This is a genomic window from Hyphomicrobium sp. LHD-15 (genome assembly GCF_031157355.1).
GTDB lineage: Bacteria > Pseudomonadota > Alphaproteobacteria > Rhizobiales > Hyphomicrobiaceae > Hyphomicrobium_C.
The window spans coordinates 1-56,519 of record NZ_JAVIFT010000007.1 but is presented as its reverse complement, the minus strand read 5'-3'; the positions used below and the strand labels follow the sequence as shown (position 1 = coordinate 56,519).

Annotated in this window: 53 protein-coding genes; 28 read left to right on the top strand and 25 right to left on the bottom strand. The window is 63.1% G+C overall.

Features of this window, described 5'->3' with window-relative positions; genetic code table 11:
• Positions 1-25: 25 nt before the first annotated feature.
• From RCO24_RS17505 to RCO24_RS17495, 3 genes are all read right to left on the bottom strand, one after another.
• On the bottom strand, positions 26-319 hold the full coding sequence (locus RCO24_RS17505) for a hypothetical protein (RefSeq protein WP_308963951.1): 294 nt from the start codon (positions 317-319) through the stop codon (positions 26-28).
• Positions 320-439: 120 nt separating this feature from the next.
• Positions 440-871, bottom strand: a complete 432-nt coding sequence (locus RCO24_RS17500) for a hypothetical protein (RefSeq protein WP_308963950.1) — start codon at positions 869-871, stop codon at positions 440-442.
• A 238-nt stretch (positions 872-1,109) separates the two neighbouring features.
• The gene (locus RCO24_RS17495; RefSeq protein WP_308963949.1) at positions 1,110-1,379 is read right to left on the bottom strand and encodes a hypothetical protein; all 270 of its coding nucleotides are present in this window, start codon (positions 1,377-1,379) and stop codon (positions 1,110-1,112) included.
• Between the two features lie 819 nt (positions 1,380-2,198).
• Here RCO24_RS17495 and RCO24_RS17490 point away from each other — a divergent pair.
• Both RCO24_RS17490 and RCO24_RS17485 read left to right on the top strand, forming a co-directional pair.
• Complete coding sequence (locus RCO24_RS17490) at positions 2,199-2,927, top strand: hypothetical protein (protein WP_308963948.1); 729 nt, start codon at positions 2,199-2,201, stop codon at positions 2,925-2,927.
• A 231-nt stretch (positions 2,928-3,158) separates the two neighbouring features.
• The gene (locus RCO24_RS17485; protein WP_308963947.1) at positions 3,159-3,719 is read left to right on the top strand and encodes a TIGR00645 family protein; all 561 of its coding nucleotides are present in this window, start codon (positions 3,159-3,161) and stop codon (positions 3,717-3,719) included.
• 218 nt (positions 3,720-3,937) lie between these two features.
• Here RCO24_RS17485 and RCO24_RS17480 read toward each other — a convergent pair whose 3' ends face one another.
• Positions 3,938-5,578 (bottom strand): Na+/H+ antiporter, encoded by a 1,641-nt coding sequence (locus RCO24_RS17480; RefSeq protein ID WP_308963946.1) that lies wholly within the window; start codon positions 5,576-5,578, stop codon positions 3,938-3,940.
• A gap of 254 nt (positions 5,579-5,832) precedes the next feature.
• On the opposite strand from RCO24_RS17480, the gene RCO24_RS17475 reads away from it, so the two are divergent.
• On the top strand, positions 5,833-6,252 hold the full coding sequence (locus RCO24_RS17475) for an FKBP-type peptidyl-prolyl cis-trans isomerase (RefSeq protein ID WP_308964077.1): 420 nt from the start codon (positions 5,833-5,835) through the stop codon (positions 6,250-6,252).
• Positions 6,253-6,316: 64 nt separating this feature from the next.
• Here the strand turns inward: RCO24_RS17475 and RCO24_RS17470 are convergent, their stop codons facing one another.
• On the bottom strand, positions 6,317-6,592 hold the full coding sequence (locus RCO24_RS17470) for a hypothetical protein (protein ID WP_308963945.1): 276 nt from the start codon (positions 6,590-6,592) through the stop codon (positions 6,317-6,319).
• Between the two features lie 208 nt (positions 6,593-6,800).
• Between RCO24_RS17470 and RCO24_RS17465 the strand changes: the two genes are divergently transcribed.
• The gene (locus tag RCO24_RS17465) at positions 6,801-7,607 is read left to right on the top strand and encodes a DUF2147 domain-containing protein (protein WP_308963944.1); all 807 of its coding nucleotides are present in this window, start codon (positions 6,801-6,803) and stop codon (positions 7,605-7,607) included.
• 75 nt (positions 7,608-7,682) lie between these two features.
• Here the strand turns inward: RCO24_RS17465 and RCO24_RS17460 are convergent, their stop codons facing one another.
• Positions 7,683-9,206, bottom strand: a complete 1,524-nt coding sequence (locus RCO24_RS17460; RefSeq protein ID WP_308963943.1) for an MFS transporter — start codon at positions 9,204-9,206, stop codon at positions 7,683-7,685.
• Between the two features lie 266 nt (positions 9,207-9,472).
• Between RCO24_RS17460 and RCO24_RS17455 the strand changes: the two genes are divergently transcribed.
• Together RCO24_RS17455 and RCO24_RS17450 are read left to right on the top strand one after the other, a co-directional pair.
• Positions 9,473-10,339 carry a MurR/RpiR family transcriptional regulator gene (locus RCO24_RS17455; protein ID WP_308963942.1) on the top strand — a complete coding sequence of 289 codons (867 nt, stop codon included), beginning with the start codon at positions 9,473-9,475 and terminating at the stop codon, positions 10,337-10,339.
• Between the two features lie 310 nt (positions 10,340-10,649).
• Positions 10,650-12,674 (top strand): TonB-dependent receptor domain-containing protein, encoded by a 2,025-nt coding sequence (locus RCO24_RS17450; protein ID WP_308963941.1) that lies wholly within the window; start codon positions 10,650-10,652, stop codon positions 12,672-12,674.
• A gap of 76 nt (positions 12,675-12,750) precedes the next feature.
• On the opposite strand, the gene RCO24_RS17445 is transcribed toward RCO24_RS17450, so the two are convergent.
• Positions 12,751-14,373: a diguanylate cyclase domain-containing protein gene (locus RCO24_RS17445; RefSeq protein ID WP_308963940.1), complete on the bottom strand. Its 1,623-nt coding sequence runs from the start codon at positions 14,371-14,373 to the stop codon at positions 12,751-12,753.
• A 232-nt stretch (positions 14,374-14,605) separates the two neighbouring features.
• Positions 14,606-15,586, bottom strand: a complete 981-nt coding sequence (locus RCO24_RS17440) for a TonB family protein (protein WP_308963939.1) — start codon at positions 15,584-15,586, stop codon at positions 14,606-14,608.
• A 174-nt stretch (positions 15,587-15,760) separates the two neighbouring features.
• Here RCO24_RS17440 and RCO24_RS17435 point away from each other — a divergent pair, with 174 nt between their 5' ends.
• Positions 15,761-16,657 carry a DUF72 domain-containing protein gene (locus tag RCO24_RS17435; protein ID WP_308963938.1) on the top strand — a complete coding sequence of 299 codons (897 nt, stop codon included), beginning with the start codon at positions 15,761-15,763 and terminating at the stop codon, positions 16,655-16,657.
• 13 nt (positions 16,658-16,670) lie between these two features.
• Here RCO24_RS17435 and RCO24_RS17430 read toward each other — a convergent pair whose 3' ends face one another.
• Positions 16,671-17,207, bottom strand: a complete 537-nt coding sequence (locus tag RCO24_RS17430) for an SRPBCC family protein (RefSeq protein ID WP_308963937.1) — start codon at positions 17,205-17,207, stop codon at positions 16,671-16,673.
• Positions 17,208-17,362: 155 nt separating this feature from the next.
• On the opposite strand from RCO24_RS17430, the gene RCO24_RS17425 reads away from it, so the two are divergent.
• The 3 genes from RCO24_RS17425 to RCO24_RS17415 all read left to right on the top strand — a co-directional run bounded on the left by RCO24_RS17425 (position 17,363) and on the right by RCO24_RS17415 (position 19,896).
• Positions 17,363-17,728 (top strand): hypothetical protein, encoded by a 366-nt coding sequence (locus RCO24_RS17425; protein WP_308963936.1) that lies wholly within the window; start codon positions 17,363-17,365, stop codon positions 17,726-17,728.
• Between the two features lie 279 nt (positions 17,729-18,007).
• Positions 18,008-18,613, top strand: coding sequence for a Spy/CpxP family protein refolding chaperone (locus tag RCO24_RS17420; RefSeq protein WP_308963935.1), 606 nt, complete (start codon positions 18,008-18,010; stop codon positions 18,611-18,613).
• Between the two features lie 140 nt (positions 18,614-18,753).
• On the top strand, positions 18,754-19,896 hold the full coding sequence (locus RCO24_RS17415; RefSeq protein WP_308963934.1) for an OmpA family protein: 1,143 nt from the start codon (positions 18,754-18,756) through the stop codon (positions 19,894-19,896).
• Positions 19,897-20,023: 127 nt separating this feature from the next.
• Here the strand turns inward: RCO24_RS17415 and RCO24_RS17410 are convergent, their stop codons facing one another.
• Entirely contained in the window at positions 20,024-20,275 is a 252-nt protein-coding gene (locus RCO24_RS17410) for a hypothetical protein (protein WP_308963933.1), read from the bottom strand.
• A 150-nt stretch (positions 20,276-20,425) separates the two neighbouring features.
• Between RCO24_RS17410 and RCO24_RS17405 the strand changes: the two genes are divergently transcribed.
• From RCO24_RS17405 to RCO24_RS17395, 3 genes are all read left to right on the top strand, one after another.
• Positions 20,426-20,842, top strand: coding sequence for a thioesterase family protein (locus tag RCO24_RS17405; protein ID WP_308963932.1), 417 nt, complete (start codon positions 20,426-20,428; stop codon positions 20,840-20,842).
• Positions 20,843-20,990: 148 nt separating this feature from the next.
• On the top strand, positions 20,991-21,920 hold the full coding sequence (locus tag RCO24_RS17400) for a polysaccharide deacetylase family protein (protein WP_308963931.1): 930 nt from the start codon (positions 20,991-20,993) through the stop codon (positions 21,918-21,920).
• A 136-nt stretch (positions 21,921-22,056) separates the two neighbouring features.
• A complete protein-coding gene (locus RCO24_RS17395; protein WP_308963930.1) occupies positions 22,057-23,457 on the top strand; it encodes a DUF1134 domain-containing protein in 1,401 nt (466 codons plus the stop codon).
• Between the two features lie 81 nt (positions 23,458-23,538).
• Here RCO24_RS17395 and RCO24_RS17390 read toward each other — a convergent pair whose 3' ends face one another.
• From RCO24_RS17390 to RCO24_RS17375, 4 genes are all read right to left on the bottom strand, one after another.
• Complete coding sequence (locus tag RCO24_RS17390; RefSeq protein WP_308963929.1) at positions 23,539-24,549, bottom strand: L,D-transpeptidase; 1,011 nt, start codon at positions 24,547-24,549, stop codon at positions 23,539-23,541.
• A 127-nt stretch (positions 24,550-24,676) separates the two neighbouring features.
• Positions 24,677-25,102 (bottom strand): L,D-transpeptidase, encoded by a 426-nt coding sequence (locus tag RCO24_RS17385; protein ID WP_308963928.1) that lies wholly within the window; start codon positions 25,100-25,102, stop codon positions 24,677-24,679.
• 166 nt (positions 25,103-25,268) lie between these two features.
• Positions 25,269-26,717 (bottom strand): deoxyribodipyrimidine photo-lyase, encoded by a 1,449-nt coding sequence (locus tag RCO24_RS17380; protein WP_308963927.1) that lies wholly within the window; start codon positions 26,715-26,717, stop codon positions 25,269-25,271.
• Between the two features lie 120 nt (positions 26,718-26,837).
• Positions 26,838-28,604 (bottom strand): tetratricopeptide repeat protein, encoded by a 1,767-nt coding sequence (locus tag RCO24_RS17375; protein WP_308963926.1) that lies wholly within the window; start codon positions 28,602-28,604, stop codon positions 26,838-26,840.
• Between the two features lie 118 nt (positions 28,605-28,722).
• On the opposite strand from RCO24_RS17375, the gene RCO24_RS17370 reads away from it, so the two are divergent.
• The gene (locus RCO24_RS17370; RefSeq protein ID WP_308963925.1) at positions 28,723-29,280 is read left to right on the top strand and encodes a thioesterase family protein; all 558 of its coding nucleotides are present in this window, start codon (positions 28,723-28,725) and stop codon (positions 29,278-29,280) included.
• Between the two features lie 40 nt (positions 29,281-29,320).
• Here RCO24_RS17370 and RCO24_RS17365 read toward each other — a convergent pair whose 3' ends face one another.
• On the bottom strand, positions 29,321-30,832 hold the full coding sequence (locus tag RCO24_RS17365; protein WP_308963924.1) for an NAD(P)H-hydrate dehydratase: 1,512 nt from the start codon (positions 30,830-30,832) through the stop codon (positions 29,321-29,323).
• Positions 30,833-31,141: 309 nt separating this feature from the next.
• Between RCO24_RS17365 and RCO24_RS17360 the strand changes: the two genes are divergently transcribed.
• Both RCO24_RS17360 and glnA read left to right on the top strand, forming a co-directional pair.
• A complete protein-coding gene (locus RCO24_RS17360) occupies positions 31,142-31,480 on the top strand; it encodes a P-II family nitrogen regulator (protein WP_308963922.1) in 339 nt (112 codons plus the stop codon).
• A gap of 59 nt (positions 31,481-31,539) precedes the next feature.
• Positions 31,540-32,946, top strand: a complete 1,407-nt coding sequence (gene glnA / locus RCO24_RS17355; RefSeq protein WP_308963921.1) for a type I glutamate--ammonia ligase — start codon at positions 31,540-31,542, stop codon at positions 32,944-32,946.
• Between the two features lie 118 nt (positions 32,947-33,064).
• Here the strand turns inward: glnA and RCO24_RS17350 are convergent, their stop codons facing one another.
• A complete protein-coding gene (locus RCO24_RS17350) occupies positions 33,065-33,376 on the bottom strand; it encodes a hypothetical protein (RefSeq protein WP_308963920.1) in 312 nt (103 codons plus the stop codon).
• Positions 33,377-34,437: 1,061 nt separating this feature from the next.
• Here RCO24_RS17350 and RCO24_RS17345 point away from each other — a divergent pair.
• Complete coding sequence (locus tag RCO24_RS17345) at positions 34,438-35,208, top strand: DUF4846 domain-containing protein (protein WP_308963918.1); 771 nt, start codon at positions 34,438-34,440, stop codon at positions 35,206-35,208.
• Between the two features lie 90 nt (positions 35,209-35,298).
• Here RCO24_RS17345 and RCO24_RS17340 read toward each other — a convergent pair whose 3' ends face one another.
• From RCO24_RS17340 to RCO24_RS17325, 4 genes are all read right to left on the bottom strand, one after another.
• Positions 35,299-35,700 carry a hypothetical protein gene (locus RCO24_RS17340; RefSeq protein ID WP_308963917.1) on the bottom strand — a complete coding sequence of 134 codons (402 nt, stop codon included), beginning with the start codon at positions 35,698-35,700 and terminating at the stop codon, positions 35,299-35,301.
• Positions 35,701-35,875: 175 nt separating this feature from the next.
• The gene (locus tag RCO24_RS17335; RefSeq protein WP_308963915.1) at positions 35,876-37,015 is read right to left on the bottom strand and encodes a pyridoxal phosphate-dependent aminotransferase; all 1,140 of its coding nucleotides are present in this window, start codon (positions 37,013-37,015) and stop codon (positions 35,876-35,878) included.
• Between the two features lie 10 nt (positions 37,016-37,025).
• A complete protein-coding gene (locus RCO24_RS17330; protein ID WP_308963913.1) occupies positions 37,026-37,463 on the bottom strand; it encodes a DUF1489 domain-containing protein in 438 nt (145 codons plus the stop codon).
• A gap of 46 nt (positions 37,464-37,509) precedes the next feature.
• Positions 37,510-37,971: a hypothetical protein gene (locus tag RCO24_RS17325; protein ID WP_308963912.1), complete on the bottom strand. Its 462-nt coding sequence runs from the start codon at positions 37,969-37,971 to the stop codon at positions 37,510-37,512.
• 177 nt (positions 37,972-38,148) lie between these two features.
• Between RCO24_RS17325 and RCO24_RS17320 the strand changes: the two genes are divergently transcribed.
• On the top strand, positions 38,149-38,676 hold the full coding sequence (locus RCO24_RS17320) for a hypothetical protein (protein ID WP_308963911.1): 528 nt from the start codon (positions 38,149-38,151) through the stop codon (positions 38,674-38,676).
• Here RCO24_RS17320 and RCO24_RS17315 read toward each other — a convergent pair whose 3' ends face one another.
• Positions 38,677-39,480, bottom strand: a complete 804-nt coding sequence (locus RCO24_RS17315) for a YdcF family protein (protein WP_308963910.1) — start codon at positions 39,478-39,480, stop codon at positions 38,677-38,679.
• A gap of 47 nt (positions 39,481-39,527) precedes the next feature.
• Positions 39,528-39,824 (bottom strand): SH3 domain-containing protein, encoded by a 297-nt coding sequence (locus tag RCO24_RS17310; RefSeq protein ID WP_308963908.1) that lies wholly within the window; start codon positions 39,822-39,824, stop codon positions 39,528-39,530.
• A gap of 374 nt (positions 39,825-40,198) precedes the next feature.
• Here RCO24_RS17310 and RCO24_RS17305 point away from each other — a divergent pair, with 374 nt between their 5' ends.
• The 5 genes from RCO24_RS17305 to RCO24_RS17285 all read left to right on the top strand — a co-directional run bounded on the left by RCO24_RS17305 (position 40,199) and on the right by RCO24_RS17285 (position 44,713).
• Positions 40,199-40,687: an isoprenylcysteine carboxylmethyltransferase family protein gene (locus RCO24_RS17305; RefSeq protein ID WP_308963907.1), complete on the top strand. Its 489-nt coding sequence runs from the start codon at positions 40,199-40,201 to the stop codon at positions 40,685-40,687.
• Positions 40,688-40,721: 34 nt separating this feature from the next.
• Positions 40,722-41,534, top strand: a complete 813-nt coding sequence (locus RCO24_RS17300) for a DUF5655 domain-containing protein (protein WP_308963905.1) — start codon at positions 40,722-40,724, stop codon at positions 41,532-41,534.
• 86 nt (positions 41,535-41,620) lie between these two features.
• Positions 41,621-42,955 (top strand): hypothetical protein, encoded by a 1,335-nt coding sequence (locus RCO24_RS17295; protein WP_308963904.1) that lies wholly within the window; start codon positions 41,621-41,623, stop codon positions 42,953-42,955.
• A gap of 208 nt (positions 42,956-43,163) precedes the next feature.
• Positions 43,164-43,994, top strand: a complete 831-nt coding sequence (locus RCO24_RS17290; protein WP_308963902.1) for an HAD-IIB family hydrolase — start codon at positions 43,164-43,166, stop codon at positions 43,992-43,994.
• Between the two features lie 23 nt (positions 43,995-44,017).
• Entirely contained in the window at positions 44,018-44,713 is a 696-nt protein-coding gene (locus RCO24_RS17285) for an MgtC/SapB family protein (protein ID WP_308963900.1), read from the top strand.
• Here the strand turns inward: RCO24_RS17285 and RCO24_RS17280 are convergent.
• Both RCO24_RS17280 and mgtE read right to left on the bottom strand, forming a co-directional pair.
• The gene (locus RCO24_RS17280; protein WP_308963899.1) at positions 44,710-46,362 is read right to left on the bottom strand and encodes a hypothetical protein; all 1,653 of its coding nucleotides are present in this window, start codon (positions 46,360-46,362) and stop codon (positions 44,710-44,712) included. The two genes, RCO24_RS17285 and RCO24_RS17280, sit on opposite strands and share 4 nt — an antisense overlap.
• 124 nt (positions 46,363-46,486) lie before the next feature.
• Positions 46,487-47,863: a magnesium transporter gene (gene mgtE, locus RCO24_RS17275; protein WP_308963897.1), complete on the bottom strand. Its 1,377-nt coding sequence runs from the start codon at positions 47,861-47,863 to the stop codon at positions 46,487-46,489.
• Between the two features lie 268 nt (positions 47,864-48,131).
• Here mgtE and RCO24_RS17270 point away from each other — a divergent pair, with 268 nt between their 5' ends.
• The 4 genes from RCO24_RS17270 to RCO24_RS17255 all read left to right on the top strand — a co-directional run bounded on the left by RCO24_RS17270 (position 48,132) and on the right by RCO24_RS17255 (position 55,025).
• The gene (locus tag RCO24_RS17270; protein ID WP_308963895.1) at positions 48,132-49,307 is read left to right on the top strand and encodes a polysaccharide deacetylase family protein; all 1,176 of its coding nucleotides are present in this window, start codon (positions 48,132-48,134) and stop codon (positions 49,305-49,307) included.
• Positions 49,308-49,468: 161 nt separating this feature from the next.
• Positions 49,469-50,518: a polysaccharide deacetylase family protein gene (locus tag RCO24_RS17265; protein ID WP_308963894.1), complete on the top strand. Its 1,050-nt coding sequence runs from the start codon at positions 49,469-49,471 to the stop codon at positions 50,516-50,518.
• A gap of 293 nt (positions 50,519-50,811) precedes the next feature.
• Positions 50,812-51,957, top strand: coding sequence for an efflux RND transporter periplasmic adaptor subunit (locus tag RCO24_RS17260; RefSeq protein ID WP_308963893.1), 1,146 nt, complete (start codon positions 50,812-50,814; stop codon positions 51,955-51,957).
• Positions 51,957-55,025, top strand: coding sequence for an efflux RND transporter permease subunit (locus RCO24_RS17255; RefSeq protein ID WP_308963892.1), 3,069 nt, complete (start codon positions 51,957-51,959; stop codon positions 55,023-55,025). The genes RCO24_RS17260 and RCO24_RS17255 overlap by 1 nt, the downstream gene beginning before the upstream one ends.
• Before the next feature lie 43 nt (positions 55,026-55,068).
• Here the strand turns inward: RCO24_RS17255 and RCO24_RS17250 are convergent, their stop codons facing one another.
• Entirely contained in the window at positions 55,069-55,818 is a 750-nt protein-coding gene (locus RCO24_RS17250; protein ID WP_308963891.1) for an SDR family oxidoreductase, read from the bottom strand.
• A 347-nt stretch (positions 55,819-56,165) separates the two neighbouring features.
• Here RCO24_RS17250 and RCO24_RS17245 point away from each other — a divergent pair.
• Positions 56,166-56,519: hypothetical protein (locus tag RCO24_RS17245; RefSeq protein WP_308963890.1), on the top strand; the 354-nt coding region annotated here is incomplete at its 3' end.

Sequence of the window (56,519 nt, the reverse complement as noted above, 5' to 3'; positions counted from 1 at the left end):
GCCCCATTGCCTGCTGCCCGCTGCTTTACGTCGGCAGCACGGATTTGATCTGTTCTTCATATTGCTTCAGCGCTTCGAGCGCGCGCGTCTTCATCGCCGGCTCGCGCTCGCCGGCCGTATCAGGCTTGAAGCCCTCGATTGCGCTTCGCGCCTCGTCCAGCATCTTGGTGGCGGACTTCCACGGATTCATCTCGCGCTTGAGGTCCGATTGCAGCAGCTGGGTAAGAATGACGCCGGTGGCGAGCGCGAGGCCGGAAAGCTCCGCAACCTCCTTCTTGAGCTGAGCAATGGTCTCGTTAGCGTCGTTCAAATCCGTCATGGTCGAAATCTCCGTTATCGCGTTCCTCGCCGCTAGCTAACCCCAGGTTGGCCGCCGCGCAAGCACAACGCCTCAAGATCTCTACATTCCGGTTGCCGACAACCGCATACCTGTTGCGACCTACTGGCAGGGAACCGTCAGCGTCTGGCCGATCGTTGGAAAGAACTTCTTGCAGCCGACGTCCTGCGCGACCTCCTGGGTCTCTTGCGCCGGCCTGTCGCCGTCCTCGAGCAGCGCGGCGGTCGAAATCGTCTTGCTCTCCGAAGGGATATCGGCCTTCGCGGTCTCGATGCTCTTGGGCTCGGCGGCTTTGGCGGTTTCGACCTTCTTGGCGGCCGGTGCGCTCTTGGCAATACGCTGCTTGGAAGGCGCCGCGCGCTGCGGCTGAGCAACTATGACGCGCTTTTTCTGGAAGCGCTTCGCGTCGTGCGGCGACGGCGTATTCACGACTTCCGGAACGTAGTTGCAGGAGATGCAGGCCTCGGCGGCGGAGGCGAAAAACGTAGTGGCGGAAATGAGAGCCAGGGCGCTGGCGAGAATGGTGCGGTTCATGCGTGCCTCCCGAAGATGAGCCGCTCGGCTCGATGTTTAACCCCGAGGCCGATCATGTGACGAAGGCAGCACGGCCGCTGTTCCGACAGGAACACACCCATTCAGCTAAGGTCGGAACGCAGAGAAAACCTTTCCTCACCAGCATCTTACATTCAATCTCGAGCAGAGCGGAAAGCAAACCCATACCTAGTTCCCCAGGCCCAGAACCTGCCGGTTGCCCGCCCCCCGTCACCCCTCTTTACGCCTCCGGTTCGGCTGCCTGCCCCTGCCCGGCCCGAAACGCGTTCAAATCCACCACGTTGCTCACTGGCCCGGTAACGTCCGAGAAATGCGTCACCTTGTTGCCGTCGCAGACATAGACCCACTTCCAATCGAACAGCTCGTCATCGCGCAGATAGCCGAGCACCGCGCCTTTTTTCGTGCGCCAGAAGAGGCTTGGCGGCAACGCCGTGCCGTCCTGCGCCCAATCGGGCTCGACGTACTCGGCAATCTCTTTCCAGTTGATCATGGCAATCCCCTGCGCGGCGCCACCCGAAATACCCGACGTCCGTGCGTCCGGCACTCTCGCATCTAGCTTCGGTTAACGGGCTCTTCGTTACTGTTCTGAGATCTCAGCGCATGGCCCTTATCCTACAGAGGTGATGAGGCACGCAAGAAGGCGGCAGCGCGAAGGCAGGCCCGCACGTTATGACTTCCAGAATACCGCCCTCGTAAACCGCAAACGGCGCACGTGTTCCACAATCGATGATACCCGGCGCGTCAGTCTGTTTCGGAAGGATCAGATGCGCGGGACTTTACCGATTTGTATCCGCCGCACCGCTGGCAGCAGGGCGGCAGCCTCCCCATCAGTGTAGAGGGGCGTGCAAGCAGCGCGCGCCAATTCTCGATAAACCACAACAAAGGTATAATCCCATGCGTGCTCTCAGATATCTGCCGGCCTTGACGGCATCCGCACTTCTCATTGCGAGCAGCGGCGCCATGGCGGCGAACTACGGCACCGCACCACAAACGGGCCCGCCAGCCGCCTCCAGCAAATCACCCTCCACGATGAAGACGACAAAGGTGAGAACGCCGGAGTCGATCCAATGCTCGCAGGAGGCGGATGCGAAAGGATTGCACGGAAAAGAACGCGCGAAATTCCGCTCGGCGTGCAAGACAGCGCTCAAAGCTCACAAGCCCATGCCGAGCGCCACCAAAAGCTGACACGAAGCTCGAGCATGAACAGTCGGCGGAGGCATGAGGCCGCTTATGCTCCGCCGTCGCCTGCCTGAGACTGCCGGCTTGAGACTGCGATTGCGTCGTGAAAGGATGGTAGCGGAAATAGAATTTGGAAACCGGGCCGGAAGAGCTGAAGGACATGAACCTACAAGATCCTTCAGCGCGCCGGGCAACCGTGTCCGTCCGCAAGCGCAGCACGATGATAAAGCCGCGCCCGTCTCACACGCAGCGGGCGCACCGGCCCAGCGCGCTCTTCACCTGGATCAAGCGTGAGAGCCTAGCCCTTCTGGCTCTCAGCGGCGCGGCACTTACAGTCCTCGCCGAACTGGGAAAGACAATTCCCCTCGCGCCGCAGATATCGGACCTGCTCACGAAGTGGCAGGACATGACACGTGCGATCTGGCGGCCGCCGCTCGAACTCGCCGGAGTGACGCTTCATCCCGACCTCGTCGCCGCACTCAACGTCGCGGCGTTCATGGCGCTGCTGGGAGCGGGCGCGCGTGTCTCTGCAAGCTTCTCCACCCCACCCTTGGCGCCGATCGCCTTTGACCGCTTTTTCGATGATCAGACATGGCCGAGCCTTTTGGTGTTTGCGGCCTTATGTATGACCTTCCTGATCGGCCACGGCGCCAACCCGGACAACGTCCTGACCATTTGGGGCAGCCCGGAGATCGGCAAATACGCGTTCGCGATCATCGTCACCGCGGGATACTTCGCCGGAGATTTCATCGGCCACCGAGCTTTTCATCTGCGTCTTTATCGCCTGGTCGCTCTGGTCGCGATCCTGGTTGGCGCGAACTTCGCGCTTATCTATGGGCCGGGCCTCATGAAAGCGTGAGTGCGTTCAGAACCGCCAAACCCCTCGGGAATTCACCCTCCGCACACGCGAGCTTCCATGTGCCGCATGCCGATTGCCGCATACCCCTTGCGAACGCATCCGGAATTTCAAAGTGATGTCGCGCCCGCATTGGATGCCGTCCGTTGATGGCAAGCCCGTGCAAGGGCTCATCTTGATTGCAAAGCCGTAAGGCTTCGTTCCACAGCAATTCACCCTCACAGGTCCCCACACATGCCCGGACATTTCGATCGTTCGCCCCTTCGCATACTCGCCTCCCTGATCTTCGGATCGCGCTGGCTGCAGGTGCCGTTGTATCTGGGTCTGATTGCCGCCCAGTGCGTCTACGTCTTCCTGTTCATGAAAGAGCTGGCCCACCTCATCTCCCACGCCAGCTCATTCGGCGAGCAGGAAATCATGCTGATCGTTCTCGGTCTGATCGACGTGGTGATGATTTCAAACCTGCTCGTCATGGTGATCGTCGGCGGCTACGAGACATTCGTTTCGCGCTTGAAGCTCGAAGGCCACCCCGACCAGCCGGAATGGCTCGATCACGTCAACGCCAGCGTGCTCAAGATCAAGCTCGCGATGGCCATCATCGGCATCTCGTCGATCCATCTCCTGAAGACGTTCATCGAAGCCGGAAACCTCGGCACCCAAGGCGCGAAGTTCACCGAAGCGGGCGTGATGTGGCAGACCATTATCCACATCGTGTTCATCCTGTCCGCCGTGGGCATCGCCTACGTTGACAAGCTCGGGCGCGACATCCCGTCGAAGGGCGCTGCGTCTCACTAAACCATGATCGCTTCAGGCCTTACCAGCCTGAAGCATGAATCATCGGTCTCACTAAAAACCACCATGATCGCTTCAGGCCCACGCGCTCCGATCGTCGCGTCCCCTATCGGACGCGGCGTGAATCGGCAGCGCAGAAAAAGTCTGAAGCGTGAATCATCGGTCTCATCAGCCTCTGATGCAGAGCAGTGAGGCCGCGCGATCATATGGATCGTGCGGTCTCAAACCACCAACAGTCGCGCTTCCGTCAAATCAACCTCGCGCACGAGCTTCCGCACCAGGTCGTCCGAAAGCCTGCGCGAACGCCCGAGGCGATAGATCTCGTCACGCTCGGCGCGCAATCCCGCGAGGCGCAGCTCGCGATCGATCCCTTCCAGCTTGCGAAGGCGCTGCGCTTCGTCACCCGTCTTCGAGCGCCCGTCGATACGATCGCGGTAAAGCTCCATGATGCGGGCTCCGACATCCGCATAAATATCGGCGTCGGGACGCCCGGCGCCGAGATCGTGTTGTAGCAGCTCGATGGCATGAATAGCCGCCTCCGACGCGGCGTTCCGCGCCTTGTCTTCCTCTTCCTGGTGCGAAGGCTCGGGCGGCAGCTCCAGCCCCCGGAGCAGCAAAGGCAAGCCCACGCTGGCCGCGATGAGCGAGAGGATGATGACGCCCGCCGCCAGGAAGATCGCAAGATCGCGCGCCGGGAACGGGCTGCCGTCGTTCATCACGAGCGGAAGCGTCAGGATGCCCGCCAGCGTGATCGCACCACGAACGCCCGCCAATGTCGTCGCGGCGATCAGGCGCCAGCCCGGCCTCTTGAACTCTTCTCCCTTGCGCGCCGCTCGGAACATTGTGAAACGCAGCGACACCCACACCCAAAGGAAGCGCAGGGCCGCGAGCGCGAAGTTTATGGCGACGACATAGAGCAATAGCCATGCGGGTTCGTGATGCCCGGTATCGCGGACCACTTGCGCGGCCCCGGCGATGATGTTCGGCAGCTGCTCCCCGAGCAGGACGAAGATGGTGCCGTTGGCCGCGAATTGCACGGTTTCCCAGACCGCGTTGCGCCGGACGCGCGTGATCGGCAGCGCCTGGCCGGATTGTTCCGCGTAGCTCATGCTGATCCCGGCCGCGACGGCCGCGAGGATGCCCGAGCAATGCAGATGCTCCGCGATCAGATACGCACCGAATGGAATGAGAAGGCTGATCAGGATTTGCGAGCCGGTTTCTTCCCCAAGCCGCCGCGACACCCAGTTCTTCGACCAGGTCACGCCCCATGTGACGGCGATACCGATCGCGATCCCGCCGATCGCGAGCCAGAGGAAACTCCCGAACGCCTCGACCAGCGAGAACGTGCCGGTCAGTGCCGCGACGACCGCGAAGCGCATGCAGACGAGGCCCGAGGCATCGTTGAGCAGCGATTCACCTTCCAGGATATGCATGAGGCGTTTCGGGATCGGCACGCGGGCCGCGATGGCCGACACCGCGATCGGATCGGTCGGCGAAACGATCGCAGCGAGCGCGAACGCCACGGCGAGCGGCATGGCCGGAATCAGCCAGTTGATGAAAAAGCCGACCCCGATAACGGTCAACAGCACCAGCCCGAACGCGAGTTCCAGGATCGTGCCCTTGTCCCGGAAAAGACCCTCTTTCGGAATACGCCATCCGTCCAGAAATAGAAGTGGCGGCAGAAACAACAGAAAGAAAATATCGGGCTTCAGCACGACGCCGAGATCGGCAACCGAAGCAATGACAGCTCCTAGCGCAATCTGCACCAGCGGCAACGGGATGGGCACCCGCGAAGCGCGCGAGAGCGAGCCGCTGACGACCACCGCCAGCAGCAGAAGCAGTGCCGTTGTGACCATTTCCATTCAGAAGTCTCGATTTCGCGTTGGCCCGGCTTTTTCGGAAGTCTCGCGCCGGACTTGCATGCGCTCGGCCGTTTGTCCATCCCAATGCCGAAATTTGCTGTCACGCGAGAGGCCGGCGACGCGGCATTCTGTTTCAGGTTATCTGCGTCTCCCCGTCGGGGGAACGTGATAGGGTCCCCGCCGCCATACACAGGGAGCAAGGCAAAAAAATGCGATCGACGAAACGCACCAACACCCTCAAGGCACTTACCCTCATGATCGCGCTCGCGGGCGCATACGCCGTCGGCGCACCCGCCATCGCAATAGCTCAGGAGACAGGAACAGAAGTGACAACTGCATCAGGATTGAAGATCACGGACACGCAGGTCGGCACCGGCGCGACGCCAAAGACCGGCCAGACCTGCGTTATGCACTACACCGGATGGCTGTACGTCGACGGCGCCAAGGGCCAGAAGTTCGACAGCTCAGTCGATCGCGGCGAACCCTTCGAGTTCCCGATCGGCACCGGCCGCGTGATCAAGGGATGGGACGAAGGCGTCGCCACCATGAAGGTCGGCGGCAAGCGCACACTGATCATTCCGGCCGAGCTTGGTTACGGCGCACGTGGTGCCGGCGGCGTGATCCCGCCCAACGCGACGCTGATCTTCGATGTGGAGTTGCTCGGCCTGAAGTGAGGCACGCACGAAGCTCAACCTTCCTCCCGGACGGCGCTCTGCGTCGCTCCGGGAGGTCTGGCGCTCAATCGTTGCGCCGCACCCGCCGCTCGGCCTTTTGCCGGGCTTTTTTATTTACGTATCGATTTTCGCCGCTGAGCTTTTTGCAGAATGCACTGTTGGTGCCGCTCAAGCAGCCGTAGCGCTCAAGAAGCTCCGCATCCTGCTCGCTGATCGGCCCACCCGCGCGGGCATTGGCACGGGCATGTTCGAGATCCCAATAGGATTGGGCGCTCGCGATCGTTGGGGCCACCGCCATCAGGGCGCCGAAGCCCGCTATTGCCAGTATCGAGCGCCGCATGTTGGCCTCATCCAGAACCAGGTTGCCTAGCCACGAGGTAATCATCAGGCGCGCAACGTCAAGCCCGGCATCCCGTCCTGCCCGCTGCCTCCTGCCTGTTGCCTCTTCTCTACCCTGTTCCCCACGGAATAGCACCCGGCCTCCTGGCCCGGCACAACTCCCCTCACAAGTTTGCCAGACGCAACTTTTGAACAGGGGATGCCCCGCCATGCTGCTCGACACGCGCACCTTAAAGATCGCTGCCGCGGCAAGCGCCGCTCTCTGGTCGGCCTCGGCCCACGCCGCTTCTGACCCCACAGGTCTCTGGTTCGATCACAACGGCCGCGGCGCGGTAGAAATCGCGCCCTGCGCCGGTGGCAAGGGCCTCTGCGGCTACGTCGTCCACATCAAGGACGAGAAGAACACAAAGCGCTGCGGCATGCAGATCCTGGGCAACGTCACACCGGGAGGAGGCGGGTGGATCTACAGCCCCGACCGCGGCAAGAAATACAGCGTCGAGCTGACGCGAACCGGCGACGACACTCTGCGCGTCGTCGGCAATGCCGGATCGTTCTTCAGCAAGACTTTCACCTGGAACCGCGCCCCGGACGACATCGCGCGCTGCGGAGAAACCACCGCCGCCGCACCCGCAAAAATCGTCGAGGCCAAGGCTGATGCGCCGATTGCGAAGACCGACGCGGCCCCGGCCAAACAGGCATCTCGCGAACCCGCCACGACGCGTTCGCTCGGCGGCGCCAACAGCGCATCCCTCGCCTTGATGGGCACACCTAAGACACCGAAGGCCGAAGTGGCCCCTGTCGCCGCAACGACCGAAACACCCTCTCCGGCGCCCGCACCCGCGGCCACCAAGGAAGCGGCTCCAGCTCCGGCACCGGCAGAGAAGCCGGCATCGAAAACCACGCCGGAACCCATTGCCGCAACCGAGGAGGAAAGCTTCGACTCCGCGCCGAAGCGCGACTGCAAGTTCACGATCCCTTACGTCGGCCGTGTCATTTCGGTGCCTTGCCGAGACTGATCCGACGAGCGTGCTCTGAACACACGCTTGAGCCGACGCGACGCGGTGACGATGCGGGAGGTCCCCCTCGCATTGTCACCGCGCAATTTTGCGCAACAGCACCGCTGCTACGAGAGCCGCCGAGATCGCCCCAAGGGCCGATAGGCCGGCGGTGACCTCGAACGCATGAACGAAGGCCGCGCGCGCCGTTGCAAGCAACGCATCGCCATCCGCGCCGCCTAGCTCCCGGGCCATGGCGACGGCACCGCCAAGCGTATCCTTCGCCGCATCGGCCGACTCTGCCGGCAGCCCCGCCAGCACCTCGCCGGCCATCACGTCCCGGTAAATCGCGGTGAGAATGCTCCCGAGCACGGCCATGCCGAGCGCTCCGCCGAATTCGAAGCTCGTCTCGGAAATGCCGGACGCCGCACCCGCCCGCTCCGGCGGCGCCTCCGTCATCACGACGTCGGTCGTGATCGCCCCAATCGGCGCGAGGCCAAGGCAAAACACCATCATCCCGGTGAACAGCAACCACGGCGTCTCGGTAGAACCGAGCTGGGTCAGCATCGCGAAGCCGACCGCCGAGATTAAAAAACCGCACGTAATGACGATTCGCGGATGGAAATGGCGCACCAGGAACGGCGCCGCCATTGATCCGAGCGCGAACGCCACTCCGGACGGCGAGGTCCAGATCCCGGCCTCGAGCGGTCCCATCCCGAGCACGAGCTGCAGATACTGGGCGATGAACAGGAACATGCCGAAAACGACGAAGATTGCGACCACGTTGATTGACAACGCCGCCGTGAACCCAGGCATCCGGAACAGCCGCACGTCGATCAACGGATCGGCCAGCACAGCTTGCCGCCGGAAGAACAGCACGCCGACGAGCAGACCCATCCCGATCGCGACCGCAGGCAGAAGCCCCCAGCCGTGCTCTGCGATGCGCTTGATGCCGAAAATGATCGCCAGCACCGCGACCAGCGATTGCGCCGCGCTCAGGATATCGAGCCGCCCGGCGTTCTCGTCTTTGAACTCGGGAAGCAACGCGGGCCCCAGCGCCAGCAGAAGCAGCATGATCGGAACGTTGATGAGGAACACCGCACCCCACCAGTAGTGGTTGAGAATGACGCCGCCGACCAGCGGACCGATGGCAGCGCCTGCGGAGAAACAGGCGACCCACACGCCGATGGCAAAGCTGCGCTCGGCGTCGTCGCGGAACATGTTGCGGATCAAGGAGAGCGTCGACGGCGACATCGAGCCCGCAGCTAATCCTTGCAGCGCACGCGCGAAGATCAGCATCTCCGAGCTCGTCGAGAACGCAGCGAGCACCGATGTCGCGCCGAACAGAGCCGCACCGATCAGCAGCAACCGGCGCCGGCCGATGCGATCGCCGAGTGTCCCCATGGTGATCAGCGCACCGGCCACCATGAATCCGTATATGTCGACGATCCACAGCAGCGCGGAAGAGCCGGGCTTCAACGTTTCGGCAATTTGCGGAACCGCGAGATGCAGGACCGTAAGGTCCATCGAATAGAGGATGCACGGCAGCGCAATGACCGCCAATCCGATCCAATCGCGCCGCGACGCCTTCGCACCGTTGATATCGGTGTCCTTAGCCATGATCGAGCGCGCCTCCAAGCGACTGCCCCCTCTGGAAGCTCGTAAGCAACACGCACGATCAGAACAAAGATCCGCGCGAGGAGAACAGCCGCTCTTTAGATCGCTTCCAGAAAAGAGGGAAGCGTTTTCGATCCTCCCAACCGCGCTCGGCATCCGTTCGAATTAAGCGCCCCACGGATCATCCAGTGTTGCCTTGCATGATCGCTGTAGTGCACTACTACATGCGTATTTAGCGATGTAGTAGTGCTTTGAGCCGAGTGTAGGGAATGCCGCCAGCAACTAAAAAGCATGACAAACTGAGCGATCGGATACGTGTTCGCGCGCGCAAACTGTCGCCTTCCCTTGCACGCGTGATCGCCTTTATCGACACCCACCGGCAAGACGTCATGAGCATGTCGGCCATGGAGCTTGCCATGGCGATCGGAACTTCGGACGCGACTGTGATCCGCGCCGTGCAAGCTGTCGGATTTCATGGGCTACGAGAGCTCAAGCAGGATCTGGCCACATCATTCGGCACGGGACAGACGCCGGTCGATACGATCACCCGAACCTTCGCATCCCTCAAGCAGCGCTCGCTGACGGCTGTCGATCAGGTCTTTTCCGATCATCAAGAAGCGTTCGGCGCTTTGGCATCGGAGGAGACGCGTGCCAGCATTTTCGCAGCAGTTCGACAACTTGCGCCGGCAAAGAAGATCGCCGTGTTCGGGATCAGCTCGACGGCGTTTTTAGCCCGTTATTTCGCACTTTCTCTCAATCGGATCGGCCGCTCAACGATCGTCATAGATGGGTCCATGGCCCCCATTCCCGAACAACTTCTCGAGATCCGCAACGTCGATGCCCTGTTGATGCTCGCCTACGGAAAGCCATTCAGGGAGGCCGCCTCGACAGTCGCCGAGGCCCGTCGCCGCAAGGTGCCGATCGTCCTGCTCACCGACACCAAGGAGCAGGCCATCACACGCCACGCCGAGGTGATCGTCCCGGTACTCAGAGGCCACGCCGGACGCATTGCCATGCACGGCGCCACCTTGGTCTGCCTCGAGGCGATCAGCTTCGCGCTGACGGCCGAAAATCCGCAGGAGGCGATATCCACGATCGAGAGACTGAGCGAGCTGCGCAGCGCCATTTACAAATAGCCGGCGTGTCCATTTTGCATCAGCGACCGCATTTCTCGGATCGCCCGCGTCAAATTATTTACTACTACAGTCAGCAATTAAAATCTGGCCCTCACACCAGCCAGCCAGCCACCGCGCCCACGGCGCCTTAGCCAGCCAGCCAATCAACATTTGAAGTTGGAGCCGCCAGAGCTGCATCTGTGGCGGCTCCCTCTCTCCGTTAAAGTTTGGGGGACGATCTATGCGTCACATCAGAAGCAACGGACCTCGGTCCGCGGCGATCATTGTAAGTGCAGCAGTATCATGTGGCTTGGGGCTTGGCCCGAAAGCGATGGCGCAAGAGAAGCCCGCCGAGCTGCCGCCTTTGGAGGTGACGGCAAAGCAGTCTACAAAAAAGAAGAAGGCAGCGCCTGCGAAGGCCGCGCAACCCGCGCCCGTGAGCGCACCTATCGAAGCCGCTCCTGCAACCAAGACGGCTCCCATAACGGTCTCCGGAGAGCCGAGCATCGGCACCAACACGACCGAGATCACGTCGCAAGACCTGGAGCGCATCAACCCCACCGACATCAAGGACGTCTTTTCCGGCCAGCCCGGCATCCTCGTCGGCAGCTCGATCCCGATGTCGCAGAAAGTCTACGTCAATGGCGTCGAGGAGACGAACCTTGCCGTCACCGTTGACGGTGCTGCTCAGAACAACAAGGTCTTCCACCATAACGGCACGAACCTGATCGATCCGAGCCTGCTCAAGGCCGTCCGCGTTGATGCGGGCGTGGCACCCGCCGATGCAGGCTTCGGCGCGCTCGCAGGCTCCATCGCCTACGAGACCAAGGATGTCGGCGACCTGCTCGATCGCGATGGCTTTGGCGGCTTCGCCAAAACCCAGTTCAACACCAACGGCAATGTCTTCACCAACAACCTCGCCAGCTATGGCATGTCCAACGGCTTCGAGATCCTGGGCTCTTTCAGCTTCGGTGACGGTGATGAATTCGAGGCCGGCAACGGCGAGACAGTCAAGGGCACCGAGACAAACTTCCTCAGTGGCCTCGGCAAGCTCGCCTATCAAGCCCCCACCGGCGATCGCTTCGAAATCAGCCATGAGCGTTTCAACGACGACGCAATCCGGCCCTATCGCGCCAACGCCCATATCATCGGCAGGCCATATGAGCCGGCTACGCGTCCCTACGAACTCAACCGCCAGTCCACCGTGTTCAACTACAGCGACGCGACACCACAAGGTTGGTGGGACCCAAAGATCGTCGTCGCATACAGCAAGTCGGACGTAACGGTGCCTCTCTATGAGAGCGCTACCGACTTCTACGACGTATCCGGCGAGTCCGATGCCTGGAGCGGTAAAGCCGAGAACAAATTCAACATTGGCATCGGCAACGTCGTTGCCGGTGTCGATTTCAGCAAGCGAAATGCGAAGCTCTTTGACGTGAGATACGGCAACGCCGACGAGCAGAGCACGGTTGTCGGCGCCTATTCACAGGCTCGTATCGAACCTGTGACCGGGACGCGGCTTTCCTTCGGCGGACGCGCTGATCAACAGTGGTTTACCGGCGTCAACGGACGTGAATGGGAAGAAGGCGGTCTAAGCGGAAACATTTCCGGTGAGCAGGATCTGCTCGGACGCTTTCTGACGGCCAAGGCCGGCTATTCGCATGTCTGGGGCGGCATTCCTCTGGCCGAAAACTTCGTGATGAACCCAGTTTGGACCTATCCGGGCGGCCCAGACGCCGTAGTTGCCGACAACTACACCGCCGGCCTCGTCGCCCGCTACAAGGGCTGGACGTTCGAAGGCAGCGTGTTCCGCACGGAGATAGACAACGCACGCGTCGCCCTGTGGGGCGAACCGAACAGGTCCGGCGTATATGGTTCGGTTCAGGCCTTCGATGTGGAGACGGAAGGCTTCGAGATCGGCGCGGGATACGAATGGCGTAACGGGTTCTTGCGCGTCAAGTATGCCAACATCGACGCGACGATCGATGGCAAGCCGGCCGACTCTTATTTGGGCAACTATCTTGTGACGCCCTTCGGAGAGATGATCACCGTCACCGGCGCACACACTTTCGAAGGAACAGGCGTGACCATTCGCGCCGACGCACTGTTCGCGCCGGAATACGATCGCGTGGCCGCCGGCTATCCGCCATATCCGAGCTATACGGTATTCAACGCATTCGTCGAATACCAGCCGGATTTGCGGGGCTATGACCTGACCTTCAGGCTCGATGTTCGCAATATTTTCGACGAGACATACGCGGAACGCGCATCCTATGGCCACGAGTTCGTCGGCGAGGTCACGCCGCTCTACGAACCCGGCCGCTCGTTCCTCTTGAGCACGACCGCGAAGTTCTGATTTCCCACGTCCGAATGAAGAAAGAGCGCCGCGGCGTTTGCGGCGCTCTTTTTTGTTCCAGCCCACACACCGCGATCTACGCAGCCGTGTTGACAGCGGATTGCACCGGCTGCCGCAATCCGGTCAACTTGGGATCGAAGAAATTGTAGGTACGCCGCCCCGTTTCCTTCGAGCGATAGAGGGCGAGGTCCGCGTGATGAAGCAGCTGCTCCTTGCTGGTCCCATCGCGAGGCGCAACCGCGATACCAATCGACACGCCCACATGCACTTGATGGCCTAGGATCTCGTAGGGCGCCGAAATTTTCTCGACGAAACGTTCTGCCAAAAGCGCGGCCTCGTTCAAAGGATCGTTCGAAGCCTGTACGACAACGAACTCGTCGCCGCCGATGCGCGCCACCGTATCCGTCTTCCTGACACAACTCCGGATTCTCGCAGCAACCGCGATCAGCAGCGCATCGCCGGCCGCATGGCCAAGCGTATCGTTCACCTGCTTGAACCGATCGAGATCCAGGTACAGCACCGACACGCTCTCATCGGGTTGGGCCGCGGCGAGCGCTTGCTCGAGCCGCTCACGCAACAGTATCCGGTTAGGAAGATCGGTCAGGCCATCGTGAAGCGCGAGATGCTTGATGCGATCCTCGAGACGAATCCTGTGCGTGATGTCCTCGTGCGTCGACACCCAGCCACCACCCTCCATCGGGCTGCGCACCACAGCGATCGAGTTGCCATCGGAGAGCGCATGCAGGCTCTCTTTCACAAGCGAAACGTCCTGGATGCGGTCCGGAAGATAGTCGGCCGGCATCCCATCCTTGTAGATATTGGTCGCCACATGATTGTCGATGACGGCAGTCAGTGGCGTGCCGGGTACGCGCAGATGGGCGGGTATCCCGTACATCGCCGCATATCGCTCGTTGCACATGACGAGGCGCTGCTCGCCATCGAACATCACAAGCCCCTGTGACATGTGCTTGAGCGCCGCATCGAGCTTTACGTTCTGCTCTTTGAGCTGCGATTGGATCGCCTTGTTCTCCGAGATGTCCATGCGCAGGCTCATATAGCCCTTGAGCGCTCCGTCGGCGGTTCGCACCGCCATGTTGATGCAATGAACCCAATAGGTTTTGCCGTCCTTCGCGCGATTGCAAACCTCGCCCTGCCATACATCCCCGCGCACCATCGTCGCGAACATGTCTTTCCAGAACTCCTTGGGGTGATGGCCGGAGTTGACGATCCCGTGCGTGCGCCCGATCAGCTCCTCGCGGGCATAACCGCTGATCTCGCAAAAGTTGTCGTTGACGTCGGTGATGAGGCCACGCTGATCGGTCTCGGACAGGATCGCCAGTCGATCGAGGATCATCCGCTGCAGCTTGAGGCGCGCGACCGCTGACGCAAGTTGTTCGGCCTGCGCATTCTTGGAGCGGAGCGCATCGTCGAGTGTGGTTGCGACGCGCTTGAGCTCCTGGTTTGCCGTGAGTGCGGCAAGCACGAACGGCCTTACGATCCAGAAACAGATGAGCGGCGCGCCGAACATCGCGATCAGCGCGGCATCTATCGTACGCCCGGCCGGCAAAGCAATCGTATCGGGATCGGCAGGCAACAACGCCAGCACGGTCAGATGAACCACGAAAACGGTGAAGGCGATTTGAGCGGTGAGCCCCACCAGCTCTCTCGAAACGGTTGGAAAGCGCAACGTGCGTGTCATAAATTTCGCCGAGGGAGAACCGGGTTGAATCAGAAACTCGGGCCGCGCCGACGGCCTAAGAGCGCTTAGAAACATTCAAAGCAATCAAAGTGTACGAATTGCATGAAGCATTGCTTAGAGAAGATGCTTAATTATTTGTTTGCGCTGATTATTCGCGGAATTCGCGGGCCATTTTCTCAGGCAAAGGTACCGTCGGTGGAGCGACAATGCGTGGGGGCTAATGTGCCAGCGCTCAGCGGTAGACGTAAGTGATCACGAACGTCCGGTCGACGGCCGTCGACTTGTAGGGCGGCAGCGGAAAATAGGTCTGCCGCGTTGCAAACACCACGCTCTGGTCGAGCCCGCCGATCCCCGATGGCTCGAGCACTTGCACCTGCGCGAGATCGCCGTTCTCGGTCAGGAGAAGACGCACCGTCACCCGACCCAACTGTCCCTGGGGCGGCGGCATCGTCTGCCGGAGGGCCCGCAGAACGGCACGTCCGAACTCGTCGTTTTCGCCCGAGCGTGTGATCCCCGGCGGGCGCGTCGCGGCCGCGGAACGTCCGGGCGGCGCACTCATGAGATCGCGCGGCGTTGGCTGCAGACGCGCCTCCTGCTGCGGCTTCTTCTTGGCTGGCGGCGAAGGCTTCGCGGCCGCCTCGGCGGGCTTGGCAGGCTCCGCTGCTTTCTCTGGCGGCGTAGGTGTAGGCTCGGCCTTTTTCTGGGGCTCAGCCTTCTCGGGTTGCTCGGTCGGCTGCGGCACCGTCGCGAGATCCGGCAACGTGGTCTCGAAATCCCGTAGCGCCGACTTCGCCTCGGCCGGAGGCTCTTGCGGCTTGGGTTCGGAAGGAGCGAGCGGAGGTGGCTCTGCCGCCTTGGGAGCGGGCTCGGGCGGAGCTTCCTGCCGCGAGGCTTCGGGCTTCGGCGGCTCGGGGGCAGGCTCCGCAGGTTTCGGCGCGGCTGCGGGCGGAGGCGCCGGTGCACCCGGAGGCGGGGACGCAACGGATTCGAGGCTCTTGAGATCGGCCGAGGTGACAAGCTCAACCGAGATCGCATTATCGACGCCCGAGCGATCGCCGAGCGTTCGTTGCGAAACGTTGCGCGCAAGTTCTACGAAAAGAGCCGCATGGCAAAGGAAGGCCACACCGAGCGCAATCCAGAAAGCGCGTTGCCCGCGCTCCGTGGGCGGAACCAGCCTCTCGCTCAGCGCAAAGGTTTCATCGGCCGTTTGCATAAGCTCATCCGCACCAATCAGCCGCCTGGCCGAAGCACCTTATCACATCAGATGGCGCCACCCGGGATTGCGGACAACCGGCAGGTTGTCGCGTCCACATGAACTAAACGGCCTCCGATAGCATTTCCAAGGCGAAGGCTGGACGTCGTATAAGAGCGCCAGCGGAGGTCGCTCATGAGCAAGCGCGGAACCATCAGAGCCGGCATCGGAGGCTGGACCTTCGAGCCCTGGCGCGGCGTGTTCTATCCGGAAAAGCTTCCCCAAGCCAAGGAGCTGCAGTTCGCGAGCCGCGCGCTGTCCACCATCGAGGTCAACGGCACATACTATCGCTCTCAGACACCCGCCACCTTCGCCAAATGGGCCAAGGACGTGCCAGAAAGCTTCGTGTTTTCGCTCAAGGGACCGCGCTTCGCGACCAACCGGCGCGTACTCGCCGAGGCCGGCGACTCGATCAAACGCTTTCTCGACTCCGGACCCACCATGCTCGCCGAGAAGCTAGGCCCCATTCTCTGGCAGTTCGCACCCACCAAGAAATTCGACGCCGCCGACTTTGGCGCCTTCCTCGAATTGCTGCCGGAAAAGTTCGACGGAACCAAGCTGCGTCACACCGTCGAGGTTCGCCATCCGTCGTTCAAGGATGAGGCCTTCGTCACGCTCGTTCGCAGTTTCAATATACCCGTCGTCTACGCCGATCATCCTACCTATCCCGCGATCTCCGATCTCGTCGGGGACTTCGTCTATGCACGCCTCCAGAAAGGCGAAGACGACAATCCGACCTGCTATCCGAAGAGAGACCTCGCAAGCTGGGTCGACGCCGCACAAACCTGGGCCGAGGGCGGCCTGCCCGAACGCGTCGCCAAGGACTGCGCCGCGCCGGCGCAGACGAACGAGCGTCGCCCGCGCGACGTCTTCGTTTATTTCATTCACGGCGGAAAGATCCGCGCGCCGACCGCCGCTCAGGCCTTCATGCAATCGATCGACGGCGCAATTGGAACGCCTGATGCGACCCCGCCACCCGAAAAGCTGCCGGCTGCAAAAACAGCAATCAAGAAGACCAAAAAGAAAACCTGAAAGCCAGCCGCGATCAGCCGCTCTTGCCCTCGGCCAATTGCTTCAGATTGGCGAGACCCTTTTCGAACTGCCCGCCGACCATCTTGTCGGGGTTCATGAACACGCAGATCGCTTTCTGCAGAAAGCCCTGCTCGCCCGACATCGTCCACGTCACGATCGTACGCGGACCATCGGGCTTGAAGGTGAAGTTGGTCGCATTCGTGCCGGCCCATGGCTTCACGAAATCGAGCCGGATCTTGATGTGCTCGTTGGGTCGGCTTTCGAGCAGCGTCATGCTCCCCTCGCCCACCTTGTCGTTGCCCGCCCAGCGAAAGATCGCGCCTTCGCCGGAAGCAGGCCCTTCGAACGTCGCCTTCGCGTCGGGATCGAGCTTCGCCCAAGGCGACCACTGCTGCCAATTGTGGAAATCATTCACTTCCGCGAATACCCGTTCGACCGGCGCAACGACGATCGCGGCGCGCTCGATGCTAAACGTCGAAGGTTGAAGCGCGACGTACCCGACGAACGCGAGCACGACCGCGACAATCACAAGCAAGATCCGTTTAAGCATCGAATATTCCTACCGCTCCACTGGGTTTTGCGACCACATAGCATCCTGCGTCGGCCCACGCCACCCGGCCTACCTCTTGACACAATCGCGTCCGAGACGCTTGCCTAAGCGGCACATACGCCCGCGGGCGAACATTGACATCGGGAGACCAACGCATGCGCACGACAACAATCAAACGCTCGGTCGGCTTGGCCACCTTGGCTGCCGCCCTCCTTGCGTCCGCTTCCGCGCACGCGGCCGATCCCGCCTATGTCGGCACCTGGGCGTCTGATCTTGGCCAATGCAAGGTGGCACAAGAGAGGCAGGAAGCCCCGCTCGTGCTTTCGAAGGACGGCTACGATCAACATGAGACGCACTGCAAATTCAAATCGGTGGACGGCGCCGACGGCGAATGGAAGGTGAAGTCGGATTGCACCGTCGAAGGCAACGCCGAGCCCTACGACTTCACGCTCACCGTCTCCGGCGACACGCTCACCGTAACCGACGAGGCAGGCTCTCGGGATCTTCTCGCCTGCAAGTGAGAAGTGCCGGACCGGGCAGCATGAAAGCGATCCATCATCCGGGGTTTTCGCTCATTACGCGCGATCATGCGGCGCCGAAGCCACTTCGGCGCCGCATTTCTTACAAGCGACGAGCGCTGCGTTTGTCACTGTGTGTAACAATAACCTTGTGATCAGCACGAACGGAGCCGCGACGGAAATGCGCGCCTCCCCCGTTCTTTCTTGCAAGACGGCGCTACCGGACCCCCGCCGGAGATCGGCCCTCGGGCCGCGCGCCGATCGAGCAAGGAGAACGAGCATATGACACGTAAAGGTAAGTACATTCTGGCCGGCGTCGCAGCCGCCACCGTCGGCCTTGCTGCGGCCGGCGCCGTCGCCCAGCGCGGCCATTGGGACGGACATAAGGGACGCCATCACTTCTCGCACGGCGGCGGCGCGGGCATCCTGGGTCTTGGCTTCGGCGGCCCGCACGGACGTATCTGCCGTGGTGACGGAACCGAGTTCGCAGACATCATGCTGGTACGCCTCGAGCACCGCGTGAAGCCGACCGACGATCAGAAGGGCGCGTTCGAGGAGTTCAAGACCGCAACGCGCGCGGCCGCCACCAAGCTGAGCGAAGCTTGCCCCAAGAAGCCGGAGCCTTCGGCTGAAGGAGACCGCCCGAACCGCTCGCCGATCGAGCGTCTCGCCCAGACCCAGGTCGGCCTAGAGGCGTCTCTCGATGCGCTGAAAACCTATCGCCCAGCGGCCGAGAAGTTCTACGCCGCGCTCTCCGATGAGCAGAAAGCCAAGCTCGCCCCGCGCCGCGGCAAGGGGGACTGGAAGCGCCACCGGGATCACGGCGACAAGCACGATCGCGGCCCCGACAACGAGAAGGACGCACCGGCCCCCGACAACAAGGGCTGATCTGGCAACCTGAAGGGGGCGCGAAGGAACAATCCTGAGGATTTTACCTTCGCGCCTCATTTCGCTTCGCGCCTGCGGAGAAACCCGCTTTGCAGCCTTGATAAGTCCCCAAACCTGGATCATCGTACGCCCTCGACTTCATGATCCAGACTGAGGTGGCAATGCTGCAGCGCGCGGCGCTAGGTTTGCTTTTGCTGATCATTTCCGGGGTGGCGGCGATTTTCGCCGCGGCCCATTTTGGCGTGCCGCTGCCCTGGCTGATCGCCGAGCGGACGCAGCAAGAGGAGCCGGCCTCGACCTCAAATAAACGTGATCAAGCAGCCGACCAACCCCGCAAGGACACGCCCGAAGCGGTCATCAACGAAACCGCGGCAGCACTCGGCGCCGGCACGCCCGATGCGGCGAAACCGGCCGCAGGCGGCGTCGAACTCGACATCTCCCGCATCTCGCCGGATGGATCGTCCGTATTCGCCGGCCGCGCCGCGCCGGACAGCTACGTCACCATCCTCGAGAACGGAAAGCCGGCAGGCACCGCGAAAGCCGACTCCTACGGCGAATGGAGCATCGTCACCGAGCACAAGTTCGCTGGCACCGATCCCAAGCTGAGCTTCGAAGCGAGCGCCACGCCGCCGGCCGAACCGGCTGCCGCACCGAAGTCTCAAGTCGCCGCCGTCGACCCGCAGGCCGGCGCAGCCGCACGCTCTGCTGCCGCGGTTGCGGGCGAGGCGCTGAAGAAATTCGAGACCATCGTCTCGGAGGCCCGCGAAGAAGCCCAAAAGAACGAGCGCGCGCAGGAGAAGCAGGCGCAAACCGAGACGTCTCCGCCCGCAGCGCCCGCAACAGCTGACGTGAGTTCTGCGTCAAACGCGACGACGGCAAACACGGCGTCCGGTCTTTCGGCCACAGAAAGCAACGCAACCGGCACCGGCAAGACGACCGTGATCCCGGTTCCGATCATGTTCGTCTACAACGAAGCGACCCTTACCTCGGAAGGCAAGCACGCCGCCGATCTCCTGCTCGAGTATCTGACGCTCAAGCGTCTCGGCGCCGTCGAGCTGACCGGCCATGCCGACGAGCGCGGAACCAACCAGTATAATTTCGATCTCTCGCGTGAGCGCCTCGACACCGTCTCGCAGATCCTGCGGCAGGGCGGATATGCCGGCGAATTGAAGCTGACCCCCAAAGGCAAGACCGAGCCGTATGAGGGCGTCAACCGCACAGCCTACAAAGGCGAGGCGCTTTATCAGCTCGACCGGCGCGTGGAGCTTCGCGTCACGCAGTGACGCCTCCGCCGGTCACAGGCCCCCACCTCACCGCACGCCACAAAAAAAGACCCCGGTACGGACCGGGGTCAGAAAGCGTGCTGACGTGAGGGGACTGGGAGGAAGTGGGGGTATCGAAGGAGCGCGTCTACTGGCAGGTCTGGAGAAGCTCCCAAACCCGCTTGCATTTGCCGGCAAGGCAAACGGTCTTCGGCGTTTTGACGTACGAACAGTGGTAGGCGCCCGAAAAGCCCTGATAGCCGTTCATCGGCCGATCGAACTGATAGGTCTCGGCGAAGTATTCCTTGCCACCCTTGGCGTAGGCGCCGCCCGCAACAAGCGGCGAAAGAGCAACGGCGGCGGTGACGGCAGCGACTGCGGCGGTGCGAAGAAACGTCATTGATGCCTCCATCTGCGGCCCATGAGCAAGGCCGGGTTATGTGGACCTGATGGAGGCAACCTAGACGCCCTCCCCGCGCATCGCTGTTCCGGCAGTGACAGGCTGCACTTTTCATGAAAAGTCTTCGGCGAAACCGAGAGCGAGACCCCCATGGACACGCCTTCACGCCCGCCCCACGCCCCTCTTGCACCCGGCATCGAAGGCCAGGCGACAACCCTCGTCACCGATGCATTGACCGCGCCCGTCGTGGGCAGCGGCAGCGTCGGCGTCTATGCGAGCCCGAGCATGATTGCGCTCATGGAAGCCGCCGCCGTCGATTGCGTCGAACGCCATCTCGCCCCTGGCCAGGCGACCCTCGGCGTGCATCTCGACGTGAGCCACACCGCCGCGACCCCGCCCGGATTGTCGGTCACCGCCAAGGCGACGCTCGTGGCGGTTGATGGGCGCAAGCTCAGCTTCGAGATCGAAGCGCGCGATCCCTATGAGAAAATCGGCACCGCACGCCACACGCGAATCATCGTCGACACCAAGCGCTTCGAAGCTAAAGTCGCGAGCAAGTCGCTTTAGCCTCTCGGTCACCCGCCTGTTCTTCCTGCCTGCATCCTGCTGCCCGCTGCCTCCTCTTATCCCCACACTCCGTCCGTTGTCGTGCCAAAGGTCTCCCCGACGACACGATTTGTTGCTAGAAACGCTGCCAAAGCCGGGAGGAAGAAAGATGCGCTTCACGCTTTCGACACTGCTTGTTTTGTTCGCGACCACTGCGATGGCCGGGGAAGGGCAGAAGACGCCACCCCAGGCGGCGCCCGCCGCCGCGGCGACCGAAACGTCGGCTCTTCCCGCGACAGCCAAAAAAGGTTGTTCCAATCCGAATGCGCTCGGCGTCACCCGCACAGTCGAGATCGACACCACCGGCGGCCCCGGCTTCGGCATGGACCACTACAAGGCTTACGATTTCCTCCAAGACAAGGAGGTCGTTCTGACCTTCGACGATGGCCCGCAGGTCAAGACCACCCGCGCCATTCTCGATGCGCTCGATGAGCAGTGCACGAAGGCGATCTTCTTCAGCCTGGGCAAGATGGCGATCGGCTTGCCGGACATCATCCGCGACGTCGCCCATCGCGGCCACACGGTCGGCACCCACACCTGGTCTCACCAGGACATGAGGAAGAAGTCCGATCAGGAAGCTAAGGACGAGATCGAGAAAGGCATCAGCGGCGTGCGCCGCGCGGTCGGCGGTCCGGTCGCGCCGTTCTTCCGCTTCCCGTATCTGCGCGATTCCTCCTCCACCCTCGCCCATCTCGCGAGCCGTAACATCGCGGTCTTCTCGACCGACGTCGACAGCTTCGATTTCAAGCGCCAAACGGCCGAGGAACTCGTCAAGAACATCATGAAGCGCCTCGAAAAGAAGGGCAAAGGCATCCTCTTGATGCACGACATCCAGCCTCATACGGCGAAGGCCATGCCGGGCTTGCTCGCGGCTCTGAAAGAGGGCGGCTACAAGGTCGTGCAGATGAAGGCAAAGGACGAGCTCAAAACGCTCGCCGAATACGACGCCCTGATCGAGAAAGATGTGAAGGGCCTTCCAGCGGCCGGCACCGAGCGACCTTTGTCGAGTGTCGTCAAAACCCTGCCGACGGCCCCCTGATGGCAGTAAAACACTGCTGCCGTTAACTTAACCAGGAAACAAGTGGATACGCTTCGCCACGAAAAAGTAGTCACGCCTCCCAACTCTCGCCGCTAAAATCCCTAAAAACGCCCCAAGTTGGCGACAGAGAGTTCTAATGACCATGAGAAGAAGCTTGCTGCGCCCGGCCGTGCTGGGCCTCGCGCTGGTGCTCGCACTTGTCGCGCCTTCGCACAAATCTGCGGCGGAAACCTGTACGGCCGACAGTTTCGGCGACGCCGTCGATCAGTCGGCCGCCGAGCTGCGTGCGTTCAGCGCAGAGACACAACCCAAGCTGAAGCAGAAGCTTCTCGCCCTCAAAGAGCACAAGAAGTGGTCTGACGCCGACTACGAGAGCAAAGGACTAGCGCTGGTCCACGATCAGAAGCTCGACGAGTTCGACGCGCAGGCAAGCGACCTATTGGGCAAGATCGATACCCTCGGAAGTCCCGAAACCTCCGAGGCCGCCAACACCGATTGCGCCAACCTGAGCGATCTCAAAGCCGCCTCCAGCGAGCTAATGGCTGTGATGCGCGCCAAATCCGGGTATCTCATCGCCCGTATCGACCGCGAGATCGGATCGCCCGCACCGGCTACCTCGACCAACGTCGCGGCCGTCGAAGCCCCGAAAGCTCCCTCGCCGGCGCCCGCAGCACCGTCCGCAATCCAGCAGCCGTCAGCCGAAGCTGTAGCGAAGGCAGGCCAGGCGGAAAGCACCAACGACGCCTTGTCGCCGATCCGCAGACCCGAGGCTTCCAACAAAGCCGAAGCCCCCGCTGCACAGCCGACACCTCAGCCGCCGCAGCCAGCGCCGCATCCCTCGCCCGACAAGACGGAAACCGAAAAATCGTCGAGCTGGAGCACCACCACGGCGCAGGCGGTTATTCCGCCGCCGCCCTTCCGCACAGCGCCGCCAGCGCACGATCTGCCGCCCGCTTTCAATCCGCCTCCGTCGGGAGACTTACCGGGCCAGCCCTACGCTCTGCCGCCCGCCGATGGCAGCGTGGACGACAGCTACAATCCCGCCGCCGGCGCCGCGGGCTACTCGATCGACGAAATCCAGGAAGCAACGCGCGGCTTCTTCGGTACCATCTCGACCTCGCTCGCAAGCGTCATCGAGCACGCATTCAAAAAAGCGGGACGCCCGACTGGCTATGTACTCGGCAAGGAGGGCGGCGGCGCGTTCCTGGCCGGCCTGCGTTACGGCGAAGGCACGCTCTATCTGCGGACGGGCGGCACGGAAAAGGTCTATTGGCACGGCCCGTCGATCGGCTACGACGTCGGCGCCGAGGGTTCGCGCACGCTGTTCCTCATTTACAATCTCGAAGACAAGGACAGCCTGTATCGCCGCTTCACGGGCGTCGACGGCTCGGCCTATCTTGTCGGCGGCGTCGGCATGACGCTGCTGAAAGGCGGCCCCGTGCTGATGGCTCCGATCCGCTCGGGGCTTGGATTGCGCATCGGCGCCAGCATCGGCTACGTGCGCTTCACCTCGCGTCCCACCTGGAATCCGTTCTGATCCCATCGACCCACCACAAAACAAAACCGCACCGGACCGAATGATCCGATGCGGTTTTGAATGACGTTTGGTGATCCGAGATCAGAACCCGTAGCCGTACGAATAGCTATTGTACAAGCCGCGCGGCTGATAATAGCGCCGCGGCGCCGCGTAATAGCGGGGCTTGCGCGGCTTGACGTAATAGTAACCCCGAGGCGGGCTCTCATAAGACGAGTAGACCCCGCGTGAATCATAGTTGGGCGGCAGATAGCGATACTGCCCCCGCCGCATCGGCACCGTGTCATAATCGTCCGAAGCCACCTGAGCCGTTGAGTGATCCGGCGTGCCATGAACGACGATCTCGGTGCGCGCCTTGCCGTGGTCGTTGACGAGCTTGTAGAGCGCCGCCGCATTCTTCGGCGCGAGGCGCACGCAGCCGTGCGACGCAGGGGTGCCGAGCATGCCGGTGGCATAGGTCGCGTGGATCGCGACGCCCTTGTGGAAGAAGATCGCGTGCGGCATCGGCGCGTAGTCGTACTGGCGCGAGTACCACATCTTCGACATCCAGGTCGGCTGGAACGTGCCCGTCGGCGTGCGATAGCCGTAGCGCGCCGACGATACCTTCCACGTGTACATCAGCGCCCCGTGTTCCGAGACGGTCATCACCTGTCGGGTGAGGTCGATGTTGATGGCCAGTGTGGACACCGGCGGCGGAGCCGGCTCCTCGACCTTTGCGGGATCGGCTTCCGGAGCAGCAGGAGCAACGGGAGACGGCGCTGGCTGCGCAACTGCCGTCGGTTCGGTTGAACGGGCTTGATCTCGCGTTGCCGCCTGAGCAGGGGCAGCAGCAGGGCGCGCCTCCGAAGCCGCTGACGCAGCCGGCGGCTCGGACACACGCGCAGGTGTGGTTGGCTCGGACGGCTTCTGCGGCGCGGCCGGCGAAACCGTCAATGTCGGCGGAGCCGGCTCGGCCGGAGCTGCGCCCTTGTTGAGGATGGTGACGGTCGGGACATTGGCGGGTGCACCCGCAGCTTCTGCGGTGGACTGAGCACGCGCGGACACGCCGGCCACCATCAGGGCCGCCAACGCGCCGAACAAAACCTTAACTCTCATCACGGGCTCTCCAACGCACTACGGACCGGAGCAATAAACATGGCGAGAAAGGCGAACTAACTTATGCATCTGGCACGGAAATCAGACATTTGCAGGTCAGGCCGCAAGCCTCCTCTGAAGGCTGCACCTACTGCGCAATGGTGATTTTTGTCCGGCCGAGCCCATGCGAGCTGACGAGCGAAAAGAACTGCGCGGCGTTGCCGGGCGCGAGGCGAATGCAGCCATGCGAGGCCGGGCGCCCGAGCTTGCTCACTTCCGCCGTCGAATGGATGGCATAGCCGCCGTTGTAGAACACGGCATTGTGCATCGGGGCGTTGCTGTATTTGGTTGAATACCAGCGCCGCTCGAGACGCTTCGCGCGAAACGTGCCCGACGGCGTCGCATAGCGCCCACGTCCCGTCGAAACAGGCCAGCTGTAGTAGAGCGTACCGTGCACATAGACGTGCATGGTCTGCGTGCTCTTGCTGATGCGGGCATGGACGTTGGCGGACGCCGCGGTGGGCAGAACGGCCGACGCGACCGCAAGCGCGATCGCGAGGACAAAGGGGCGCATCTTATTACTCCGAACAAACACAAGAAGCGGCCGCATACGCGACACTCAAACTCAAAGGAAACCGCATTTCGGTTAGGATATCGTTGCCCGGAGCAATAATTCGCGGGCGCAAATTCCCGAGATCAAGTTAGCACGCCGTTTACGGGTTGCATCGACCCGCATTCCCCTACGGTTTATCCTTGAGCCCCTTGAACGCAGCGAGCGCTACCGCCCGCGCCTCCGCGTGATCGACGATCGGTGCCGGATAGGTGGACCCGATCCGCACGCCGGCGGCAGCTAGAACCTCGGCGGCTGCAAGCCACGGCGCATGGATCGCCTTGGCCGGAAGCTTCGCAAGCTCAGGCACCCAGTGGCGCACATAGTCTCCGTCGGGATCGAACTTCTCGCCTTGCGTCACCGGGTTGAAGATCCGGAAATAGGGCGCCGCATCGGCCCCCGAGCCGGCCACCCACTGCCAGCTCGCGGCGTTGTTGGCGAGATCGGCATCGACGAGCGTATCCCAGAACCACGCCTCGCCTTCCTGCCACGGCAGCATGAGATCCTTGATCAGGAACGACGCCACGATCATTCGCACGCGATTGTGCATCCAGCCGGTGGTCCACAATTCGCGCATGCCGGCGTCGACGATCGGATAGCCGGTCAAGCCGCGCTGCCACGCTTTGAGATGGCGCGTGCTCTTGCGCCATGGGAAATCCGCAAACTCGGGACGAAACGGTTCATCCGGCAAGCTCGGCCAATGAAACAGCAAGTGCGCCGAGAACTCGCGCCAGGCGAGTTCCTTGAGAAAGGTCTCGTGCCCATTGTCGGCGTGCGGGTGACGGGACGCGAAATGACCGGCCTGCAACCAGCATTGACGCGGACTGATCTCGCCGAACGCAAGATGAGGCGAAAGCCGCGAAGTCCCTTCTCGATCCGGCCGATTGCGCTCGTCTGCATAATTCGCGAGCCCATCCGAAAGAAAATCCGAGAGCCGTTCCTGCGCACCGGCTTCCCCGGCTGTCCACGCCTCGCGCAATCCACCTGCCCAATCCGGCTTCTCCGGTAACAGCTCCCAGGCCTCGAGACGCTCGCTCTTGGGCACTTTGCGCGGAGGTGGAATGCGGGCGGGCACAGGCAGCGCGCGCGCAACTTTGATCCCGGACCGGAGCGCCCGCCAGAACGGCGTGTAGACCTTGAACGGACCTCCCGCCTGCGTCTTGAGGTGATCGGGCTCGTGCAGCAGCGTTCCGGCGAACCGCTTGAGCTCAACATCCGAGGCACCGAGCTTGGCGCGCGCGTCGCGTTCCACCTGCTGCGCGAAAGGCTCGTGGCCGCGCGAGCAGTAGACGGCCGCGGCACCTGTTTCGTGAGCGAGCGCCGCCAGCACGTCCGCCGCATCTCCGCGGCGCAGGACAAGCTTGCCACCCAGCGCTTCGATGGAACTCATTAGTGCAGCAAGGCTGTGATGCAGCCACCAGCGCGAGGCCGCACCCGCACGCCACTTCCCGGCGGCTCCGTCATCGAGAACGAAAATCGGTAATACCGGCGCCCCCGTCTCGACCGCAGCCGACAATGCCGCATGATCCGCGAGCCGGAGATCGCGCCGAAACCAGACGATGATTGGCTTTTCCGTCACGCAGAAGCCCCGAGCGCCGCGAGAGTGCAGATAGCTTCAGAAACGGAGAGAAGCGCGTCTCGGATCAGCCAGCGCGGACAAAAAAGCAGGAACCGGCCCAGGCTCAGTTGAACACTAGGCTCAGTTGAACAGGAGATCGAAGATCGTCTTCGGCTTCTTCTTGACGGTTACCTTCTTGGTCGGCGCGGACTGCCCGAAGCCGCCGCCGAACGGAGTATCCCACGGCGCCCAAGCCGCACCCGGCTCAGTCGCGCTCATGTAGCGCCGTTCGCCGCCGCCAGCGATCTGGTTCCGCGCTGCGCCCACCATGAATTCATCGGTCACGCCATCCACGCTCGCGACCGTGATCTTGCCATTCTCCCACGTCCACGTCGAAAGCTTGTCGCCCTGCCGATGCGGCTCGATCGCAACCACGACGCTCGCATCTACGTTGACGACGGCGATCAGCTCCATGTCCTCCGCGCCCGTCTTGCCGGCCACCGAGCCGCCGAAGAAGCGAAGCAGGCCGATCCCCTTGAAGGGCGGCTCCTTGAGTTCCCATGCGAGCAGCTTCGGCTGGCCGCTTCCCATCATCTCCAAGGGAATGGCAAGACGCGGATACTGATCGTTGACCGCAACGAAACGCTGCCCGCGCGAAACCACGCGCCAGGTATCGATGCCCGCATCGCCGAGCATCGTTTCCTCGGCTGTCGAAGGCAGGCTCCCGAGCCGCTGCAACGCCTCGTTGGCGTCGCGATAGCCCGGCCGCAACGAAAGCGCCTTCTTGTTGTCGGCGATGGCCTGATCGGTCTGGCCTTGCGCTTCTTCGATCACGGCCTTCACCCAAAACACTTCGGGCATGTTGGGATTGAGCTTCTGCGCCACATCGATGTCGCGTAGCGCCACGTCGATCTGCTCGCTCTGCTTGTAGGCGTAGGCACGGTAGGCGAAAGCAAGCCCCGACCGCGGATCGAGTTCGATGGCCCGGTTGAGGTCGCTGAACGATTCGTCGTGGGCTTCCGCGAGACCATACGCGAACCCGCGCTCGGCATAGGCGATCGCCCCCTTCGGATCGAGTTCGATGGCCTTCGTGAAATCCTTGATGGCCGATGCGGTGTTGCGTACCGCGAGATAGGCCTTTCCGCGCAGCACGTAGCTGTCAGCCTGATTGACGTCGAACGCAATCGCGCGGGAAAGATCCTCGATCGCCTCGTCGTAGTGCTCGACCTCGAGCTTCGCTTCCGCCCGATTGCGATAGCCGGCGGCAAAGCGCGCATCCGCCTTCACCGACCGCGTAAAATCACGGATCGCCGCGTGCGGGCGCATGAGGGAGAGGTGCGCAAGCCCGCGCCCGCTGAGCGGCGCCGGATTGGACGGCAGCAGCTGCACGGCCTTCGTATAGTCGACGATCGCGTCGTCGATCTTGCCGAGGCGCACGTAGGCACCCGCCCGGTTGTTGTACGCCGCTGCATACCCCGGTGCGAGCACGATCGAGCGATCAAAATCCTTGACCGCTTCCTTGGCGAGCCCGAGCGACAGAAGCAGGTTGCCGCGATTATTGTAGACGGCTGCGAATTCGGGAAACAGCTGCGCCGCGAGATTGAAATCCTCGAACGCCTGTCGCGTCTGCCCGAGCTTAATATTGGCGACGCCGCGATCGTTCAGAATCGCCGCACGCCGGTCGTTCGGCAACGCCGTATCCTTGAGCGCCTCGGTATAGTTGAAGACCGCCTGCTGCACCTCGCCGCGCACCAGCGCTCCGGCCGCCTCTTCCGCGAGCTGAGGCTCACCCGGCGCCGCGCGCACAGACACGTGCCCGCCGCCCGCCGCGAAAGCGAGCGCAAGAACGGCGCGAACGATGAGCGAGCGCGTCACGTGAACCTCGAGGCTATTGCGTACGGTCGCCATGATACACTGGCGGCAGACCCGAACCTTCCTCCGAATCTGGCACTTCGGTCAATAAAGCCCGATTGTGGCCCCCGAACGATAGACAATTGCCCGACGGCAACCTCCCGATGGCACGCGCATGAACCTCTGGCTCCGCCTGATCTGGCTGTTTCTGACCGCTCCGCGACGCCCAAAACTCGCCGTCCCGGCCGAGACATCGACGCTCGTTTTGCGGGTGCTTCCCAACGACCTCGATCTCAGCCTGCACATGAACAACGGCCGCTATCTTGCGATCATGGATCTCGGGCGGATCGATCTCCTGATCCGCAGCGGTCTCGGCCGCGCCGTCTGGCAGCACAGCTGGACCCCGGTTGCCAACGCCGTCGTCATGCGTTTCCGCCGCGAACTGCGGGCCTTCGATCGCTACCGGCTGGAAACGCGCGTCGTCGGATGGCTAGAGGAGGCCGTTCTGATGGAACAGGTTTTCGTCTTCGATCAAGGCGACCGGGAAGGCCAGGTTGCGGCGCGGGCGCTGTTCAAAGGCGCTCTCTACGACCGCAAAGCGAAATGCTACGTCCCCGTCGCCCAACTGATGGAAACCCTCGGCGCGAGCGCAGAGAGCCCACCGCCGACGTCTGAGCTCGAAGCCTTTCTCGCCGCCGATCGAGCGATGCGCGACACGGACCGCGAGAGGTAGACGGCGCGCAACAGCTAACGGGCAGGCATGGGTTTCCGGCCTACTGCCCGCTTCCTGCTGCCAACCTCGCCAGCACCGCCGGCAAGCGCTCCGGCAAATCCTCGGCGATGAGCCCAGGGCCGAAATCGGATGCCGCCGCGCCATGCAGCCAAACGGCCGCCGCCGCGGCTTCGAACGCCGGCATGCCCTGCGCAAGAAGCCCGGTGATGAAGCCGCCCAGTACGTCTCCCGAACCCGCCGTCGCAAGCCAGGGCGGGGCATTGGTGTTGATGATCGCTCGCCCGCCCGGCTCCGCGATCACCGTATCCGGCCCCTTGAGCAGAACCACCGCGCCGCTTTCCGCAGCGCCGCGCTGCGCACACACGAGCCGGGAACCACCCTTGGCACCGAACAGCCGTTCGAACTCGCCGTCGTGCGGCGTCAGCACCACTGAGCCGGAATGACCGCGGATCGCCGTCACCAGCCGAGGCAGAGCCCCGGCGAACGAGGTTAGCGCATCGGCATCCAGCACCGCCGAGGCCGGCGAACGGAGCGCGGCCTCGACGAGCCGGCACATGGCTTCCCCGACGCCGCCGCCAGGGCCGAGCAGCACCGCGTTCCGCCGCCGGTCGACCAGCAGGTCCGTCAAACCTTCGGGCCCCTCGAACGGACGCAGCATGATGGCGGTGAGATGCATGGCGTTGACGGAGATGGCGTCGAGCGGGCTCGCGACCGTGACCAGCCCGGCGCCAGCGCGGAGAGCCCCACGCGCCCCGAGCCGCGCCGCACCCGTTGCATGTGCCGGCCCCGAAACCACCAGCGCATGCCCACGCCCATACTTGTGGCCCTCGTGCGAAGGCCAGGGAAAGGTCTCCCGCCAGCGCAGGAACCCATTGGTCCAGTGCTTGATCTCGAGTTCGGGCAGCACGTCGGAGGGAATGCCGATGTCGGCGACACGCACCGTGCCGCAGAGCGCCCGCCCCGGATAGAGAACGTGCCCGGGCTTGCGACGGAAGAACGTCACCGTTTCGGTGGCCTTCACGACCGGTCCGTGTGCTTCCCCCGTGCCCCCATCGAGACCGCTCGGCACGTCGATGGCGATCACGGGGATTTTGAGCGTGTTGACGGTTTCGATCGTCTCCGCCGCAATTCCATCGATCGGACGGGTGAGGCCTGCCCCGAACAAGCCATCGATCACCAGATGAAGGCTTTCGAGCTTGAACGGATCGAGCGCCCGCACCGGCCCGTCGAAACGCCGCGCCATTTCCGCCGCGTCGCCCCTGAGCGCCGACTTCTCCCCGAGCAGGAACAGCCGAACATCGTAGCTCGCCCGTTTTAGCAGCCGCGCAGCGACGAACCCGTCGCCTCCGTTGTTGCCGGGGCCGCATAGCACCGCGACCCGCGATCCGGGCGGAACGAGGCGCCGCGCCGCGTCCGCAACCGCCCGCCCGGCCGCTTCCATGAGCGCCAGGCCAGCCACCCCTCTGGCCATCGCCAGCCGGTCCGCGTGCCCCATCTCCTCGGGGGTCAAGAGTTCCGCACCACCGTCCGCCCAAACCGTCTCGCCTGCCACGCCTTGCCTCTCCCTGCGCAGATGCCGAATATCGAGCGTAATGGTGTGCCGCGGCGTTGGCCATTGTCCAAGCGGATGAAAGCGCTCGGCACGCCTACTGAGCAAAACGGTCGCACAAAATGTGCGCAACATGCACGAATTTTGAGCTATCAAGAGCGGCCGGACTGCCCATCCAAAAGGCACAAACGATCCAAGCGCCTGAAAGATAGGGAATTAATCAGAAGCAACCGAATTGGCATATCCCGTGCTACCCGATGGCCGGTCCGACGCGACTGGTTAGCGAACGGGACTGCTGGAGGATAAGGGCGCATGAAGAAGATCGAGGCCATTATTAAGCCCTTCAAGCTCGACGAAGTGAAAGAAGCTCTCCAGGAGATCGGCCTGCAGGGCATCACTGTCATCGAGGCGAAGGGATTCGGCCGTCAAAAGGGGCACACGGAGCTGTACCGGGGAGCCGAGTATGTTGTCGACTTCCTGCCCAAAGTGAAAATCGAAGTGGTTTTGGGCGACGAAATGCTCGACAAGGCCGTCGAGGCGATCCAAAAGGCGGCGAAGACAGGCCGCATCGGTGACGGCAAGATCTTTATCTCGACGATAGAGGAAGCCATCCGGATCCGCACGGGCGAGACAGGCGCAGAAGCGATATAAAATCTGCGCCAGCCTGTCTTTGGCTGTGAGAACAAGAGATTCCAATAAGGGGAGTGTTTATGAAAACGGTCAATGATGTCCTGAAGCTGATCAAGGACAAGGACGTTAAGTTCGTCGACCTTCGCTTCACGGACACGAAGGGCAAGATGCAGCACGTCACCGCCGACGTGAGCACGGTCGACGAAGCCATGTTCGAGGGCTACGCGTTCGACGGCTCGTCGATTGCCGGCTGGAAGGGCATCGAAAGCTCCGACATGTTCCTGAAGCCCGATCCGGCTTCGGCTCACGTCGACCCGTTTTTCGCGCAGACGACGGTTGCCATTTTCTGCGACGTCATCGAGCCGCTGACTGGCCAGCCCTATGAGCGCGATCCGCGCTCCATCGCCAAGAAGGCCGAGGCTTACATGCTCTCGCTCGGCATCGGCGATAAGGTATTCTTCGGCCCCGAAGCCGAGTTCTTCATCTTCGACGACGTGAAGTTCTCTACCGACATGTACAACGTCGGCTACAAGGTCGACAGCTCGGAGCTGCCGACCAACACCTCGACCGAGTACGAGATGGGCAACCTCGGCCATCGTCCGCGCGTCAAGGGCGGCTACTTCCCGGTTCCCCCGATCGACAGCTGCCAGGACATCCGCTCCGAGATGCTTTCGGTCCTGACCGAGATGGGCGTCACCGTCGAGAAGCACCATCACGAGGTCGCCGCTGCTCAGCACGAACTCGGCATCAAGTTCGGCCCGATGATCACCATGGCCGACCACCTGCAGATCTATAAGTACGTGGTCCACCAGGTTTCGCAGGCCTATGGCAAGACGGCGACCTTCATGCCGAAGCCGATCTTCGGCGACAACGGCTCGGGCATGCACGTGCACCAGTCGATCTGGAAGGGCGGCGAGCCGATGTTCGCCGGCAACAAGTACGCCGACCTGTCGGATATCTGCCTCTACTACATCGGCGGCATCCTGAAGCACGCCAAGGCCATCAACGCCTTCGCGAACCCGCTGACGAACTCCTACAAGCGTCTCGTGCCGGGCTACGAAGCCCCCGTGCTCCTCGCCTACTCGGCTCGCAACCGCTCGGCATCGTGCCGTATCCCGGTCGTGACCAGCCCGAAGGCGAAGCGCATCGAGATCCGCTTCCCCGATCCGGGCGCCAATCCGTACCTCGCATTCACCGCGATGCTGATGGCCGGTCTCGATGGCATCCAGAACAAGATCCATCCGGGCGATCCGATGGACAAGAACCTTTACGACCTGCCGCCGGCAGAGCTCGCCAAGATCCCGACCGTTGCGGGCAGCTTGCGCGAAGCCCTCGCCGCCCTCGACAAGGACCGCGCCTTCTTGAAGGCCGGTGGCGTCATGAACGACGACATGATCGACGCCTACATCGAGCTGCGCATGGCCGAAAACATGCGCTACGAGATGACGCCGCATCCGGTCGAGTTCGACATGTACTACTCGGTCTAAACCGTCATAGGTCCGACCGAAGAGCTACGGCTCCCAATTCGCGACGGGGGAAGAGAAAAGGCCCGGCAGTTTTGCCGGGCCTTTTTGTTGGGCACACTGCGAAAGCGCGGCGCCTCACTTAGTAAAACGCGACGATGCCGATGAAGATCGCAACCAGCGCCAGCCGGTAAAAACTGCGCTCGTACTGCAGGAGCCAAGAGACGAACCGACGCGGCAGCTCCGCCCACGAAACGCGTGCGAGCGCCGAGAGCACGAACCCGAGCACGAGACCGATCAACAGCGAACCCACATGCAGTCCCGAGCGATCGAGGCTCGCGACCGCATCGTCGAACGAAAACTCCACGCTGGGGCCTGCGCCCATCACCGTCAGCACACCGGCGGCCAAAACGCCGAAAGCCAGAAACGAGAAGAAGCCGATCGTCGATCTCATGCGAGCCTCGTGAGGCTTGGGCCTGATCGAAGGCCGAGCAAAGAACCGGCCCGTAGCCATGGGATCAGGCTTTGAAAATGAAAGCTGGCAAAGCGCCGAGCAGGACTCCCAGAGACGCCGGGAAATCGGATGGTCCAATCTACGCCCGCGACCTCAACGATCCCTTAACTACGAACACCCACAGCTTGCACATACTTCGTGAATTGACAGCGCGAGTGAGCAGGCGCACAATTCTCGTATTAACTGAAAGGAGGTCTAAGAAAATGTGGCCACCGGATCAGTATGAGCCGTCCGAAGCATTCTGATTGCCGGGCTTCAGCCCAGCAATTGTCGGACGGCATCAAAAAACAATTTCGAACGTGACACGTGGATACTTCAGATCATCTGCGAGCGCTCCGGCATCGCGGTGAGAGCCTGTGCATTCGATCGTCAGATCCTGGATCGGCAACCGTTGGTAGATCCCACCTGGCAAGACCAGTGATCGGGAGCCAGCCCAGTCGGCCAGATGGATCGAGCGAGCCGTTGGGAGCGAAAGGGACCCCGGCTGCGCACACAGGACCAGAGCACCGTACGGGCCGATAGCAGCGAGGCTAGTGCTGGCCAGCCCAGAGCAAGCCCAGCCTAGCGCAAGCAAGCGCCTCGAAACCGAGGCTGCCGGCATGGCCCAGATTGGGAGACGGCGCAGAAAGCTGAAGGTCCGCGAAAGGGAGATCAGCAGGCTAGGACGCAAAGCGGAGCGGCCATTCGGCCATCGGCGTGGGCGAAACCGCCCCTGACGACCTGAAGCCGGACCATGCGCCGTTGCCGCAGTCATTGCAGATGTCCTCGACCGCGATCGCGTGAGCCCGCCCGGACACCTCCTCCGGCGGGCTCATGTCTTTGTAGCTCAGCACACCGCGAGCAGGGAGAGACGCACGCCACGTCGCGGCCTTGCCACGATTGCGTGCGAGCCAATCCGCATGAAGCTGATCTCCGTCCCCCTCCCGTCGCGAACTCAGGCAACCCAGAACGACCGCGGGCACCCGCAAACACGCCTTTTCTGGCGTTGCGGGCGCATAGCGTTGGGTTTCCTTCTGGCGACGCTTGCCGCCGCACCGATCGCCCACGCCCGTGCGCCCTACGGCTGGCTACCGGCCGAAACCGCATCCGTCGCGTCAGCGACGCTCGCCGCGCGCGTCGCGCCGCCGCCGGGCTTCGAGCGCGTATCTGCTCCCGTTGACAGCTTCGCAGCCTGGCTGCGCGGCCTCCCCATGCGGCCCGAGGGCGCCCCCGTTCTCACCTACACCGGCGCACGCAAATGGCGGCAGGACGTGCACGCAGCCGTCGTCGATATCGACATCGGCAAGCGCGACCTCCAGCAGTGCGCCGATGCCATCATGCGGTTGCGCGCCGAATGGCTGTTCAGCCAGAACCGCGACAAGGAGATCGCTTTCAACGACACCGACGGCAAACGCCGCCGCTTCTCGGCGACGAAGCGCAGCGACCACCCCGGCCTTCGCAAATACATGGACCTCGTGTTCGCCTACGCCGGCACCTATTCGCTCGAGCGGGAGCTGAAGGCGGTCGCGCCGGACTCAATCGCCATCGGCGATGTTTTCATCAAGGGAGGTTTTCCGGGCCACGCCGTGCTCGTCGCCGACATGGTCGAGAACAAAGCGACTGGCGAAAAGCGCTTCTTGCTGCTGCAGAGCTACATGCCGGCCCAGGACATGCACATCCTGAAAAACCCCAACAGCGTTGACGGCACGCCCTGGTACACGACGCCTATCGGCAACGAACTCGTGACGCCGGAATGGACGTTCCCGCGCACGGCATTGAAGCGCTGGCCCTGATCGAACACGGTCACAATCGGGATGCAGAACTAAAAAGCGCGCCGGACGAACCTCGTCCGGCGCGCTTTGAATTTCAGCCTGCCAAAACTCTTACCGTGAAAGCCGAATCACGCCCGACCCCTTCGAACTGGACAAGCGTACGACTTGGCTGCCGCCGCTGACAGAGATCGCGATTTTGCCCGAGGTATCGAACTCGGGATTGTAGAATGTCCCGCGATAGCTGCTGCCCGATCCGCGCACGAAGCCCGTCTGCGAAACAGTACCGGACTGCGTCGCGCACGTGGCGCTTACGTCATAGGCAGATTTGCCACTCGGCTTGAAAGTGGCCCGGCAGCGGGCACTTTCTTTTGCGCCGGAAGAGTAAGTAAAGGTTCCGCCGCCCTTCCACGATCCTGAAAGACCGGGCGAATCCGCAAAAGCCGGAGCGGAGGCGGAGAGCCACAGCGCCCCCAGCCCGAGAGAGAGCAACATGCTCCGTTTGAAGTTCTGCATCAGTCTCCCCTTCCAAGGGTGCTTCCACACAGGGAAGCACGACAAGCGATGATCTTGGGTGCCGCAACGCATCAATCAAGGGCCGCACCATCTTGTATTCGCGTCCCTCCCGCCGAATTCGGCCTCCCAGCCGTCCCGGCTTTTTTGTCGCATTATAGCGCGGGAAACTGAGTCCTTATGACGAAGTTTCGTTCAATTTTATCTTTGATCGTTCCCGCGCCGCACCTAACGCGTCACCCAGCGCATCCTCGAAACGTGCAAGATCCTCGTCTCTCCCGCACGAAACCCGAATGCAGCGATCGAGCGGCGCCACCGCCGGCTTGCGAACGAAAATGTCGCGCGAGATCAGCTCTTCCAGCACCGCGCGCGCAAATTCTCCGTCTGCGCCACAATCGATCGTGACGAAGTTCGCGCCCGATGGCAATGGCACCAGTCCGTGGCTTGAAGCGATGTCGGAGATGATGCCGCGCGCGCGCGCAATCTTGCCGACGGCAACTGCGAGATAGGGCTGGTCGAGCAGCGCCGCCAGCGCGCCGATCTGTCCCACACGGTTGATCCCGTAGTGATTTCGCACTTTTTCGAAGTGCGCGATCAACTCCGCGTCCCCGATCGCATAGCCGATCCGCGCCCCCGCAAGACCGTACGCCTTGGAAAAAGTGCGCAACCGCAGCACTTGCGGGTTGGCGACATCGATCGGCGGAATCGCATCCGGCGGCGCGGTATCGCAATAGGCTTCGTCGAGCAGCAGCAGCACGCCGTCCGGCAACGCCTCGATCAGCGCCGCCAGCGCGTCCTTGTCCCACCACGATCCCATCGGATTGTCCGGGTTGGAAACGTAGAGCACACCGGCTTCGTGTTGCAGCGTAGCACTGAGCAGCGCGTCGAGGTCTTCCCGATCGTCGCGATACGGAACCTTGACCAGGCGCGCGCCCTGAGCCGCCACGTGGAAATTGAAGGTCGGATAAGCGCCGTCCGATGTGACGACGACGGAGCCCGGCTCGGACGCGATCTTGATCGCGAGGCCGAGCAGCCCATCGATGCCCTCGCCGATCACGACGTTCTCAGCCGCCACGCCGTGATGACGCGCAATCGCATGACGAAGATCGTGGTTCTCGGGATCGGAGTATTTCCAGTTCTCCGCGCCAGCAGCCGCCATGGCCGCAACCGCGGCCGGGCTAGGGCCGAACAGGCTTTCGTTGGCACCGAGACGCGCCGCGAACGGCCGCCCCCGCGCCCGCTCCTGCGCCTCCGGACCAACGAACGGAACGAGCTTCGGCAGCTCCCGAACGATGCGCGTAATCGGTGGCCGTCCCATCCGTCCCTCTTCAAATCAAACCGAGATCGAGCAGCGCGCGCCGCATATCGGCGGGAAGCGCCGAGAGATCGCCACTGCCAGGCGCCAGATCCCCCGGCGCATCGTCGTCCGTGAGATAGCGCCAGCCCTGGAACGCCCGCCGCGGCACCGGCCGCACCGGCACCAGCTTTTTATCGAGCAGGATATGGCAGCACGGCGTCCCGTCGTCCTTCGCGCCGTCTTCGAAACCGATCAGCGCCTGGCGCACCTGAATGACGCCCTTGATCACCCAGTAGAGCGAGCCGCCCGGAATGAGCTCCGCCTGCCGCTTCGGCGTCTGCAGCGTGGCATGGAAGATCCGGGGTTTCTCGCCCTGCGCCTTCTGCTCCCGAAAATGCTCTTTCTGCCAAGCGGCAAGATCCTCGATCGACGAGACGCCAACGCAGAGCTTGACGATATGGAGTGCCATGCCTCGCTCCCCTCGAAAGAGCAGCCGCTGAGCGCGCGATACGCGATTACTTGTCCGTGCAGAAGCCCGTGTATTGACCGAACACCGGCTGCCCCAGAAGACCGAAGTGGCGCGAATGCACGGCCGGATACTTGCCGAGGTGCGGATCCTTGTCATAGACGGTCGTGAGGTTCAGGAAGCCTTCGTTGACCGCCTCCAGGAAATGGTTCGCGTTGATCGCGCGCACGACGCTGAGCTTGCCGCCCTTGGCGTCCGTCCCGGTCTTGAGCGTCGCTTTCTGCTGTTCGAGGTCGATCTCCTCGATGCTGAACGACAGCGGGCTCGGAGCCTTCGAATTGTAGACACCGGCATCGTAGCTCCACGACGTACCCCCGGTGAACGAGCATTCGAGGTTTTTCGGAATGTCCTCGGCACCGGCCGCGCCCGCCATCAGGCCCAATCCGACAAGCGCCCCCAAGCCCCGGGCCGTAAAGACACCCCAAACTCCGAATTTCGAACCGCGCTTCATGCTGATCCCTTCCCGGGAGCCCCCTAGGCCACCCCAAACTCCGACTGGAGCGAGAGGGTTAGCCCGGCAGGAGGATCGGGGTCAACCGGACGCAGCGAAAGCCTTTGTCATGCCGCTTTTTAAGAGCGAAAATGGTCGAATCGACGGGGACTTCACACACGGTATTTCGATCGGCGCATGAACGGCTTCCAGCCCAACATGAAAACGACGTGCGGCAAGATGTGCGGCAAACAGGTTGCTCTCGCGGCATTCGCGGGGCTGCTGCTGGGCGGCTGCGCATCGCAAACCGAGGGGTTGAACCCGACGACAGGCTCCATCGTACCGTCCCAGAACACGGTCGTAGCCGCCGAGACCGTCTCCAGGCTTCCGTCCGCCGCCGGCTACCAGCTCTCGGCCAACGAGCTTGAGCTCGACTGCCGCAAGCTCACCGGCCGCATGGCGGTTCGCATCGTCCAGGTTCGCGACTTCCAGACCCGGAGCCAGACCACGGCGCTGGCGCGCGGGTTCCAGTCCGCCACCAAGCCCGTGTTCGGCGGCTCGACGGAGGGCATGGATCCCGATGGCCGCTATGCCCGTGACCGCGGCATGCTGGAAGCATACAACCGCCGGCTCGAAGAAAAAAATTGCCCGAACTTCGACCTCGACACAGAGCTTGCGCCCGGCGCAAAAGACCCACCGCGCACGCGCCAGGCCCACAAGTCCTGATCAGGGCGCGGGAAACAGGTCGTCGATCCGGCCAAGCACGCGATACGCGAAAAGCCCCAGCCATTCGTTCGCGCCGAGATCGAGCCGCATCAGCCCTTGCGGAATGCGCTCGAAGAAGCGGAGCAGGTCTTCCGGCCCGCGCGTGCGGTAGTCGACCGGATAGGCGATGACGTCGAACCCGACTTTACGGAACAGTCCCACCGAGCGCGGCATGTGAAAGGCACTGGTGACGAGATACCAGCGCTCACCGGGCTTGGGCGCCACGAGTTCGCGCGTGAAGAGCGCATTTTCGTAGGTATTGCGCGACTTGTTTTCGAGGATCAGCCGCTCCTTGGCGATCCCCGCATCGATCAGGAAGCGCCCGACAGGCTCGGACGCTTCCACGTTGCGCGCGAGCAACCCGCCAACCCCGCCGGTGAACACGACCTTCGCTTCGGGGTGACGAAGCGCAAGCCGCAAACCTTCGGTGATGCGTTCCGCCGCCTCGTTGACGCCGAGCCCGCCGCGTCCGCTCGACACCCACCCGTCCTCGAACCCGCCGAGCAGGATGATCCCATCGACGCGATCATCGGGGCCGGGGGCCGGCACCGACGCGAATTGCTGTTCGAGCGGCAGGACGAGGAGATTGCCGACCGGTATGAGGCCACCCGCAATCAGCGCGAGCACGCCACCCCAGGCGAGCCGGCGCCCGGCAACGCTTTCCCTGCCCCGGCGCGTGAGCCAAAGCCCAACGACGACGGCAAGCACGGCCAGCGACGAAGGCTGAGCGAGAAGCGCCAGCATTTTCGAAAGCGTAAACGGCATAGCGCCTCGTTTGCCTCAGCCCCGCCCGTCGCTGTGAAATGCCGCGCTTACGGGCACGGAAGCTTCGCCAGGTTCGATTTGTCTGCATACCCCTCGAGCGAGCCCTTGCGGACGGCGCACCAGAAGCCGCGCGGCGTGCAGAAGAGCTTCCGCTTCTCGAGGATGTCGCCCTTTTTCGCAACGCCGATCACATCCGCGCTGCTATAGGGACGCGCGCGAATATTGAGGCTAGGAACCGTGACTTTGAAGCAGCCGTACTTCGGCGCCGCCTGCGCTTCGGCCGAAAAACCGCTGAGCGAAACCAGCCCGGCAAGGGCGAGAGCAAGAGGAGCTTTGAGGGTCATGGATGTTTCCTTCCTTGGATGCGCGTGACGCTATTGGCGCCAATACACCGGCCTTGATGAACCGGATTTGAACCGAAGCCCGCTTGTGCGGCATGCGCGTCACGCAACCGGGCGAAGTGAGAAGCGAGCTTCGGGCTAATAAGGGACACGGGAATCAGCGACTTGATTTTGTGAGACGTGCGTGACGAAGCCGCCGCAAACCGATGATTGATATCTAGCGCGGCCTCGTGACAGCACCTCGTAAGAGCGATTACGGATAAAAGTGAGGCCTATCGCCCCTCTCGCGGAATTGCCAGGGAAGCGAGGGACAATTAACCCTAAAACACCGAACGGACAGTCCAAGAGACCACACGAGAGAACGACGCAAGAGACCGATGACGAACCCCTCCCCCGCAACCGCAGCTGTGCCGCCCTCGACCATCCCGTGGCCGCCGATCCTGATCGTGGCCACCATCGCCGGCGCAATCGCGCTCGGCTCTCTGGTCCCGCTGTCCTGGCCGGGCGAAAGCGATTTCGCCGCCCGCATCGCCGGGCGCAGCCTCGGCGTAGCCGGTATCGTGCTGCTGATCTGGGCCGTCGTCACGCTTCGCCGCCACGGCACGACCGTTCTGCCCGACAAAGCCACCGATGTCCTCGTCACCGATGGCCCGTTCCGCTTTCGCCGCAACCCGATCTACGTCGCCGACATCCTGATCCTGCTCGGCTTGGCGGAATTGACCCAGAACATCTGGCTGGTGATCCTCGTGTTCCCGTTCGCGCTGTTGGTCACGTGGCTCGCCATTCTGCCCGAGGAGCGCCACCTGGAGGAACGCTTCGGAGACGCCTATCGCAGCTACAAAGCCGCCACCCGGCGCTGGATTTGAAACGCATGACGCGAGCCATAGCGAGAGAGGCCCTGTGAGCATCGACTACGGCGAGAGGGAGCGCCAATTTCTCGAAGCGCTGAAAGCCGACACCGGGCGCACGCTCGAAGAGTGGATGGCCGCCATCACGTCCCAAGGGCTCACTCAGCGCAACGACATCATCGACTGGCTTCGACGTCAGAACTTCATGTTCTCGAAGGCCTCGTGGCTTGAGCGCATTCACAATAACGGGGGAAAGCCGATCTACGCCGGCACCGGAGGTCCGCGGCCCCAAGCGCGTCCGCGCAATCCGGCCGGGCAGCGCCTTCACCCCCCGCTGCCACCAGCGCCTGAGCCTCAGTCTGCGACCGCTCCACCCCCGCCTGCGCCCACACCCCAGCCCGCAGCGGTTGTCCCACTGAAGCCGTCCGCACCGGTTCTCCGGCTCGTTCCAACGCCTCCTCCCGCTCCGCCCGTTGCCGCGCAGGTTGCAGCCCCCAGCTCCGGCCAATCCGATCCTGCCGCGCTCGACGCCCTGCTCGCGCGCGCCAAGGCGTTTCGCCCCCTCGCCGCCTATTTGATCGCCGAGATCCGCAAGGCCGTCCCGGACGTGACTGTAACCGCGCACGAGGGTTGGGTTGGGTTGCAAAGCACCGGCAGAACCTTCGCCGTCATCGCCATCAGCGCCAAGGAATTGCGGCTCGGCCTCGCCTTGAAGGAGAAGCCTCCAGAGGCCGCGCTGGAACCGGCAAAACTGCCCGCTTTGCGTGGCGCACCGCCCATGAGCCACATGGCTGTGCTGAACGATGCCCGCCAGATCACGCCCTCCCTGCTGGCTGCCGTCGCGCAGGCAGCAGACGGCGTCTGACCGGCCACGCCCACCGGAACCTTCCCGCCAAATCATCGATTTGCCTGAATCCAGGTGCTGCATAGCGGTCCCTTGAGGAGGCTCGATTGACGACATTTGCCCACCCCGATGCACGCCTGAAACTTCGCACCCACGCGCTCGTCGGTGCGGCGGTCTCGCTGCTGGCCGTGGCACATCTCGCGAGCCCGGCCGCCGCCGAGCCGCCGCGCATCAAGGATGGCATCGCCGATTTCCTGCGTACGGGGCAAACCGCGCCCACCACCAGCGGCGAAGCGACCGCAACGGCGGAAGCCGCACCCGCAGACCCGCGCGAGGGCGATGCGGGCTACGAGCAGGCTCGCCTCCTGATGAACGCCATCGACGGCATCCTGAACGATGTCGCCGAGCAGCGCGCCGAAGCCAAGAAGCTGCCCGGCAAAGACGAGTTCCTGGTCACGCCGCTCTGGACCGAAACCCGCGAGGACCGCGAGGATCGCGTCCGCAAGCTGCTCGACGCGACGCTCGGCATCGTCACCGATGCGCCCGTCGTCGACGTACAGAAGAAGATCGAAGGCTATCGGCGCAACATCCGCGATCTCGAAGCGGGCATCGTGTCTCTCAAGGAGAAGCAGCTCACTGCACCGAAGGACGCGCTGCTTCCCGGCGTGCTGACCGACACGGTCGAAAGCCTCGCCACCAAGATCACCGAGCACAAAACCCGCATTGCCGAAAATCAGGCCTCGATCGTCGCGGCAAAGAACGAGATCAAGGACGCACTGACGAAATCCGGCGTCGATCTCGCTCCCGACCAGCTCGATCTCCTGCTCGACGGCGTGCTGTCGGGCGACCTCGTGCGTCTCGTCGCGACCTTCCACGCCGCCAAGATCATCGACGGCCAGCTCGCCAAGCTGATGACCGCGACCGCCGAAAATCCCGGCGCGGCCCGCAAATATTTTGCGATGCACGCGGCGCTGTTCGCGCTGCTCGTGCACGCGCAGGATTCGACGATCAAGAAAATCGACACGCAGTTCATGCCGAAGCTCGATGCCATCCTGAAGGACCTTACGGAGGCGAAGCGGAAAACCCAGGAGCTGATGCGCGCCGAAAACCGTCCCGACCAGAAGCGCGCGCTCGAAGCCAACCGCGAGAGCCAGAAAATCGCCGAGGAAGCCGCCAAAGGCTACCGCCGCTATCTCGCCCAGCAGCGCGAGCAGATCGCCGCCGCCCGCACCCGCGCGACGCACGATCTTCGCATCGCCGACAACACCTTCGACACCGTCGAAGCGAGCCTCGAACTTCGCAATCTGATGCGCGACAGCTCCACCTCGTTCGAGGCGATCCAGAAGCTCGAAGCCCCGACCTTCGAGCAGATCTTCAAGAACGAGGAACTGCGGCGCGAGTTCGAGAACCTCACCCGCAAGCTCGACGCGCCCACGAGCTGAGTTCAGGCAAGCGCTAATCCCTCAGTGGACGGGCATCACCGAGATAGCCGGTGCTTCGCACCTTAAGCGATGAGCTTATCACCTATTCATCGTTCGCCTTGCCGGATCGACACATTACCTTCGCACTTTTACGGAGCCGGACACGCACGGCTCCTGCCAACGCGCCGGCTTCGCTTCGGCAGCGCGCACCCAACCCCAAGGAAAGCCGATGAGGCCTCTCGCCAAAGCAACGCCCTATGAGTTTCGCGATGTCGAGGTCGTCCTGACCGACATGGACGACACTCTGACGTTCGACGGGCGGCTCTCGGCCGAGACTTACGACGCCCTCGAACGGCTGGAAGCCGCGGGCGTGCGCGTCATCCCCATCACCGCCGCGCCCGCCGGATGGTGCGATCAGATGGCCCGTATGTGGCCGGTCACGGCCGTGATCGGCGAGAACGGCGGTTTCTGCTTCAGCCGCAAGCCCGGAGTCGCCGGGTCCGCCATCGAACGCCGCTTCTGGCTCGACGACGCCGAACGCAAATCCACCAAAGCAAAGCTCGCCGACATCGCCCGCACGATCCTCGCGAGCGAAGCATCGCTCCGCCTCTCCGACGACCAGCCGTTCCGCCTGACGAGCCTCGCCATCGAACGCCCGCGCGACAGCGCCACAGCCCGCGCCGTTCATGCTCAGTTGCTTGAGGCCGGCGCAGACGCGACGCTGAACTCGATCTGGGCGCTCGCTTGGTTCGGCGGTTACGACAAGGTCAAAGCCGCGCGAAAATTCCTGCCCGCAGTCACCGGCCACGACATCGATCTCGACCGCGACAAGCTCGCGTTCGTCGGAGACTCGGCCAACGACGCCTCGATGTTCGCCCACCTGCCGAAATCGGTCGGCGTCAGCACCGTCGTCCATCACCTGCCCGAGATCCCGAAGCCGCCCACCTGGATCGCCAACGGACCGGGCGGACGCGGCTTCGTCGAGGTGGCTGACGCGATCCTAGCCGCACGCAGGGCACGCGCTCCAAAGCGCGCCGCCTTGGTACGGGAACTCGGTTGAGCGCACGAGGCACAAGAGGGCAGATGCAGCAGCACTATGTCGACATCGCATCGCACCTCGGAGCCGCTTGGGTCGCCGGAAGCTTGATCGGGTTGGAACGGAGTTTCCACGGCCGCCCCGCCGGATTTCGCACCCACGCACTCGTCTCCCTCGCCGCGGCGCTGCTGATGGTCGTCACTCACTATCAGTGGGATTGGCTCGGCAAGACCGTACCCTTGGAAACGGTTCGCACCGATCCGACACGTATTGCCCAAGGCATCATGACCGGCATCGGCTTTCTTGGAGCCGGCGTCATCTTCAAGGACGGCTTGACCGTACGCGGCCTCACCACTGCTGCGTCGATCTGGATCACCTCCGCCATCGGCATTCTGTACGGCGTGGGCTTCTTCTATCCGGCCACACTAGCCACCATCGCCACACTCGGCACGCTCGCCGTTTTCCGTCGCATCGAAGCCTGGATCCCCAACCACAACTTCGGACAGTTGGTCCTGCGCTTCAGAGAAGAAAAAATCCTGGCCGAAAGCGAGCTTCGAGACCTGATCGCCAAACAAGGCTTCTCGATCGCCAACATGAGCTACCGGTTGGATCGCGAAGCCGGCTTCTTCGAATATCGCATGATGGTCCGCACCGCGAGCAAGCACGCCATCGAGACACTGTCGAACGACTTGCGCGGAAGGCCCGACCTGCTCGAATTCCGGATTTCGCCGAGTGGCGACTAACCTGGACCGGATTTGCCGAACCAAACGCGCATCAACGCCCGCCAGCGCCGGCCCCAGCTCACGCTCTCGTCGGAAAGCGAATCCAGGAAATCCGAAAGGCGTCGCGACTTGACGACGGTGTAGAGCGTGAGCAGCGCCGTCGGTACGAACACCGCGAAAAACGCGGCGAGGCGCCACCACGTCGGCTCCTGCGTCCAGTCGAACAGGTTCATGCCGATGAACCCGGTGGTCACGGTGCCGACGAGACCGAACGTCGTCACGACCGTGAGGCGGACCACAGTCTCGTTCTGCTTTCGCATCGCCTCGACGTCGAGGAAGCTTCCCATGTCCTGCAGTTCCTCGCGAATCTCCCGATAGAGCTCGTCGAGCTGCAGATGGCGGCGCGTCATGTCGAACAGCTCGTGCACCTGCGCCTGGTGCGAGATGTTCTGGAACCAGTAGCGATGCGCGAACCTCAGGAAGTTCTCATGCGCATTACGGATATCGCGGCGGAAAATTCTGTTGGCCTTCGGATTGGGGATCTCGAGCCGGCTGACCGCCGCCACCATGCGGTCCGAGAACATATGCAGCGCCGCTTTCTGGAAGTGCGCGATGAGGAACATCAGAAAATGCTGATGGCGGAAGCGGCACAGCACGCCGCCTTCCTGGCTCAAATAGAAGGCGTCCGAAGCATCGCCCGTCACGACCAGCGTATCGCCGGAGGCGTGAAAGCGCACGCTGGCGGCTTTCTGCGCTCCACCCGAGCTGAAATTCCGATCGTAGCAGAAGCGCTGTTCGAAATCGGCGAGATAGGCTTCCGAATAGGGCAACGACGTGCCGTCGCCTGCCTCGTTACCGAGCGCGAGCCGGATCGAATCCGAGCGCGAGATCGTCTCCGCCCGATCAAGCGCCAGATACGCCATGTAGGGCATGCGGTAGTATTCGAGCTGGCGGTAGCGCACGAGGCCTTTCTTGTCGGCGTGGTGCAGCACCAAGGGCGACATCAGGAATTCCCAATGCGCAGCCGTCGTCGGCGCGCGGTGACGGCCAACGAACGACAGAAACTTCTCGCGGCATTCGTAGTCCGAGGTCGCCAGCACCTTGTCGTCGAGCGAAAGCCACTCGACCTTCCACGGGCAATGACCGCCCCGCCCGCTCTCCGCCTCCCAGTAGGCCGGATAGGCGCGCCCGAACCGGAACATCAGGTTCTGGGCCGTGTCGAACGCGATGTCGTCGACGTAGACCTCGAGCGCAAGCAGGGCGATATCGATGTCGAAGAAGAAGTAGAGATCGACGTGCGCAACCGTGAGCGTGATCGGCTCGTCGCCGCGATCGAGCGTCACCCGCGCTTTCGCGATATCCGCGCGCCGCATCACCCGGATCGGGCTTTCGCCATAGACCTTGCTCACCGAGCGGCCGAGACCTTGCCCGTAGAGAAACCGTTGAACCGGCGGAAGAAAAGTCACGAATTCGTTGTAGTGCCGAGCCTGGAACTCGCCCGGATCCCCGAATTCGTCATCGAGTTCGAACCAGGGGTTGTCCGGCCCCGGCTTCGCGAGATGCTCCCAGTGATCCTGTAGCTGCGCGTCCTCGTCGAGAGGAAGCAAATAGACCGGCCACAGCAGGATTTGACGCAGATGGGTGACGCGCTTGTCTTGGATGGTGGCCATCGGCGTATTCCGCTTCTTCTCGGGACCTCACTCCTCTGATAACCACGCCTCGCCACGCGCCCGCAAGCTGCAAACTGCGGGTAAAGCGTCATCAGATCGTCATATGAAGCGGCGGACAGCCGGGTCAGAGCAGGATCACGGACGCCAGCCCGAGAAACGCGAAGAAGCCGACGCAGTCGGTGATCATCGTCACGAACACGCCCGACGCGGGGGCCGGGTCGAGCTTGAGCCGGTCGAGCGCAAGCGGAATGAGGATACCGGCCAACGCCGCGGCCAGCAGATTGACCACCATCGCCATCCCGATCACGGCGCCGAGCTTGCTCGACCCGAACCACAGGAAAACGATGGTCGCCATCAGCACCGAAAGAACCAGTCCGTTGAGCAGCCCGACGAGCGTTTCGCGCGAGATGATGCGCCCCGCGTTGGCCGCGCCGAGCTTGTTGGTCGCAAGCGCACGCACCGTCACCGTCATGGTCTGCGTGCCGGCGTTTCCGCCCATCGACGCCACGACCGGCATCAGCACCGCGAGCGCCACCATCTGCTCGATGGTGGCATCGAAGGCCTTGATCACGAACGACGCGAGCACCGCCGTGCCGAGATTGACGATCAGCCACGGCACGCGGCTCTTCGCCGTCTGGATGACGCTGTCGGCGATGCTTTCGTCGCCGACGCCGCCGAGTGCCCTCATGTCCTCGTCGGCCTCGTCCTGCAGAACTTCCACCACGTCGTCGACCGTAATCACGCCGACGAGCTTGTTGTTCTGATCGACGACCGGCGCCGACATCAAGCCATACCGCTCGAACTGGCGCGCAACCTCTTCCTGATCCGCCGTCGCCAGCACGACATGCAGGTCCGTCTCCATGATGTCGGAGACCAGCACCTCGCGCTTGGTGCGCAGGAGCCGCGAAAGATCGACGGTGCCGAGCACGCGGAATGCCGGATCGACGACGAAGATTTCGGCGAACGTATCCGGCAGATCGTCGGTCTCGCGGGCGTGCTCGATCACCTGCTCGATCGTCCAGTAGGGAGCCACTGCCACGAAGTCGCTCTGCATCAAGCGACCGGCGCTCTCCTCCGGGTACTCGAGCTGCCGCTCGAGGGCGAGGCGATCACCCTTCGGAAGGTGGGCAAGAATTTCGTCGCGGTCGGCCTGCTCGAGGTTTTCGATAACGTAGGCGGCGTCGTCGGTATCGAGTTCGGTGACGGCCTTCGCGAGCAGCTCGTTCGGCAGCGCCTCCGACAGCTGATCGCGAACCGTCTCGTCGATCTCGGAGAGAACTTCGTAGTCGAAGGCCGGGCCCAGCGCCTGGATCAGCGCGATGCGGTGCTCCGGCGAGAGAAGCTCGATGACGTCGGCGAGGTCGCGCGGATGCAGATCGACGACAAGTTGTGCAGCCCGCACATTGTCGCCGTCGTGCAACGCAAGGGCGACGTCGCGCACGAGATCAGCCACGCTGATGGCATCGGCCTCAGGAGTTGCCTGCTCATCCAAGCCCGACATCGAAACTCCGAAAATTCGCGGATTCTGTTACATAAGACGGCGGCGCCGATCATCTCCGGCGCACACCGGGCCAAAATTGCGCCCGGCGCCCCTGTGCAGAGGCCCTCGGCGTAGCATAGCCGTCACACCAGCGACACTCCGAACAGCCAAAAAAATGCTGTGGCCGAGCAAGGTTGCAATTTAGATACAAAGTCTTTTACGAACCGTGCTTCAATACGCTGAACGCGTCGCGGCCTTGGGACATGGGCCGGCGAAAAGGAGAGGGATGATGGGCGCCAGTCGGTGCACAGGACTGGCCTTCGGTATTGCACTGGCGGCAATTGGGGCTGCAGGGCATTTCGATGGCGTGCGTGCGGAAACGCCGGATGCTTATACGCCACCCGCCACCAAAGCCCCCGCCACGCGGGCCCACGGCGAGCAGACGCCGCCGGTAAACCCCGGTGCCCAGACCGAGCTCAACGCCACCGTCACCCCGGGAAGCCTGTTCTCCCCCGATTGCGTCAACCGCACCGATCTTCTGGGCGTCTCCCGCGTCGTCGAAATCGACACCACTGCCGGCCCGCGCTTCGGCGACCAGTACTCCAAGGACGAGGTCAAGTTTCTCCAACCCGGCGAAGTTGTCCTGACCTTCGACGACGGCCCCATGCGCCGCTACACGCTGCCGATCCTCGATGCGCTCGACGAGCAGTGCGTGCGCGCGACGTTCTTTTCCGTCGGCCGGATGGCCATCTCCGATCCCGCCACCCTGCAGGAGGTCGCCCGTCGCGGCCATACCATCGGCGTTCATACTTGGTCCCACAAGAAGCTCAGCGCGCTCGGCGCCGACGCGATGAAGCGCGAGTTTGAGCTTGGAGCCTCGGCTGTCGCCGGCGCCTTGGGAACACCGATCGCACCGTTCTTCCGCTTTCCCTACCTCGCCCACAGCAAAAGCGCGCTCGCCTACATTCAGGGCCGCGGCATGGGCATCTTCGGCATTCATGTCGATTCCGCGGATTTCCGCACCAAGAGCCCCGGCGTGGTTCTGCGTAACGTGATGAGCCAGCTCGATCGCGAGAAGAAGGGCATCCTGCTGTTCCACGACATTCAGCCCTCGACAGCGGGCGCGCTCGCGAGCCTGCTCGCCGAGCTGAAGACGCGTGGCTACAAGGTCGTGCACATGGTTCCGAAGCACGGCGCAACTACGCTGCCGGAATATGACGCCATCGCCGAAAAAGCGCTGCGGGCGAAATCAGCCGCAGCCGCCAATTCGCCAATCGCAAAGCGATCGGTAACCTGGCCCGTTTCGGGCGATGAGCCCGCGCCCGAACAAGGCAAACCCGCCGCCAAAGCTGCGCCGTCTGCCAAATCGGGCGCCCCCAAAACGGCCACCCGCCCCGCCAAGCCATACGATTGGGCCAACCCGAGCAATGATCCCTGGCAGCTGACGCCGTTCGGCAGCCAGTAAGACGCTGCAGGCGGGAAGCCAGCCCGAGAGTTGCTTCTCACGCGAGTCCCAAAAGCCGCGCCGATACCGTAAAATTCACCCCGGCGCGGCCGAAAGCTTGTTGCTGGCCTGGAAATCACCGACAGTTCGCGCCGTTATCGCCGAACGACAGGAGCCCTTCCATGCGCCTGAGGATCAGAGATGTCTGGATGGCCGTTAGCGCCTTTTGCGCCTGCGCGTCTCCATCCCTCGCCACAGAGTGCAAGGATCCCGACAAGGCGCTCGGCGTTTCGCGCGTGGTGGAGATCGACACTTCGGCGGGCCCGATCTTCGGCACCGCCACCAAGCGCGACAAGGAAGAAAGCTTTCTCGCTCCCGACGAGGTCGTGCTGACCTTCGACGACGGCCCCGTGCCGTGGGTTACGGAACCGATCCTCGATACGCTCGACGCCTTCTGCACCAAGGCCACGTTCTTCTCGGTCGGCGAGATGGCCTTATCGTATCCGGCCATGACCAAGGAAGTTCTTGCCCGCGGCCATACCGTCGGCACCCACACCTGGTCTCATCCAAATAACTTGAAGCGCCTGTCACTCGACAAGGCCAAGGATCAGATCGAGCGCGGCTTCGCGGCGGTAGCCTTGGCAGCCTCGACCGGCATCGCGCCGTTCTTCCGGTTCCCTGGCCTGAACGACAGCGACGAACTGCTCGCCTATCTCCAGTCGCGCAACATCGCGAGCTTTACCGTCGATGTGATCTCCAACGACAGCTTCATCGGCAACCCCCAACGCATCGCCGACCGCACCGTGAAGCTGGCAGTCCAGCAGCACGGCGGCATTCTCCTGTTCCACGATCTGAAGAAGCCGACCGCCAAGGCCCTCCCGGCTATCCTGGCCGGCCTCAAGGCCAAGGGCTTCAAGGTCGTCCACCTGCGCGCCAAGGCCAACGTGGTGCCGCTCGCCACGCTCGACTCTGAGTTGCAGCCCATACTCGCCAAGGCTCCATCGCGAACCTTGGTGCCATTCTACGGCCCCGTACCACCCCCGAAAACGCTGTCCGGAGAGGATCCCGCGACCACTCTGCTGGCACCGGCAGCCAAAGTCCGCCTCAGCGAGGTTCCGCCGGCAGAAGATAAACGTGTGGCCGCCCAGCCGCTAAGGCGCCGGGCGTCGACCCCGGTCTCAGCCCAGCGCGGCCGCCGCCATCGGCAGGCCCGCACGGCTCCGGCAACCTGACCGCCCTGTCGTCAGCCGCAAAACAGCGCTTACCCGTAAGCATCACGGATGCATGCGCTGTAGCTCCTGCCACATTTCGGCAATAAACTGGCCAAGGCCGGCATCCCGGTGCTGCGAGAAATTTCGACGGCTTTCCGAGCCTCGTCGCGTTAGGGATGTCAGGAAGCCGCGAACGCGCCGGTCGAACGGATAGGGCGTGCTTCTCCGACCCGCGAGCCGGAACGCCCGAAAATCGGGCCGGGCCCGATCGAAAAGCCGAATTCACGCGACACGCTAAGGTCTTGGTGCCCAACATGGTCAAAGTCTGGATTGCTTTTGGTCTGCTGGCGCTCTCGGCGGGCGCCGCATTCTACGCAACCGACGGGAAGCTTTGGGGGCTGCCCGAGCGCGTCGGCCTCGATCCCGAAGCCCTTCTCGCCACGCCGCGCGCCCCTTCCGCAGCCCAACAGCCTGCAGCGAAGGGCGAGCGCACCCAGAGCGTGGCGGTGGAAACCGCGACGGCACTTTCGACGACCTCTACGGAAGACATCCGCGCCATCGGCACCTTGCAGTCCGATGAATCGGTTCAGATCAGCTCCGAGATCACCGGACGCATCACCGAGATTCAGCTCTCGGAAGGCGCCCCGGTCAGCGCCGGCGCCGTGCTTGTCCGCCTCGACGACGCGCTCGCCATTGCCGAGGTCGATGACGCACAGGCACGTTTCAATCTCGCCCAAGGCAATCTCGGACGCGCCAATTCCCTCGCCAAGTCCGGCAACGTCACCGAGCGTGCGCGCGACGAGGCCTCGACCAACGCCGAGACAACGCGAGCCGCCCTCGAGCTTTCCAAGGTTCGCCTCGACAAGCACACCATTCGCGCGCCCTTCAGCGGCGTCGCCGGAATTCGCAAAGTGTCACCCGGCGCCTACATTGCCGCCGGCGCCCCGATCGTGAACCTCGAAAAGATCGACACGCTCAAAATCGACTTCAAGCTGCCCGAGCTGTTCCTCGCCCAGGTGAAAAACGGGCAATCGGTCGAGATCACCGTCGATGCCCTCCCCGGCCGCACGTTCAATGGCACCATCTACGCGATCGACCCGCATCTCGACATCAACGGCCGCGCGCTCAACATTCGCGCCCGCCTCGCGAACCCGGATCTCGTCCTGCGTCCCGGCCTGTTCGCACGCATCCGCGTCAAAGGGCAGGTGTCGCGCCATGTCGTCGTCATTCCTGAGAGCGCCGTCGTTCCGCGCGGCGAAGAGAAGATCGTTTACCGCGTCGAGAACGGGCAGGCCCTCGAAACCAGGGTCAAGCTTGGCAACCGTCACGACGGCGTGGTCGAGGTGCTCGACGGCATCGCGGCCGATGCGATCGTCGTGACCGCCGGACAGCAGAAGCTCAAGGATGGCATTGCAGTCGAGATCGTGACTGCCGGCCAGCCCAGTGCGCGGGGCACCTGATGAGCCTGTTCGAGCTCTGCATCCGCCGCCCGGTCTTCGCCACCGTTCTGAGCCTCGTCCTGGTTTTGCTGGGTGTCGTCTCCTATTCGCGCCTGTCCGTTCGCGAATACCCCAACGTCGATGAGCCAGTCGTCTCGGTGACCACGCGCTACCCGGGCGCTTCGGCCCGCATCGTCGAAACCCAGATCACGCAGATTCTCGAAGGCTCGATCGCGGGCATCTCGGGCATCGACGTGATCGATTCATCGAGCCGCTCCGAGCAGAGCCGGATCAGCGTCCGCTTCCGTCCCGACATCGACCAGGACGTAGCCGCGAGCGACATCCGCGACCGCGTGTCCCGTGTCCGCGGGCGCCTCCCCGACGAGGTCGACGAGCCGGTCATCGCCAAGGTGGAAGCCGACGCGCAGCCGATCATGCTGCTCGTGTTCACGAGCCCGGTTCTGAGCCCCCTCGAGATCACCGACTACATCGACCGCTTCATCGTCGACCAGCTGAAAAACCTCAACGGCGTCGCCGACGTCTCAATCTACGGCGAACGCCGCTACGCCATGCGGATCTGGATCGACCGCGAGCGCCTGGCTGCCTACGCGCTGACGGTCCAGGATATCGAGAACGCGTTGCGCGCCCAGAACGTCGAGCTGCCGTCCGGCCGCATCGAGAGCGCCAACCGCGAATTCAGCGTGCTCTCGCGCACCGGCCTCGTCACGGTCGACGAGTTCAAGAACATCGTCATCAAGGTCACCGGCAACCATCAGGTCAAGCTCGGCGAGGTGGCGCGCATCGAGCTGGGCGCCGCAGACGAACGCCGCGAAAGCCGCTTCGAAGGCAAAACCGCGATCGCCATCGGCGTGATGAAGCAGGCCGTCTCCAACCCGCTCGACGTCTCCCGCGAAACCCGCGCGCTGTTGCCCAAGATCAACGAGACCATGCCAAACGGTCTTCAGGCTTACATCGCCAACGACGACGCCATTTTCATCGAGAAATCGATCCAGGCGGTCTACCACACCATCGGCGAAGCGATCCTGCTGGTCGTGCTCGTCATCGTCTTCTTCCTGAGATCGTTCCGCGCGTCCTTAATTCCGATCGTCACCATTCCGATCTCGCTGATCGCCACCTTCACGCTGATGTTCGCCTTCGGCTTCAGCGTGAACACGCTGACGCTGCTCGCCATGGTGCTCGCCATCGGCCTCGTCGTCGATGACGCCATCGTCGTGCTCGAGAACATCTACCGCCACATCGAAGGCGGCATGAAGCCGGTCGAAGCCGCCATCAAGGGAACGCGCGAGATCGGCTTCGCGGTTATCGCCATGACGCTAACGCTCGCGGCCGTTTACGCGCCGATCGCGTTTGCACCCGGGAAAACCGGACGTCTTTTTCTCGAGTTTGCGCTCACGCTCGCCGGCTCCGTCATCATCTCGGGCTTCGTCGCCCTCACCCTGACACCGATGATGTGCTCGCGTATGCTGCGCCACGAACCCAATCCCGGCCGCCTCTTCCTGCTGATCGAGCGCTTCTTGAACGGCCTGGAAAACGGCTACCGCCGCCTGCTCGGCGTCGCGCTCGCCCATCGCCCGGTCGTGCTGCTCCTCGCCGTCGCGACGGCCGGGTTCAGCGCCTACTTCTTCGCCAACCTCAAATCCGAGCTGGCTCCCGTCGAGGACCGCGGCATCATCCGCGTGCGCGGCACCGGCCCGGAAGGCGCAACGCTTGCTTACACCAGCCGCTACAGTGCCGAGGCCGACGCCATCCTCGCCGACGTGCCGGAAATTCAATCGCGTCTCGTCATCAACGGAAACCCGGAAGTATCGGGTTTCCTGATCTTCGCCCCGCTCAAGGACTGGGACGAGCGCAAACGCACCCAGCAGGAAATCTCGCGCGAGATCACGCCGAAGGTACGCAAAATTGCGGGCGTGCTGGCCTTCGCACCGAACCCGAACGCGTTCGGACAGCGCGGCTCCTCGAAACCCGTCGAGTTCGTGATCCAGTCGTCCGGCACCTATGAGGAGCTGGAGCAGCTCTCCGGCAAGGTGATGGAAGCGCTCGAAGGGTATCGCGGTCTCGAAAGCCTCGAAACCGATCTCAAGCTCAACACGCCGGAATTCCGCCTCGAGATCGACCGCGCCAAGGTCTCGGACCTGCGCCTCGATGTGAATGTGGTCGGACGCACGCTCGAAACCCTGCTCGGCGGCCGCCAGGTCACCCGCTTCGAGATGAATGGCGAGCAGTATGACGTTCTGGTCCAGCTCAAGGAAAGCGACCGCGCCACACCCTCAACGCTCGACACCATCTTCCTGCGCTCGCCCGCCGGCGACATGGTCCAGCTTTCGAACATCGTCCGCGTCGTCGAGAGTGTGGCGCCGAAGGAGCTCAAGCGTTTCAACCAGCTTCGCTCCGTGACGCTGTCGGCGAACATCGCCCCCGGCTATGCGCTCGGCGAGGTGCTGGCCCACATCGAACGCGTCGTCGACGAAACGCTGCCGCAAACGGTGCAGACCGACGTCAACGGCCAGAGCCGCGACTATCGCGCATCGAGCCAGAGCCTCGCCGTCGTGTTCGTGCTGGCCCTCGCCTTCATCTATCTGGTGCTCGCTGCCCAGTTCGAAAGCTTCCGCGATCCGCTGATCATCCTGATCACGGTGCCGCTCTCCATGTGCGGCGCCCTCGGCGCGTTGCACTTTGCGGGCGGCTCGCTCAACGTCTATTCGCAGATTGGCCTGATCACGCTCGTGGGCCTCATCACCAAGCACGGCATTCTGATCGTCGAGTTCGCCAATCAGCTGGGAACGGAAGGCCGCCGCCGTGCCGAAGCCATCGTCGAAGCCGCGAGCCTGCGCCTGCGTCCAATCCTGATGACGACGGGCGCGATGGTGCTCGGCGCGGTACCGCTTGCGCTCGCCGAAGGCGCCGGCGCCGAAAGCCGCCAGCAGATCGGCTGGGTCATCGTCGGCGGCATGAGCTTAGGGACGATCCTGACGCTGTTCGTGGTGCCGACGGTCCTGAGCTATATCGGCTCGTCACATCGCGAAAGCGAGCCCGCGGGCAGCGCTGTCGCAACGCCCGCCGAATAACTTTTCTAACTAGCTAGCCAATCGCCGGAGCTGCGCCGCAGGCTCAGCACCAGCGGCGGGCTGCCCCTTCCGCATCGAGCACATGACCCGAAATGCTGCGGCCCTTGCGGCTCGCCATCTCGAGCGCAACCGCCGCGAGATCCGCGTCGGACGCATCCCCGTGCCGCCCCATGACCGCGATCGACGACGGCGGCGCAACCGCATTGATGCGCACGCCATGGGCTGCCCAATCCTGGGCAAGCGAGCGCGTGAGATCGGCGAGCGTCGCGCGCAGCACGTCGGCGAACATCATCGAGCGACCGTCTCCGCTGCCCGCGACGCGGACGACATTGAGAATCGATCCCTCGATCCAGACCAAGCGCATGCGATTCGCCGTGATCTCAGTCAACCGCAGTGGCAGGCGAAGCACGTCCGCTACCAGCCGCTCGACATCCGCGACGGTTTCGAGCCGCGCCACCGCGCTAGGATCGACCGTCACCAGGTTGACAACGGAATCGAGACCGCCGAAATCCTTGACCGCCGTCTGCACCAGGCGTTGGGCATCTTCGTCGCCCTGGAGCGGATCGTTGAAAAGACGGATGTCGGAAGAATTTTCCGCGAGCACCGCGGCAAGCTCTGTCATCTCCGGCGTATCTTCCGGTGACTGAATAACGAGACGGGCGCCATGGTCGGCAAACCCGCGTGCAAGATCGAAACCTGAAGTAGACGTCAGCCCGGTGATGAGAACGCGTGAACCCGACAGCTCGGGCATGGCGACAAACTCATACGGGCGCGAAATTACGCTCATCAACATGCGGGCAGGTCTCCTTCGTACGCCGGACAAGTGAGGCGGCCCGGACAGGACCATACCATTCCGATTCGCCTAACGACATCTAAACGGCAGCTCGATTCGGGTGGCGTCTAGGCTGCCTCATGGCGCGATTGCGGCTCTCCCCTGCGCAAACATGTGGCACCCATCCCCGCACGCCGATGCATCCGCGCCACGCCTCGGCCTAAGTCGGTAACCCGCCTCACGAAATGCTGGTGATACCCGCCTCCCCTCAGATTGCCATTGTTGGGGAACAGACCGACTCTCTTCCAACGATTCGCACCGGAGTCTTTCGGTGCCATATCTGCAAAGTATTGGGGGAAGAGCAGATCATGACGGGAAATCAAACAGCCTCACAGACTGTTGTGGTGGTGGCGATGGGCCTTGTGGCGGGGGCCAGCGCGGTCGCCTTGTACCATCATGCCGGGCTGCCCGGGCCTGTAGCGGCAACCGCATCGCTGGCGGCCTATCTGCTGTTACTCACCGTCCATGCCTTTGTCTGGCGCGGCCACCGCATCGATTTCGGGCCCGTTAAGATCCTCGACCGCCGCGACCAGGAGATCCGCCGTCTGAAGGATGACGGCCGGGCTGCCCCGACGCTCGGCGCCGCATCCAACGGCCCCCCGCCGCTGGCACGCGGCCCCCGTCCCGCCGCCCCCGGCCCGGCAGCAGCACCGCTTCCGCCG

Coding starts and splice junctions, on each gene's coding strand:
- RCO24_RS17400 (WP_308963931.1), top strand. CDS start 20,991: ATGCGCTTCACGCTTTCGACACTGCTTGTTTTGTTCGCGACCACTGCG.
- RCO24_RS17480 (WP_308963946.1), bottom strand. CDS start 5,578: ATGGAAATGGTCACAACGGCACTGCTTCTGCTGCTGGCGGTGGTCGTC.
- RCO24_RS17305 (WP_308963907.1), top strand. CDS start 40,199: ATGACGAACCCCTCCCCCGCAACCGCAGCTGTGCCGCCCTCGACCATC.
- RCO24_RS17385 (WP_308963928.1), bottom strand. CDS start 25,102: ATGCGCCCCTTTGTCCTCGCGATCGCGCTTGCGGTCGCGTCGGCCGTT.
- RCO24_RS17500 (WP_308963950.1), bottom strand. CDS start 871: ATGAACCGCACCATTCTCGCCAGCGCCCTGGCTCTCATTTCCGCCACT.
- RCO24_RS17455 (WP_308963942.1), top strand. CDS start 9,473: ATGCCGCCAGCAACTAAAAAGCATGACAAACTGAGCGATCGGATACGT.
- RCO24_RS17430 (WP_308963937.1), bottom strand. CDS start 17,207: ATGCTTAAACGGATCTTGCTTGTGATTGTCGCGGTCGTGCTCGCGTTC.
- RCO24_RS17270 (WP_308963895.1), top strand. CDS start 48,132: ATGGGCGCCAGTCGGTGCACAGGACTGGCCTTCGGTATTGCACTGGCG.
- RCO24_RS17290 (WP_308963902.1), top strand. CDS start 43,164: ATGAGGCCTCTCGCCAAAGCAACGCCCTATGAGTTTCGCGATGTCGAG.
- glnA (WP_308963921.1), top strand. CDS start 31,540: ATGAAAACGGTCAATGATGTCCTGAAGCTGATCAAGGACAAGGACGTT.
- RCO24_RS17410 (WP_308963933.1), bottom strand. CDS start 20,275: ATGACGTTTCTTCGCACCGCCGCAGTCGCTGCCGTCACCGCCGCCGTT.
- RCO24_RS17495 (WP_308963949.1), bottom strand. CDS start 1,379: ATGATCAACTGGAAAGAGATTGCCGAGTACGTCGAGCCCGATTGGGCG.
- RCO24_RS17395 (WP_308963930.1), top strand. CDS start 22,057: ATGACCATGAGAAGAAGCTTGCTGCGCCCGGCCGTGCTGGGCCTCGCG.
- RCO24_RS17310 (WP_308963908.1), bottom strand. CDS start 39,824: ATGACCCTCAAAGCTCCTCTTGCTCTCGCCCTTGCCGGGCTGGTTTCG.
- RCO24_RS17440 (WP_308963939.1), bottom strand. CDS start 15,586: ATGCAAACGGCCGATGAAACCTTTGCGCTGAGCGAGAGGCTGGTTCCG.
- RCO24_RS17485 (WP_308963947.1), top strand. CDS start 3,159: ATGCCCGGACATTTCGATCGTTCGCCCCTTCGCATACTCGCCTCCCTG.
- RCO24_RS17425 (WP_308963936.1), top strand. CDS start 17,363: ATGCGCACGACAACAATCAAACGCTCGGTCGGCTTGGCCACCTTGGCT.
- RCO24_RS17475 (WP_308964077.1), top strand. CDS start 5,833: ATGATCGCGCTCGCGGGCGCATACGCCGTCGGCGCACCCGCCATCGCA.
- RCO24_RS17450 (WP_308963941.1), top strand. CDS start 10,650: ATGGCGCAAGAGAAGCCCGCCGAGCTGCCGCCTTTGGAGGTGACGGCA.
- RCO24_RS17505 (WP_308963951.1), bottom strand. CDS start 319: ATGACGGATTTGAACGACGCTAACGAGACCATTGCTCAGCTCAAGAAG.
- RCO24_RS17280 (WP_308963899.1), bottom strand. CDS start 46,362: ATGGCCACCATCCAAGACAAGCGCGTCACCCATCTGCGTCAAATCCTG.
- RCO24_RS17370 (WP_308963925.1), top strand. CDS start 28,723: ATGAACCTCTGGCTCCGCCTGATCTGGCTGTTTCTGACCGCTCCGCGA.
- RCO24_RS17445 (WP_308963940.1), bottom strand. CDS start 14,373: ATGACACGCACGTTGCGCTTTCCAACCGTTTCGAGAGAGCTGGTGGGG.
- RCO24_RS17435 (WP_308963938.1), top strand. CDS start 15,761: ATGAGCAAGCGCGGAACCATCAGAGCCGGCATCGGAGGCTGGACCTTC.
- RCO24_RS17255 (WP_308963892.1), top strand. CDS start 51,957: ATGAGCCTGTTCGAGCTCTGCATCCGCCGCCCGGTCTTCGCCACCGTT.
- RCO24_RS17420 (WP_308963935.1), top strand. CDS start 18,008: ATGACACGTAAAGGTAAGTACATTCTGGCCGGCGTCGCAGCCGCCACC.
- RCO24_RS17320 (WP_308963911.1), top strand. CDS start 38,149: ATGAACGGCTTCCAGCCCAACATGAAAACGACGTGCGGCAAGATGTGC.
- mgtE (WP_308963897.1), bottom strand. CDS start 47,863: ATGTCGGGCTTGGATGAGCAGGCAACTCCTGAGGCCGATGCCATCAGC.
- RCO24_RS17265 (WP_308963894.1), top strand. CDS start 49,469: ATGCGCCTGAGGATCAGAGATGTCTGGATGGCCGTTAGCGCCTTTTGC.
- RCO24_RS17340 (WP_308963917.1), bottom strand. CDS start 35,700: ATGCAGAACTTCAAACGGAGCATGTTGCTCTCTCTCGGGCTGGGGGCG.
- RCO24_RS17335 (WP_308963915.1), bottom strand. CDS start 37,015: ATGGGACGGCCACCGATTACGCGCATCGTTCGGGAGCTGCCGAAGCTC.
- RCO24_RS17415 (WP_308963934.1), top strand. CDS start 18,754: ATGATCCAGACTGAGGTGGCAATGCTGCAGCGCGCGGCGCTAGGTTTG.
- RCO24_RS17405 (WP_308963932.1), top strand. CDS start 20,426: ATGGACACGCCTTCACGCCCGCCCCACGCCCCTCTTGCACCCGGCATC.
- RCO24_RS17460 (WP_308963943.1), bottom strand. CDS start 9,206: ATGGCTAAGGACACCGATATCAACGGTGCGAAGGCGTCGCGGCGCGAT.
- RCO24_RS17470 (WP_308963945.1), bottom strand. CDS start 6,592: ATGCGGCGCTCGATACTGGCAATAGCGGGCTTCGGCGCCCTGATGGCG.
- RCO24_RS17315 (WP_308963910.1), bottom strand. CDS start 39,480: ATGCCGTTTACGCTTTCGAAAATGCTGGCGCTTCTCGCTCAGCCTTCG.
- RCO24_RS17375 (WP_308963926.1), bottom strand. CDS start 28,604: ATGGCGACCGTACGCAATAGCCTCGAGGTTCACGTGACGCGCTCGCTC.
- RCO24_RS17325 (WP_308963912.1), bottom strand. CDS start 37,971: ATGAAGCGCGGTTCGAAATTCGGAGTTTGGGGTGTCTTTACGGCCCGG.
- RCO24_RS17285 (WP_308963900.1), top strand. CDS start 44,018: ATGCAGCAGCACTATGTCGACATCGCATCGCACCTCGGAGCCGCTTGG.
- RCO24_RS17350 (WP_308963920.1), bottom strand. CDS start 33,376: ATGAGATCGACGATCGGCTTCTTCTCGTTTCTGGCTTTCGGCGTTTTG.
- RCO24_RS17465 (WP_308963944.1), top strand. CDS start 6,801: ATGCTGCTCGACACGCGCACCTTAAAGATCGCTGCCGCGGCAAGCGCC.
- RCO24_RS17390 (WP_308963929.1), bottom strand. CDS start 24,549: ATGAGAGTTAAGGTTTTGTTCGGCGCGTTGGCGGCCCTGATGGTGGCC.
- RCO24_RS17330 (WP_308963913.1), bottom strand. CDS start 37,463: ATGGCACTCCATATCGTCAAGCTCTGCGTTGGCGTCTCGTCGATCGAG.
- RCO24_RS17260 (WP_308963893.1), top strand. CDS start 50,812: ATGGTCAAAGTCTGGATTGCTTTTGGTCTGCTGGCGCTCTCGGCGGGC.
- RCO24_RS17250 (WP_308963891.1), bottom strand. CDS start 55,818: ATGTTGATGAGCGTAATTTCGCGCCCGTATGAGTTTGTCGCCATGCCC.
- RCO24_RS17360 (WP_308963922.1), top strand. CDS start 31,142: ATGAAGAAGATCGAGGCCATTATTAAGCCCTTCAAGCTCGACGAAGTG.